This is a genomic window from Mastigocoleus sp. MO_188.B34, from assembly GCF_030065675.1.
Classification (GTDB): domain Bacteria; phylum Cyanobacteriota; class Cyanobacteriia; order Cyanobacteriales; family Nostocaceae; genus Mastigocoleus.
This window is the reverse complement of record NZ_JASJDK010000002.1, coordinates 57,672-115,342: the sequence shown is the minus strand read 5'-3', so window position 1 is coordinate 115,342 and position 57,671 is coordinate 57,672. Positions and strand designations below refer to the sequence as shown.

Annotated in this window: 46 protein-coding genes and 1 other RNA gene; 20 read left to right on the top strand and 27 right to left on the bottom strand. The window is 36.9% G+C overall.

All coding sequences use genetic code 11. The annotated features are described in order from the left end of the window. Positions 1 to 566 precede the first annotated feature (566 nt). Positions 567 to 884 carry a hypothetical protein gene (locus QNJ50_RS00980; protein WP_300631098.1) on the bottom strand — a complete coding sequence of 106 codons (318 nt, stop codon included), beginning with the start codon at positions 882 to 884 and terminating at the stop codon, positions 567 to 569. Between the two features lie 535 nt (positions 885 to 1,419). Continuing rightward, positions 1,420 to 3,195 (bottom strand): DUF389 domain-containing protein, encoded by a 1,776-nt coding sequence (locus QNJ50_RS00975; protein WP_300631096.1) that lies wholly within the window; start codon positions 3,193 to 3,195, stop codon positions 1,420 to 1,422. A gap of 597 nt (positions 3,196 to 3,792) precedes the next feature. On the opposite strand from QNJ50_RS00975, the gene QNJ50_RS00970 reads away from it, so the two are divergent. Further along, the gene (locus QNJ50_RS00970; protein WP_300631094.1) at positions 3,793 to 4,263 is read left to right on the top strand and encodes a hypothetical protein; all 471 of its coding nucleotides are present in this window, start codon (positions 3,793 to 3,795) and stop codon (positions 4,261 to 4,263) included. Between the two features lie 112 nt (positions 4,264 to 4,375). On the opposite strand, the gene thrC is transcribed toward QNJ50_RS00970, so the two are convergent. After that, a complete protein-coding gene (gene thrC, locus QNJ50_RS00965) occupies positions 4,376 to 5,467 on the bottom strand; it encodes a threonine synthase (RefSeq protein ID WP_300631092.1) in 1,092 nt (363 codons plus the stop codon). A gap of 495 nt (positions 5,468 to 5,962) precedes the next feature. Between thrC and QNJ50_RS00960 the strand changes: the two genes are divergently transcribed. Next, the gene (locus tag QNJ50_RS00960; RefSeq protein WP_027844279.1) at positions 5,963 to 6,148 is read left to right on the top strand and encodes a hypothetical protein; all 186 of its coding nucleotides are present in this window, start codon (positions 5,963 to 5,965) and stop codon (positions 6,146 to 6,148) included. A gap of 219 nt (positions 6,149 to 6,367) precedes the next feature. Here QNJ50_RS00960 and QNJ50_RS00955 read toward each other — a convergent pair whose 3' ends face one another. Continuing rightward, positions 6,368 to 7,678: a hypothetical protein gene (locus QNJ50_RS00955; protein WP_300631087.1), complete on the bottom strand. Its 1,311-nt coding sequence runs from the start codon at positions 7,676 to 7,678 to the stop codon at positions 6,368 to 6,370. 541 nt (positions 7,679 to 8,219) lie between these two features. Here QNJ50_RS00955 and QNJ50_RS00950 point away from each other — a divergent pair. Then, positions 8,220 to 8,432, top strand: coding sequence for a hypothetical protein (locus tag QNJ50_RS00950; RefSeq protein ID WP_300631085.1), 213 nt, complete (start codon positions 8,220 to 8,222; stop codon positions 8,430 to 8,432). 548 nt (positions 8,433 to 8,980) lie between these two features. Here the strand turns inward: QNJ50_RS00950 and leuD are convergent. Continuing rightward, entirely contained in the window at positions 8,981 to 9,589 is a 609-nt protein-coding gene (leuD, locus tag QNJ50_RS00945) for a 3-isopropylmalate dehydratase small subunit (RefSeq protein WP_300631083.1), read from the bottom strand. 47 nt (positions 9,590 to 9,636) lie between these two features. Here leuD and QNJ50_RS00940 point away from each other — a divergent pair, with 47 nt between their 5' ends. Beyond that, entirely contained in the window at positions 9,637 to 9,786 is a 150-nt protein-coding gene (locus QNJ50_RS00940; RefSeq protein WP_300631081.1) for a hypothetical protein, read from the top strand. A 49-nt stretch (positions 9,787 to 9,835) separates the two neighbouring features. On the opposite strand, the gene leuC is transcribed toward QNJ50_RS00940, so the two are convergent. After that, positions 9,836 to 11,242 (bottom strand): 3-isopropylmalate dehydratase large subunit, encoded by a 1,407-nt coding sequence (gene leuC / locus QNJ50_RS00935; RefSeq protein WP_300631079.1) that lies wholly within the window; start codon positions 11,240 to 11,242, stop codon positions 9,836 to 9,838. A gap of 555 nt (positions 11,243 to 11,797) precedes the next feature. Next, positions 11,798 to 13,492 carry an AAA family ATPase gene (locus QNJ50_RS00930; RefSeq protein ID WP_300631077.1) on the bottom strand — a complete coding sequence of 565 codons (1,695 nt, stop codon included), beginning with the start codon at positions 13,490 to 13,492 and terminating at the stop codon, positions 11,798 to 11,800. Positions 13,493 to 13,744: 252 nt separating this feature from the next. Between QNJ50_RS00930 and QNJ50_RS00925 the strand changes: the two genes are divergently transcribed. After that, positions 13,745 to 14,113, top strand: a complete 369-nt coding sequence (locus QNJ50_RS00925; RefSeq protein ID WP_300631075.1) for a rhodanese-like domain-containing protein — start codon at positions 13,745 to 13,747, stop codon at positions 14,111 to 14,113. 74 nt (positions 14,114 to 14,187) lie between these two features. Here the strand turns inward: QNJ50_RS00925 and sfsA are convergent, their stop codons facing one another. The 8 genes from sfsA to fdxB form a co-directional block, all read right to left on the bottom strand. Next, positions 14,188 to 14,946: a DNA/RNA nuclease SfsA gene (sfsA, locus tag QNJ50_RS00920; protein WP_300631073.1), complete on the bottom strand. Its 759-nt coding sequence runs from the start codon at positions 14,944 to 14,946 to the stop codon at positions 14,188 to 14,190. A gap of 220 nt (positions 14,947 to 15,166) precedes the next feature. Further along, positions 15,167 to 15,625 (bottom strand): ArsC/Spx/MgsR family protein, encoded by a 459-nt coding sequence (locus QNJ50_RS00915; RefSeq protein WP_300631071.1) that lies wholly within the window; start codon positions 15,623 to 15,625, stop codon positions 15,167 to 15,169. A gap of 62 nt (positions 15,626 to 15,687) precedes the next feature. Beyond that, complete coding sequence (locus QNJ50_RS00910) at positions 15,688 to 16,299, bottom strand: cupin domain-containing protein (protein WP_300631069.1); 612 nt, start codon at positions 16,297 to 16,299, stop codon at positions 15,688 to 15,690. 90 nt (positions 16,300 to 16,389) lie between these two features. Next, positions 16,390 to 16,875 (bottom strand): hypothetical protein, encoded by a 486-nt coding sequence (locus QNJ50_RS00905; RefSeq protein ID WP_300631067.1) that lies wholly within the window; start codon positions 16,873 to 16,875, stop codon positions 16,390 to 16,392. Positions 16,876 to 17,094: 219 nt separating this feature from the next. Continuing rightward, positions 17,095 to 17,685 (bottom strand): heme-copper oxidase subunit III, encoded by a 591-nt coding sequence (locus QNJ50_RS00900; RefSeq protein WP_300631066.1) that lies wholly within the window; start codon positions 17,683 to 17,685, stop codon positions 17,095 to 17,097. A 196-nt stretch (positions 17,686 to 17,881) separates the two neighbouring features. Next, positions 17,882 to 19,555, bottom strand: a complete 1,674-nt coding sequence (gene ctaD, locus QNJ50_RS00895) for a cytochrome c oxidase subunit I (protein ID WP_300631065.1) — start codon at positions 19,553 to 19,555, stop codon at positions 17,882 to 17,884. Positions 19,556 to 19,619: 64 nt separating this feature from the next. Next, on the bottom strand, positions 19,620 to 20,594 hold the full coding sequence (locus QNJ50_RS00890; RefSeq protein ID WP_300631064.1) for a cytochrome c oxidase subunit II: 975 nt from the start codon (positions 20,592 to 20,594) through the stop codon (positions 19,620 to 19,622). A gap of 771 nt (positions 20,595 to 21,365) precedes the next feature. Further along, positions 21,366 to 21,659, bottom strand: a complete 294-nt coding sequence (fdxB, locus tag QNJ50_RS00885; protein ID WP_300631062.1) for a ferredoxin III, nif-specific — start codon at positions 21,657 to 21,659, stop codon at positions 21,366 to 21,368. 990 nt (positions 21,660 to 22,649) lie between these two features. On the opposite strand from fdxB, the gene QNJ50_RS00880 reads away from it, so the two are divergent. Next, a complete protein-coding gene (locus QNJ50_RS00880) occupies positions 22,650 to 24,236 on the top strand; it encodes a helix-turn-helix domain-containing protein (protein ID WP_300631060.1) in 1,587 nt (528 codons plus the stop codon). A gap of 184 nt (positions 24,237 to 24,420) precedes the next feature. Here the strand turns inward: QNJ50_RS00880 and QNJ50_RS00875 are convergent, their stop codons facing one another. From QNJ50_RS00875 to QNJ50_RS00855, 5 genes are all read right to left on the bottom strand, one after another. Beyond that, positions 24,421 to 24,822 (bottom strand): hypothetical protein, encoded by a 402-nt coding sequence (locus QNJ50_RS00875; RefSeq protein ID WP_300631059.1) that lies wholly within the window; start codon positions 24,820 to 24,822, stop codon positions 24,421 to 24,423. A gap of 173 nt (positions 24,823 to 24,995) precedes the next feature. Beyond that, on the bottom strand, positions 24,996 to 26,261 hold the full coding sequence (locus tag QNJ50_RS00870) for a HAMP domain-containing sensor histidine kinase (protein ID WP_300631058.1): 1,266 nt from the start codon (positions 26,259 to 26,261) through the stop codon (positions 24,996 to 24,998). A gap of 24 nt (positions 26,262 to 26,285) precedes the next feature. After that, positions 26,286 to 26,960, bottom strand: a complete 675-nt coding sequence (locus tag QNJ50_RS00865; RefSeq protein ID WP_300631057.1) for a response regulator transcription factor — start codon at positions 26,958 to 26,960, stop codon at positions 26,286 to 26,288. Between the two features lie 2,031 nt (positions 26,961 to 28,991). After that, positions 28,992 to 30,938 carry a molecular chaperone DnaK gene (gene dnaK / locus QNJ50_RS00860; RefSeq protein ID WP_300631055.1) on the bottom strand — a complete coding sequence of 649 codons (1,947 nt, stop codon included), beginning with the start codon at positions 30,936 to 30,938 and terminating at the stop codon, positions 28,992 to 28,994. 235 nt (positions 30,939 to 31,173) lie between these two features. Next, entirely contained in the window at positions 31,174 to 31,392 is a 219-nt protein-coding gene (locus QNJ50_RS00855; protein WP_300631053.1) for a hypothetical protein, read from the bottom strand. 102 nt (positions 31,393 to 31,494) lie between these two features. On the opposite strand from QNJ50_RS00855, the gene QNJ50_RS00850 reads away from it, so the two are divergent. Further along, positions 31,495 to 32,691, top strand: coding sequence for an FAD-binding oxidoreductase (locus tag QNJ50_RS00850; RefSeq protein ID WP_300631051.1), 1,197 nt, complete (start codon positions 31,495 to 31,497; stop codon positions 32,689 to 32,691). A gap of 272 nt (positions 32,692 to 32,963) precedes the next feature. Here QNJ50_RS00850 and QNJ50_RS00845 read toward each other — a convergent pair whose 3' ends face one another. Continuing rightward, positions 32,964 to 33,839, bottom strand: a complete 876-nt coding sequence (locus tag QNJ50_RS00845; protein ID WP_300631049.1) for a fructosamine kinase family protein — start codon at positions 33,837 to 33,839, stop codon at positions 32,964 to 32,966. A 582-nt stretch (positions 33,840 to 34,421) separates the two neighbouring features. Continuing rightward, positions 34,422 to 35,738 carry a pitrilysin family protein gene (locus QNJ50_RS00840; protein WP_300631047.1) on the bottom strand — a complete coding sequence of 439 codons (1,317 nt, stop codon included), beginning with the start codon at positions 35,736 to 35,738 and terminating at the stop codon, positions 34,422 to 34,424. 1,001 nt (positions 35,739 to 36,739) lie between these two features. Here QNJ50_RS00840 and QNJ50_RS00835 point away from each other — a divergent pair. The 6 genes from QNJ50_RS00835 to QNJ50_RS00810 all read left to right on the top strand — a co-directional run bounded on the left by QNJ50_RS00835 (position 36,740) and on the right by QNJ50_RS00810 (position 43,574). Further along, on the top strand, positions 36,740 to 37,891 hold the full coding sequence (locus QNJ50_RS00835; RefSeq protein ID WP_300631153.1) for a 5-(carboxyamino)imidazole ribonucleotide synthase: 1,152 nt from the start codon (positions 36,740 to 36,742) through the stop codon (positions 37,889 to 37,891). A 359-nt stretch (positions 37,892 to 38,250) separates the two neighbouring features. After that, positions 38,251 to 38,435, top strand: a non-coding RNA gene (gene ssrS / locus QNJ50_RS00830) — 6S RNA. Positions 38,436 to 39,018: 583 nt separating this feature from the next. After that, entirely contained in the window at positions 39,019 to 40,257 is a 1,239-nt protein-coding gene (locus QNJ50_RS00825; RefSeq protein WP_300631045.1) for a pitrilysin family protein, read from the top strand. 96 nt (positions 40,258 to 40,353) lie between these two features. After that, complete coding sequence (locus QNJ50_RS00820; RefSeq protein WP_300631043.1) at positions 40,354 to 41,634, top strand: pitrilysin family protein; 1,281 nt, start codon at positions 40,354 to 40,356, stop codon at positions 41,632 to 41,634. Positions 41,635 to 42,006: 372 nt separating this feature from the next. Next, positions 42,007 to 42,903 carry a peptidoglycan-binding domain-containing protein gene (locus QNJ50_RS00815; RefSeq protein ID WP_300631041.1) on the top strand — a complete coding sequence of 299 codons (897 nt, stop codon included), beginning with the start codon at positions 42,007 to 42,009 and terminating at the stop codon, positions 42,901 to 42,903. Between the two features lie 308 nt (positions 42,904 to 43,211). Beyond that, a complete protein-coding gene (locus QNJ50_RS00810) occupies positions 43,212 to 43,574 on the top strand; it encodes a phage holin family protein (RefSeq protein WP_300631039.1) in 363 nt (120 codons plus the stop codon). 287 nt (positions 43,575 to 43,861) lie between these two features. Here the strand turns inward: QNJ50_RS00810 and cobJ are convergent, their stop codons facing one another. Then, complete coding sequence (gene cobJ, locus QNJ50_RS00805; RefSeq protein WP_300631037.1) at positions 43,862 to 45,865, bottom strand: precorrin-3B C(17)-methyltransferase; 2,004 nt, start codon at positions 45,863 to 45,865, stop codon at positions 43,862 to 43,864. A 404-nt stretch (positions 45,866 to 46,269) separates the two neighbouring features. Beyond that, the gene (gene tnpA / locus QNJ50_RS00800; protein ID WP_300631151.1) at positions 46,270 to 46,674 is read right to left on the bottom strand and encodes an IS200/IS605 family transposase; all 405 of its coding nucleotides are present in this window, start codon (positions 46,672 to 46,674) and stop codon (positions 46,270 to 46,272) included. Positions 46,675 to 46,781: 107 nt separating this feature from the next. Between tnpA and QNJ50_RS00795 the strand changes: the two genes are divergently transcribed. The 4 genes from QNJ50_RS00795 (at position 46,782) to QNJ50_RS00780 (ending at position 50,928) form a co-directional block, all read left to right on the top strand. Then, entirely contained in the window at positions 46,782 to 48,086 is a 1,305-nt protein-coding gene (locus QNJ50_RS00795; protein ID WP_300631035.1) for a transposase, read from the top strand. A 175-nt stretch (positions 48,087 to 48,261) separates the two neighbouring features. Next, positions 48,262 to 48,795, top strand: coding sequence for a PadR family transcriptional regulator (locus tag QNJ50_RS00790; RefSeq protein ID WP_300631033.1), 534 nt, complete (start codon positions 48,262 to 48,264; stop codon positions 48,793 to 48,795). Positions 48,796 to 49,023: 228 nt separating this feature from the next. Further along, positions 49,024 to 50,244, top strand: a complete 1,221-nt coding sequence (gene chlP / locus QNJ50_RS00785; RefSeq protein WP_300631031.1) for a geranylgeranyl reductase — start codon at positions 49,024 to 49,026, stop codon at positions 50,242 to 50,244. Between the two features lie 180 nt (positions 50,245 to 50,424). Further along, positions 50,425 to 50,928 (top strand): GNAT family N-acetyltransferase, encoded by a 504-nt coding sequence (locus QNJ50_RS00780; protein WP_300631029.1) that lies wholly within the window; start codon positions 50,425 to 50,427, stop codon positions 50,926 to 50,928. A 240-nt stretch (positions 50,929 to 51,168) separates the two neighbouring features. Here the strand turns inward: QNJ50_RS00780 and QNJ50_RS00775 are convergent, their stop codons facing one another. Beyond that, complete coding sequence (locus tag QNJ50_RS00775) at positions 51,169 to 51,912, bottom strand: response regulator transcription factor (RefSeq protein WP_300631027.1); 744 nt, start codon at positions 51,910 to 51,912, stop codon at positions 51,169 to 51,171. Between the two features lie 147 nt (positions 51,913 to 52,059). Between QNJ50_RS00775 and QNJ50_RS00770 the strand changes: the two genes are divergently transcribed. Continuing rightward, complete coding sequence (locus QNJ50_RS00770) at positions 52,060 to 53,112, top strand: alpha/beta fold hydrolase (protein WP_300631025.1); 1,053 nt, start codon at positions 52,060 to 52,062, stop codon at positions 53,110 to 53,112. 191 nt (positions 53,113 to 53,303) lie between these two features. Here the strand turns inward: QNJ50_RS00770 and hetI are convergent, their stop codons facing one another. Next, on the bottom strand, positions 53,304 to 54,035 hold the full coding sequence (gene hetI, locus QNJ50_RS00765) for a 4'-phosphopantetheinyl transferase HetI (RefSeq protein WP_300631023.1): 732 nt from the start codon (positions 54,033 to 54,035) through the stop codon (positions 53,304 to 53,306). Between the two features lie 598 nt (positions 54,036 to 54,633). Between hetI and QNJ50_RS00760 the strand changes: the two genes are divergently transcribed. Then, a complete protein-coding gene (locus tag QNJ50_RS00760; protein ID WP_300631021.1) occupies positions 54,634 to 54,810 on the top strand; it encodes a hypothetical protein in 177 nt (58 codons plus the stop codon). Positions 54,811 to 55,694: 884 nt separating this feature from the next. Beyond that, positions 55,695 to 56,774, top strand: coding sequence for a 2OG-Fe(II) oxygenase (locus QNJ50_RS28525; RefSeq protein WP_366914201.1), 1,080 nt, complete (start codon positions 55,695 to 55,697; stop codon positions 56,772 to 56,774). Between the two features lie 392 nt (positions 56,775 to 57,166). Here QNJ50_RS28525 and QNJ50_RS00745 read toward each other — a convergent pair whose 3' ends face one another. Then, positions 57,167 to 57,298: a hypothetical protein gene (locus QNJ50_RS00745; protein WP_300631019.1), complete on the bottom strand. Its 132-nt coding sequence runs from the start codon at positions 57,296 to 57,298 to the stop codon at positions 57,167 to 57,169. Between the last annotated feature and the right edge of the window lie 373 nt (positions 57,299 to 57,671).

The following is a 57,671-nucleotide window of genomic DNA, read 5'->3' as shown; positions in this document are numbered from 1 at the left end:
TGGTTTTGAGGAAATTCTTTTGTAATTTCAACTAATAAATTTCTTATTTCTAGTTACAAGACTTACTCAGAATCGCAAAACACAATTACGGTGTTGTTAAGCAACATCCGGTCTCGGTTTCTTCTCGCAAACATTGCTAAACCATATGTACCTTTGAAAGATTAATCTTCAATCAATGTGGTACTTACTTGTGCTTCACTTTTTTTACCGCCTCCTTTGCGGGGGTTGCTAATACTATAGATTGCTCTCTAATATTTAATATTACATTGCCTGCAAAACTATATTTATATGTATGTGCCACTTTAGTAAGTGATATATATTGCCAAGGGGATAAAAATGCTTTCAAAAATCTATTCCTGAATAATACTCTTAGCCTTTGTTATCGCGTTGTTTTTAAACAATGCAAAAGATTGTAAACGTTGAAATAACTATAATTTATTCTTCTTTAAGACTTAATTATACATGCAGCCAATCAATGTATTTTTGCTGTCAAAAGGTCTGAGATTAAAGTGTAGTAATGAATTAGCGGTACCAAGAATTCCATTGTCTATTTTGCTTGGGTCTGTTTAATTGAGGAAATAATGGATAATCCATCCACTCAATAAACCCACTTCTAGGATTAAAGATAGGACAATAAAAGTATAAAATTTGCTCAGCCTATATTCTAAAGCTGTAGCAGCTAGAAACAGAATGCCAGTAAAAATAAAAGTGCAAGTTAAAGTAATCAACAAGCCATTAGTCCCATTCATGTAACTACCCATTGCTCCCAGCAATGCTATTCCTAATCCTCTAAATGTTGCCCAGATAGTTGAAATTAGTATTTTAAAATTGAGTTCATCTAATGTTAAAGCTGATTCTGCTTGGGATTGAGAAGCTGGGAGCATCCACTTTCGGCAGATATATTTTTTAGACCAACGATATGATTGGATTTGGGGTCACCAATAATTATGTTTCTTCCAAAAGTAGATGCTCCCTCAAAATGCTTTTAATCTACCGATTAGGTGTATATTTACTTAACAAAAAGTCAACATACATCGAATACTTATTAACTCGTTTAGAATTAAAAAATATTAAACTTTATTCGATTGTTAGGAAATAACAAATAATTAAATTTATATAGTTATCGTAATTAAAACTATTTTGAATTATTTACTCTTGCAAATAATCTAAAGATTCACGAAGTAAATGATATTCCGGTATAATGTAGATCTTCTACCCAAAGTTACACAAAATCTCAGAAAATCAGTATTGAAAAAGTGAATAAGAAAAAAGAGATATATAACTTTACATTTAAGCTATGCAAAGAAAATATCCCCTCTTTTAAAGTTGAGCTTCTATAAATTAAGTTCCCAGAATAAACTTGTATTTATTAGTGCATAATCCTAAGTAATAGATTCGTATTGAGAAATAAATCAAGAATTAGAGAACGGAATTATCAAAAGATTGGGCGACAAAAGTCTGATTTGAAGATTTTGTCGTTAATCGGAGTACTGCATTAAATCGAGAAGTATCTCCATTTACCATTATTATTCTGTCAGCTTTGATTTGCCGTTTTGACTCTAGATATTCCTTTATTGCTTGGAAACGAGCAAGTAAAATTTCCTTCGGTTCGTCAGCTTGTTTGTGAGTAATTACTTGTAAGCGTAAAGCCGACTGTTGTTGTAAAATATTTGCGACTCGATCCAACTTTTCGATGTCTACTTGAGTCAGTTGAGATTCATCACGGGTAAATGATATGTCTCCCAACGCAGGAGAAATTCTATTCATGCGAACTATCGCAGATGGATAAGCCAATCTAGTTTTAATGTCATCTGCTAATAACAACTGAGCATCTGAACTAATGTCACGTTCGCTTAAATATATGACCCTAACTTTTAATGGTGTAGTGGGAGTGGTAGTAAGTTCATAATTAACCATTTCAGCTGGTGGTGGTAATCGCAGATTGCCCATAGCTGTTTGTATTTCTTGAGCAAAATTAGCATGTAATTGAGCAACTGTAACAACGACTGGTTCTACTGTTTCTGGCTTCTGTTGTGGTAAAGAGCGAATCACTTCATTGGATGCTGTAGGAATTTCAATTAACTTGAGGGCTAATAATTCTGGTGGTTTATTCAAACGCCAAGCAAGTTTTTTTACATAACTATTTTGTTCTTCTGGTGCGTACAACTTACTAGTAAAAACCTGAATTTGAACTAATAATCTCTGCTCTTTTATCCGCGTTTCCATCCCACCAATAAAAGAACGCGGTTCGCCATTTGGTAACTGAGCAAAATTTTCTTGCCATACTTCCCTTACTGCTGAATTAATCGAGTTTTCCTCTTGTTGGCGCGCAACTTCTTGCTTCAGTTGCCTAAATGATTGATTAAGAGGAATAAAAATTGCAACTATGGTAAATAAAATCAACATAAACCGGGCTGGAAGCGTACCAATTTTCTTCAGTTTCTTGGAAGCTGGTAAACTTCCCAGCATGTTTCGCATCCAGATAGTTTCCTTATCTTGTTGACGCCATTTCCTGATACTTTGTGTTGCACGGGCGCTATCAACATTCAATGCCAGAAAAACTATCATTGCAGTGAAAGTGATGGCTACTAAATTGGTAAAAAATAATAACCCACCACCACTAGCAACCTGTAATCCATTAGTAAAACCTTGACTCGCTGCAATTCCTAAACCGTAGCCCACAACGCATAATGGTGGCATGAGAGCAACAGCGATCGCAACTCCTGGAATAGAAGTAACAACACCCTTGGGTTGTTTGCAAATTGCTACAGAACCAACACCACCAGAAAATAAAGCCACAACTAAATCTAAAAGATTCGGGCGAGTGCGGGCTAAAATTTCAGGTGTCATTTCCTTAAATGGAAGTAACCATACCAAAAACAATGCAAATGAAATAGCCACACCGCAACTCAAAATTAGCTTAATTAGTGCCCGCCAAGCTAAAATAACATCACCTGCTGCTAGTGATAATCCATTAGCGAGAATACATCCCATTAATGGTGATATCAACATTGCACCAATAATTACAGCGGGGCTATTGAGTACCAATCCCAAAGTCGCAATTCCTGCAGCAAACAGAACTTCAACCCAATAGCTAACATCTTGTAAACTTACTGATTTGTATATGTCTGTATAAACCTGTTCTTTACGAACTGAACTTACACCCAAGTTATCAGATAACCAGTTTCGAATCATAGCAAGTAGCTTATTTGAATTATTATTTAAATTATTAGAGTATTTTTGCTGAGTCATTATATTTTTGGTGAATCAGAAATTCATCATCAATATTCCAACAGTAGCAACCCTAATATTTTTATGATGTATCAATCCAACTAGTTATATCTTAATAATAATTAATTAATTAATTAATTAATTGATTGAAAATGAATTATTGAGAGTTCAAAATAATTATTGAAAACATTATATTGAAAGTATCAAAGTCAAAACCATAGAATTACAAACTATATTGAATTAAATCATCAATTAAGTGATTAAATTTCTGCGTACAGACTTTACATTCTACTTTGGTGATTTGTATAATTTTTGATGTCTATGATACTTAATAACTATTGTAGGTCTTGTAATCGATAAAGATATTTTTGATTTCAACTTCTCGTTAAAGCTTTGAAATTTTGTTTTATACTTTATCAAAGTTTAAATAACTCCAATAGAATATCTTAAAATTACAATTTTACTTATTAGTTATTTTAAAAATTTTTGAGCTTCATGCCAGGTTGAATTCTGGCTTTTTGTGAGAGAATGCAAGCTAACATAATATAGATGTGGATTTTTATGAGTCAAGACTTAACACAGAAGTGGTTAACAGAAATTCAGAAATTGAAACAAGCAATAATTGATTTACAAACCCAACTGACATCGGCTTGGGAGAGTTCAGAGAAATGGCGTAAACTTTATAATACCGAAGCGGAACAACGTCGTACAGACGTACAACTATTTCAACAAACTATAGGTTCTTTAAAGTCGGAAATTCAACAAATAAAAGGTATCGACGATGGAAAGTTACCAGATGCTCAAACAGCCACAAAAATTCAGGATGAAGTAGAACAACTGAATTCAATTAAAGAACTGAAAGTTAAACTAATCGGTGTGATGAAAGAACGCGATCGCTTACAGCAAGCTTTAAAAACGGAACAAGAAATGCACATTCAAACCCGTAAAAGCCTTACTACAGCTTTGGGCGATGCGATTGATGGTTTTAAACAACAGAAAACTAAAGTTAGTACTGGGAGGAGCGAACAGTAAGCACCAACCTTTGGGGTTTGGGTTATTAAGAAACTATTAGCATAAAGACAAAGAAACCGTTAATTAACCTTAGATATTATACGTAAAGTACGCATTTACCTATCGCTAACACTCAAAATCCCATAGCTTCAGCAACAGATTTGATATTTGCTGGTATACCTTTTTTAAACTGGGGATTACTATGATTAATTGCTGTGTCTGGATCTTTTAACCCATTTCCCGTCAATACACAAACTACTGTTGCTCCAGTAGGTACTTGGTCTTTTACTTTCAATAAACCTGCTACAGAAGAAGCGCTTGCAGGTTCGCAAAAAATACCTTCTGTCGATGCGAGTAACCTATAAGCATCAAGAATTTCTTCATCGCTTACAGCATAGAAACCACCCATACTAGCTGATTTTACCGCAACAGCTTTTTCCCAACTGGCTGGGTTACCGATACGAATTGCAGTAGCGATGGTTTCTGGATTCATAACTCGTTCACCTTTAACTAAAGGTGCAGAACCTGCAGCCTGAAAACCCAGCATTTTGGGCAAACGCTTGCATTTTTGGGCTTGATGATATTCACAAAATCCCATCCAGTAGGCAGAAATATTACCGGCGTTACCAACTGGGATACATAACCAGTCTGGAACATCACCCAAAGTATCTACAATTTCAAAAGCTGCCGTTTTTTGTCCTTCTAAACGATAGGGATTAACAGAATTGACCAGAGTAACGGGGTAATTACGGGCAATTTCTTGGACGATTTCTAAAGCTTCATCAAAATTACCCTCGATCGCCAGTACTTCAGCTCCGTAAAGCAAAGCCTGTGCCAGTTTTCCCAAAGCAACATAGCCGTCCGGAATCAAGACAAAAGCTTTCATTCCCCCACGCTTTGCATAAGCTGCTGCTGCTGCTGAGGTATTTCCGGTACTGGCGCAAATTACTGCTTTTGCTCCTGCTTCTTTGGCTTTAGAAATTGCCATTGTCATCCCTCGGTCTTTAAAGCTACCGGTGGGATTGAGACCATCGTACTTAACAAAAACGTTTACTTGTCTGCCAATATGTTTTGCGATCGCAGGAACTGGGATAAGGGGAGTATTACCCTCTAACAGAGTTACTACCGGAGTTTCTTCGCTTACAGGCAAGTATTCACGATATTGCTCTATCAATCCACGCCACGGTTGGCGTTGAGATGTCGCAGCAGACAGGCTTAAAGTCACGGTTTTTAATAGGCCTCTTAATCAGAAATTAAAAACTTTAAATAAAAAATGCAGGCAGTTGTTACTTATCTTGAAATCTAAATCTTGAATTTACAAGATGGAACTACAAGACGATTGCCGCTTTAATTATCAAGCAATGCAATATATTATTGTATCCTTTAATATGCATAGATCAACAGCCAGGATTTACATTATTCAGGATTTAATATTTCTCAAGATTTAATATTTTTCCAAATCTGTTAATTAATCTTCCGTTAACTAATCTTCCATTCAGTTCCATAGGATTTAGTTTTGCTCCTACAGTTTCATTTCTATTCAGTCTCATATTGCCATAGTTGTAAATTTTGTAGCACAGCCTACTTAAGTAACCAAGTATGTGATAACTTCCTGGTAATTACGGATGACAATGGCAAATATATAATAATTTAATGATTCTTTATATTACGCTATTATAATATTTTTTATGGTGTGAGTTAAATTTCCATTCAGTTAACGATGTCTATATCCAGTGTGTCTGATCGAGAATCTCAAACTATGGTGGCAACGAAGTTAAATCAATCTCCCTATAAGGTCGACCAACAGGTCAAGTTCATGCATTTACAAGCTGAGGTGGATTGTCTACTTCAAGAGCTAAAACATTTACAACTGAAGCGATTGGCCGCAAATACCAAACAAGAATAAGAAATCAGTTTTTTGAATCCAAATATAAAACACCAATTACTCAAATCTATGTTTTAAAAGGATTAATGTCCTAGACACTATCCATCAATATTTTCTTGTATGTGACATGTTCCCACCCCATATTTGATCCAGCGAGTGTGGCAGCATGTCACTTCTAATTTGGATATCTACCTAATTTCGAATAAAACTTCCCAGAAAAACAATGGGACATGATTGTAATTATTGTGTCCTATCCTCAATTCTTGCCAACAAAATTTCAAGACGTGCAAAGTTATTTTTATTTAACCTTTTTTGCGTTTTTAACCATGACTTTGCCCGTGAATCTCCAAATTTTGCAGCTAAAATTAGAGCCCCCCATGTTTGAACTTGGGGACGATTGGGATTAACTTGTAACGCGACTTTAACGCGATCCCATAATCTACCCCTGTCTGCTTTGAGCAAGCTAACTATTTCTTTGGAATTACTTGGCGATTTCTCAAATACTTGTAAAGCTTTTTCCCAGCTACCATCAATTAAATACACTTGTACTTGTTGGCTGGGACTTGCCCAATTGATGTTTGCCTGCTTGGTACTCAGTTCCGAGTGTAAGCGAATTAAATCAATTTGAGCGATGGAATCTGCAGATATTTTGCCTTTGTGCTGCTTTCGGATAAATTGTAACCACTTAAAAGCTGGAGTCCATAGACCCTTGCGAGCAATGAGTAAAGCTTTTTGGTAACCCCTATCTTTGAAGGTTGGAGGTTTAAGAGCGATCAGGCGAAGTCTAATAGGGTTATTAATAGAGTTAAAGGACTTAGCCTGATAAACGCGAACTCGAGGCTCAAAACCAACTGTTTGGTTAACAACTAATTCTTTTGTATTGTCCCCTGTTACCTGTTGCCATTTTGGATTATCTCCCGATGGACTAGTCCAAGATTGCATTACTTTCAGGTGTTTGCGTTTCAGATTGTAGTAAATAATATGACCGTAATTTACACTATGATTACCGGAATTACGCTGACCCCGGAGATAAAACCACTTTCCTGCTGGAAGATCATTTCCTTGAAAGGACTCGATGTGATTTAAAGGTAAGGCAATGTTAGCACCTTGGGTTTCGTTAGTAATATTTACTAAGGGAGCAATAACGAAGGATTCTTCTGGACCCTCAATTTTTAAGCGTGCAACCATTTCATAGTGTTTTTGTCGCGATACTTCACTACTTTGGGAAAGATTATAAGCTCTCAATTCAACAATTTTCTGACAATCTGACTGACAGTTGGGTCTTTTTTGAAAAATAGGAAGTAAAAAGGATTGGTCAGCAGTTTTTGCTAAAGGTAAGACTTTCCCTGCAATTTGTCCTTGGTGATATATTGCATTTTCGATCTGTTTGCGGCTTTGGGGTAAGTCGAGATCTACATCCTTAATTTTTGCCCACTCTGGTAGAAAATGATTTACCCACAGAACCTCACTTGGTCTGACAATTAATAAAAAACCAATTCTAACCGAGGCGATCGCAAGAGCACCACCAGTAAATAATAATACAATTGCCAAAGCTGTAAAAAGCGATATTCTCTTTTGGCGACGTTTGTGAATTTTTTTGTGTTGAATTCTTTTTTGTTGAATTCTTTTATAAATTTTTTTGATGGCTTTTCTTTTTGATGACTTTCGTGTTGGCTTACGCGAACAATTCTCCATGTTATTTATGATTCTATAAACATAGTATTTATACGAAGTTATTTTTCTTTTATATCCGGCTTTGAGAATTACAGCAATCTTTCAAATTTCTCTGACGAAGATATACTTTCATCAGTTTTACAGATAAGAAAAAATTGATCGCACAATACGATCATGAGTGGCGTTGCAGCACATATAGAGATTAATACTCAACAAAAGTCTCAATAGCAGAGTTATGTCCGCGATCGCAAATACTGAGATTGTACCTGTGGATAAGACTAGCACAAAGATTGAAGACCAACTTAGTTTATTCGTAACAAGAGCAAATAATTATTTTTAGTCTCTCTGAAAATAATATTTTAGAATTCCCAGAAATAAGAAGCCAGCATTATTCTTAGCTATACCTAACTCATTATCAATGCTGGTCAATGAAAAATCTATTCCAGACCTTAAACTTCACGTCTGGAATAGAGTATTAGTCGCCTATATATTTCAGATTTACACCCTTACGGGTTCAGCAGTCACTCATGGGGGAGACCCCCAAGACCGCGCTGTTTCACCAAGTAGAGTATATGTCTGCGATGACTTAAGTTTTTATAAATCAGAACAAAGAATATTCTCTGCTAAGTAGAATGGAGTTTGAATTGGGGTTAGGATTAGGACTTAAGCTACTTTCCCAACAAGACTGGAGATATTAGAGAGGATGAAGAATGGTGTTTTTAGCATACATATCTTGGAACAAAAAAGCAGCCCCGACATTAACCTAAAGCACATCCTTTTTTAAAGAAGTTAGCGAAAACTCAAGTTTCCAAATTGATTGGATGTATGGTAGGTAGTTCACACATTTTGGGTCTGTGGTTCATCACAACTTAATGTTCCCATTATCAGAAGGAAAAAAAAGGGGGGTTTTGTGGGGTATTGGTATATTGTTACAGAAGTGTTACAAAAGTCGTAATTAAGTATTTCAGGGATATATGGAGAGTAATAGCAAATCAATCCAGGTCTTCATCAAAAATTATGAATTTTGTTCAATAATCATAAATTTGAACGCACATTCAATTACAAATATGATATTTGTCTGCAGATAAATTTTTTAAACAAATATTGTAAATTAATATAGGTGGGCATTTGCCCACACTGTAATAAGCTATTTGGTATTAGCAAACATCAAAATCTTAACTAACCTGCAGCTAAATTACTCCAACCAACATAAGGTAACTGCATCGCTGTCTCCCGAATCCTAGCTGCATTAGCTACTAACTGACCGCAAGCATCCCAAGTTCCGGAGATAAACATATTTCGAGCACCTCGATCAATTGAAATGGATGCAGAAAAATCACCGCATAGTACCTGCATCGTTTCTAAATTTATGCTCACCCCTGCTTGAGGATTATTAGTTAAAATTTGTTGTATTTCTTTAACTTTTTCAGGATCCATAGTAACGCAAGGAATACCCATCGCCACACAGTTACCAAAAAAGATTTCGGCAAAACTTTCGCCAATCAAAGCTTGGATACCCCATTTAGATATGGCTTGGGGTGCATGTTCCCGCGATGAACCACAACCGAAGTTGCGGTTGACAACCAAAATATTTGCACCTTTGTATTGGGGTTGGTCGAATGGATGTTTCCCTGCTAAAGCTTTCCTGTCATCTTCAAAAGCATGTTCGCCCAAACCATCAAAAGTTACACAACGCAAAAACCGCGCCGGAATAATGCGATCGGTATCAATATCATTTCCAACTAAAGGAATACCACTTCCAGAAACTGTTTTAACTTCGCTTGTCATTTAGATTAAGTAATGAGTAATGAGTAATGGGTAATGGGTAATGGGTAATGGGTAATGGGTTATGGGTTATGGGTTATGGGTTATGGGTTATGGGTTATGGGTTATGGGTTATGGGTTATGGGTTATGGGTTATGGGTTATGGGTTATGGGTTATGGGTTATGGATTATGGATTATGGATTATGGATTATGGGAATAAGTTGGTAATCAAGATTAAAGAACCAATCCCTAATCCCTAACCCCTAAAATTAATTCAATAATTCGCGGACATCATAAACTTCGCCTTTTACCGCCGCAGCTGCAACCATTGCTGGACTCATTAATAAAGTCCGACCAGAAGCTGAACCTTGTCTTCCTTTAAAGTTACGATTTGAGGAAGATGCACTTAATTGTCTTCCTTCTAACTTATCGGGATTCATGGCTAAACACATGGAACATCCTGGTTCGCGCCACTCAAATCCTGCTTCTTGGAAAACTCGATCCAAACCTTCTGCTTCGGCTTGCTGTTTTACCAATTCAGAACCAGGAACAACAAATGCTTTTACTCCTTGAGCTACATGATGTCCCTTAGCTACTTTTGCTGCTTCCCGTAAATCACTAATTCGTCCATTAGTGCAACTACCAATAAAGCAAACATCTACCTTGGTACCTTCGATCGGCTTACCAGGAGCTAAATCCATATAGCTATAGGCTTCCTCTGCTATGAAGCGATCATCAGCAGGTAGTTCTTCGCTAGTCGGTACAGTTTGATTAATCCCAATACCTTGTGCAGGTGTAATTCCCCAAGTAACTGTTGGAGGAATCTCACTAGCGTCAAAAACTACGACATCATCATATTCAGCATCAGCATCGCTGCGAATAGAATCCCACCAAGCTACAGCTTTTTCCCAGTCCGAACCTTGGGGTGCAAATTTTCTACCTTTGAGATACTCATAGGTAACTCGGTCTGGATTAACGTAACCGCAACGAGCACCACCTTCAATGGACATATTACAAACGGTCATCCGTTCTTCCATGCTCATTTGCTCAAAAGTAGTACCTGCATACTCGTAGGCATATCCGACACCACCTTTAACACCCAAGGTACGAATAACATGGAGAATTACATCTTTAGCATAAACACCGGGTTGGAGAGTACCGTTAACTTCTATCTTACGAACTTTCAACTTAGCAAGAGCAAGGGTTTGAGAAGCTAAAACATCTCGGACTTGGCTAGTTCCAATACCAAAAGCGATCGCCCCAAATGCGCCATGGGTGGATGTGTGGCTATCCCCACAGGCGATGGTCATTCCTGGTTGAGTAAGTCCTTGTTCGGGAGCAATCACATGGACAATTCCTTGACTGCCAGAACCGATATTATAAAAGGTGATACCGTTTTGCTTACAGTTATCTTCTAGCGCCTGAATCATTTCTTCTGCTAGGCGATCGCTAAAAGGACGGGCTTGGTTATCTGTTGGTACGATATGGTCTACGGTGGCGACAGTCCGTTCTGGAAATAATACTTTTAACCCCCTCTCCCGTAACATAGCAAAGGCTTGGGGACTAGTAACTTCATGAATTAGGTGTAACCCAATAAATAATTGTGTTTGTCCTGAAGGAAGTACCCCGACCGTATGTGAGTCCCAAACTTTATCAAATAATGTACCTTTGCTCATACTCAATTCCGTTGCTCATGATGACAGCAATTGACTTCTTTAATCTGCGATAGATTTTGTATATATTATCGCTACACAGAATGATTATAGTGAATTCATCTAAAAAAACTCGGGTGAGCTTGGAAAACTTACACACAAGTGGATTAAAAGAATACAAAACTTTACTTGACTATGCTGACCATATGGATATTTTACCCCGAAGTCTGATGTGATGGTGCAACGGGGAGAATGGGAAAAGGTACTGCAAATTAATACCCTATGCTTATGTAGTCAAGCCTTAGAAAATGTGAACAAACAATGAAATATTCTGACTATCCAGGATGTAGTCTGCATACGACTGCGAAGGAGTTCTATTTATCAACTAAAGTTGTGATGCAGGAGTTGGGAATTGAACTAGAGGAACTTCAGAATTGATCCTGTTGTGGGTTTTGTTTTGTTGTAGGGAGTGCGATCGCACTACAGGTAACCTTTTGTATTGAGCGGGTGTTAGTGGTTTCTAAAACCAAACCAGAATCCTTACTCAATCGACTCCAACACAATTGTTATACAGCCAATTTAGATTTTAACTAGTGTCTCCAAGGCCGACACCAAAGCATCTAATGAGCTTCTCTTATGGGTATTAAGTGACGCGCCTGGATTTCTGGCTACACACTGTGAAACTACTCTCTTTACCTCTTTTTCTATTGTTTCGTTCCAGGGCTTACCTGTATCTAGAAATACACTTTTTATGCGTTCAGACCATTTTAACTTACAACGGAATTTATTATCTTTTAAATTAACTCCAAATTTATCATAAATTTTTTGTTTATAAACAGATATGTCAAGGCAATCTTCAAATTCTGAATTGCTCATTCCCAAACAATTTATCATAGTACAGTTCTTAACTGTTACAAGTCCTTCTTTGCTAGCTTTGTCATAGGATTTCCTGCCAGCATCATCATTATCAAGAAGAACATGGTACACACACAATGAGCTATTAAGTAATGAAAGTTTGTAGGATAAATTTCCAGCCCCCCGTATAGGTTCAATAACCAATAAATTATTTTTCATAAACTTTGCTAACTTTTCACTCAAAAATGGTAAAAGGGATTTGAGAGCTATTGCATCCTCTTCTCCTTCAACTACTAATGCATAATTTGCATTGATCAAATTATCAGAAGCTTTAACTCCGAGAATTTCCCTAATTGCTTTGATACTTCTCGCAGAAGAAGCTTTACCATTATCAATAATGACATTAGATTTTAGAGAATGCCTATCAACGAATAGTGGATTATGTGTAGTAATAATTACTTGACTGGTGGTAGCTAATGAGTTGATGATTTCAGTTAATTGATGAATAGCAGCAGGATGAAGATGAGACTCTGGTTCTTCAATAGCCACTATAGAAGCACTACCTTCTAGATACCTGTTCTTCAGAAGTGCTAATGCAGCTAGGCTTTTTACACCATCTCCTTTGAATTCTATGTTTGTAGGAGTTCCATCATCAATAATTACATTAAACTTTTTTCTTAAAGCAGTTCGCCTCTCTTGCTCTGGGATGTCAATTTTGACTTCAGTCATATTTGGCAAAAATTCTGATAGAGGTTCTTTGATTTTTTCTGCCAACTTATTTAATAATGGCTGTTGAAGTTTTTTGATTGTATCTAGTGCTTTTTGATATGTCTGCTCCTTTTCCAATATTCGAAGTTCTTGAGATAGCATACTATCAATAACTCGCAAAACTTTTTTATCAGTTCTAATTGCGGGAATGTAATTAAATGATATTTTTTTTGCAATGAAATCTGCAATCTGTGTCGATTTAGAATTAAGAGTTTTAGAACCTTTTCCACTTTTACAAACTTTGATAGATGGCTTTTTCTCCTTGCTAAATTTTATCTCTATGGGTAAAGTACCATTCAAATTAGATTTGATAGTATCTTTAAATTCAATAACCTCTTTCTCATCTAAATCAAACTCCAGCCTAAAAATAGATTGATTCCCCTGTTTCCTTTTTTGGAAATTAATAGGAAAATCCCTTTCCCATAAATAGAAACTTTCATCATTACGGTATTTGATTCTGGCTCTGGAAAACAAAAACCTTCCAGGTGCAGCATGTTCTTGAAGAACCTTCATCGCTATAGAGAGAGCCTTAAGGATATTTGATTTACCTTCATTATTTTTTCCAATTAGGATGGTAGTATTAGAAATTGCGATTTTATGCGCAGTGGTAATACTCCGAAAATTAGTTACAGAAAAATTGACTAATCTCACTTCTTAACCTGCTTGTACCTTTGCACTAAGTTATACTCGTAAATAATAATAACTCAGTTACTTTACTAACGTCAGGCAATATTTATACAGGGAGTATTTGCTAGGTTTGCGTGTGTGGGGTATGTATTTTTTTTGTTATCGCTTCTGGTGGCTATCCAACTTAACTCTCGACTGAGAAAGATAATCTCGATACTCATCTAGGAAATTAATCGAAGATTTTTAAATTATTACTTCACAAAAAAATTAACTTATATGGCGTCTACATCTTCTGTTAAACCATTTGTGATTGATATTTCTCCTTCTGAATTTGTCAAATTACCCGAACACCCTTTACTCATCGATGTACGTAGTAAAATTGAGTATGATATGTTTCATTTAGTAGGAGCAGTGAACTTAAGTTTGCCACGTCTTATTATGGGTATGATACCGGTTTTACGTAGCTGGGTTTATCCTCAATGGTTTAGGAATTTATCCAAAAATGAACCTGTTCTTGTGATTTGTTTAACCTCACATCGCAGCCCAATTGCTGCAAAATATCTGGTCAAAGCAGGTTTCATTCAAGTCTTTAATATTACTGGCGGAATGATGGAGTGGCGACGCTTGGGTTTACCATATTCCTGATATAGAAGGGGTAGTAATAATTAGATGCTGACCCCTTAGAGTTGACGATTGACCAAACCTAGAAATATTCACAATTAAACAAAACTACAATTCGCCAACCCCAAATAACGAATACCCTCTGGACTAACTGCAAATCTACAAGGTAAAATTTCCACACCCATAGATAAAGCTTCGCGCAGCAATTTACCATACACAGGGTCAGTTTCATCACCAGGTGCAAAATCCATACAATCACCCCTGTTGATAAAGTAAAGCATAACCGAGCGATGATCTGGTAATAAAGCCATCAATTCTCTGAGGTGCTTTTGTCCTCGTGTTGTTTCTGTATCTGGGAATAAAGCTAACTTACCCTTAACAAATGTTGTATTTTTAACTTCCAGATATATAGAACGTTCCATTTCTTTCCCTGACAACAGAAAATCAACACGACTTTTTTTCTCTTGTCCGTAGGGTACTTCCGACTGAACTTTTAAATAATCTCCAAGTTCTGAAAATAGATGTTTTTCTAGGGCTAATTTAACTACCCGGTTAGGTAAAGCTGTATTTACACCCACCCAAGTAGGTTCGTTATCATGAACTTCGATTAATTCTAAAGTGTAGCCGAGTTTGCGTTTGGGGTTATTACTCTTGGACAACATTACAGCACTACCAGGAGTTGAAACCCCTGTCATTGGTCCTGTGTTGGGACAATGGGCTGTTACTATTTCTCCGCTATCAAGTTTAACATCAACAAAAAACCTCTTGTAGCGCTTAATAAAAGTACCAGCGTAAAGCTCTGGGTAACGATAGAGCCAATCAGTCGATGTTTCTACAGAATTGATTTGTCCTTTCAAGGGATTATAAAATAAGAATAATAATCTATGAGTAATACAGCATACAACTGTTGCTGACCGAAATCAATATACCTGTAGTAGTTAGTTTCATGGGAAATAAAGACGTAGCAATGCTACGTCTCTACGCTCAATCTATTAAATTAGGGATTGATATTGTGGGGTATAGTAGCCCAAAAGCGAGCGTAATCTACCCGTAACAGAATTAATGTTTTGGTTTTGATTAGCTATGACACTTACCATTCTCATGATGTTCGTGTTTACGAGGACAATTTTGTAAATCTTGGTTCATTAATTTTTCAGTGGTGTCCTTCAAGGAATCATTTGCAGCTTTTAAACCGATCCAAGCATCAATGCGTTCTACATCAAAACCGACTTCTCGATGTTCTCCCACTTGAATTAAAGGACGACGAATTAACAATGGATCTTCTAGCATCAATGCTAAAGCTGTTTGTGCATCTAATTCTTCAGGAAGCACCTCCCCAGATCTGACCCTTGGTGCAGCTTTATTAAACCATTCAACTACAGGGCGATCGCCAAAAAATGAATGTAAACTTTCAGCAGTCCAAGAATTGGTTAATAAATTATGAGCTTCCAATTCATGACCTGCTGCTGCAAGCAAAGTTTTTTGTTTTGTATTATTTTTACAACCTGGTTTTTCATAAAAAATAACTTTTGCCATTCTACTATCTCCTAATTAATTATTAGTTAGATAGGACTCTCGAGAAATTCCCCATTCCCCAACTAGAAATTCTTTGCAGTGTGATTCGTGGTGTCAAATTCAAACCTTTCTTTCGACTTTGTTTCGCCGTATAAATTAAAAGTTACAGTTGGTTCTTCGGCGATTGCTTCTACACAATGAATTGCACCAGGAACAAAACTGATAATATCCCCCGGAGATAAAATAAGTTCTTTGGTAAATTCTATTTTACCGTTAAATTTAGGAGTTGGTTGTCTTTGCCAGAAAGTATTTTTTTCTTGACCTTTTAAAATTGCGACTACCCCCCAGGTACCATGGTTATGAATATTAGAAATTGTTCCAGGTGTAAAGGTAACCATTTGTACTGTAAATGGAAAACCTAATTCATCATATAAAAGTTCTACAGAAGTACCTGTTGTAAAATTTGGCTCTGGATATTTACTTCTGACCCAATAGGAATTAGTAATTAAACGTCTTACTAATATACGAACTTTTGTAAGAAATTCGAATTCTGATTTAGTTTGTTTTACTGTATATTCTAATTCAGTTAAAAATCGATATAGATAGTAATCTTCTTGTAATAAATCCCATTCCCTTACGGGCTTACCAGCCTGGTACTTCCCATCTTCAGTAACAAGCCAATCATTTCCTCTCATATGTAAAATTCATATATAAAATTCACAACTCTGTCTGAACTTTTACCCATAGGGTATAGTTTAAAACTTTACCTATTACCCATTACTCATCTAATCATCTTCTTCTGGTGGACGTGTCAAAATATCAAACAATACCCCAGCACCAAATTCGTTATTTTTATCAATTTCTTTAACCTGTATACAGATTTTTTTAGCTTGTTCCAGTTCCCCCAACTTGGCTAAAACCAATCCAGAAGCAGCATAAGCATTTAAAAAGAGTCGAATTATCGCTTCTTCTTTTCGAGCAATCAATATTGGCTTTAATTCTTCCCAATCATTGGTAAAATTTTCTAATTCTTTAATTGTATCTATGACTTTATTGGCAATTTGTAATGCCATAGGATAATTATATTTATAGTAAAAGTATCTGTATGCTGCAATTAAAACATCTGTATTTTTTCCAGTTTTGGCTAAAGCTTGATTTATATATTTTTCCGCTTCAGAATTATTCTCCCAATTATCCGCAGCTAATATCAACAACTTTTTGATATCCTCTGGAACTTCGAACCAAGAAAACCTATCCTTATCTACTAACATAAAAACTCCTTGGTAATCAGTTATCAGTAATTAGCTACCAGTTATCAATTATTAGTTTGAGATTACTATAGGAGTCATGTTTAAATTTTGTAAATAACCAAAATATATCCCTATAGCTAAAAAATATATCCTGTTCAAACTAATTTATCAAAAGTTAGCTGTTAACTGTTAGCGCAGCGTGCGCGATAGCGCATTAACTGATAACTGATAACTGAAAAATCAGAATCTTGTCAAAATGTAGAGCAAAGAAAATAAAACAATCCAAATAATATCTACAAAGTGCCAGTAGATTTCTGCCATTTCAATGCCAATATGTTTGGTGGCATTATAGTGTTCGGGGCGACGAGAACGCCATAAAACTCCCAGAATTAATAACAATCCAATAAATACATGCAAACCGTGAAAGCCGGTCATTAAGTAAAAGCAATTAGAAAAAATATTGGTTGTTAAGCCATATCCTAATGTCAAATATTCATAAACTTGACCTAGTAAGAAAATAGCACCCATACCGGCTGTTATTTTGTACCATTTTCGCATTCCCTTGAGGTCATTTTTTTTAATCGCAGCATCGCCGAAATGAATCACGAAACTACTAGAAACCAAAATAATTGTGTTAATTGTTGGTAATATCAGTTCTACCTCAGTTTCATGGGGAGGCCAAACATCAGCCAAACCTCGATAAAACAAATAAGCGGCAAAAAAACCACCAAACATTAGGGATTCGGAAACGAGAAAGGTTAACAGCCCTAAAACTCGAAAGTCTGGATGTTCTTCGTGATGGCTAGTATCTGGTGTGGGTGCAAGTGTCATATCAGTTGATGGTATTTGGGTTGTATTACTGGTCGGTAAATGGTGTCTACTTTATTATTTTTTTCTCTCTAGTAAGGAATGTAGCCTCGGGAGGCAGAGCCTCCCAGAAACTTTTGTATAGAACCTGGAAAATTCTGTTACTGCTTTTGAGTTTGTGAATTGGATTTGCGAATAAAAATTACATTCGCATATTTCTTCAAATACTTGGCTCGACTTTAGTGCCCGATCGCACAGAATTATCGTCCTCTTCATTGAAGCCATATTCATAGGGTCCGTGGGTAACCACAGGTAGAGTATCCCAGTTTTCAATTGCAGGAGGTGAAGAGGTTGTCCATTCTAAAGAAAGAGCATTCCAAGGATTATCTCCGGCTTTACGTCCAAATCCCCAACTCCAAAGAACATTAAGAAAGAAGGGAATCACTGATGCTCCTAAAATGAAAGCACCGATAGTACAAATTTGGTTCAAAGCTATGAATTGTGGGTCATACATTGCTACCCGACGGGGCATTCCTTGCAAACCCAATTCGTGCATTGGCAAGAATGTTGCAAGAGTTCCAATAAAGGTAAGAACAAAGTGAATTCTACCCAAAGTTTCATTTAAAAACCTACCGGTGATTTTAGGAAACCAGTGGTAAATTCCAGCATAAATCCCAAATACGGAACCGCCAAATAGAACGAAGTGGAAGTGAGCAACTACATAATAGGTGTCATGGACATGAACATCAAAAGGTGCAGTACCCATGGTGACGCCACTTAAACCACCCAAAACAAACATGGATAGTAAGCCGAGGGCAAATAGCATTGCACTAGTGAAGCGAATTTTGCCCCCCCACAAGGTTGCAACCCACCCGAAAATCTTTACCCCTGTGGGAACTGCAACAATTAAAGTGGAAATGGTAAAGAACATCCGCATCCATCCAGGAGTACCACTTGTAAACATGTGGTGTACCCAGACGAATAAACCAACTACGCAAATTGCTACGCTAGAGTAAGCGATCGCTTTATAACCAAAAATTGATTTGCGGGCGTGGACGGGAACAACTTCCGACATAATTCCGAAAATTGGCAGAATCATCAAATATACTGCCGGATGAGAATAAAACCAGAATAAATGTTGATAAAGGACTACATTACCACCACCATCAGGTTTAAAGAAGGAAGTACCAAAGTTAAGGTCAAACAGGAGCAAAACTAAACCCGCTGCTAATACAGGTGTAGAAAGTAATGCTAAAACAGAAGTTGCCAAAATCGCCCAACAAAATAGGGGTAATTGATCCCACTTCATGCTGGGAACTTTCAATTTCCAGATGGTGACCACAAAATTTAAGGCACCCAAAATTGAAGAAGTTCCGACCAAAACAATTGCTAAAATCCACAATGTTTGGGCAGTTGGGGCAGTAACTAAACTGAGGGGTGGATAGGCTGTCCAACCTGATTGAGAACCACCACCAAAATAAAAACTGGCAGCTAATAATGCCGCAGCAGGGGGATTCAACCAAAATGCAATAGCATTTAGTTTGGGAAATGCCATATCTCTAGCCCCAACCATCAGTGGTACTAAATAGTTACCAAAACCACCAATTGCACTCGGCACAATCCACAGGAAAATCATAATTGTCCCATGGTTGGTCATCAAAGCATTATACAGATTAGGGTCGACAATATCCGGGTCTGGTGTCGCAAGTTCAGCGCGCATAGCAACAGCCATCAGCCCGCCAATCAAATAAAATATAAATGCCGTTACCAGATATTGAATACCAATCACCTTGTGGTCAATATTAAAGGTAAAGTAGTGGTACCACTCCCACTTTTCAGGGTGAGCGCCATGATTAACAGGAAGTTCAGGCGACTGTAATTGTGTCTGTGTCATAAGTTATATTTGCGATTTCACTCCCTGCTATAGACAATGAATTACAAGGAGTTATTACAAGGAGTTAATTGGAATAGTCCTGTTGATGAATAGCAGCCAAAGTATTAGCATTAACTCCCAGTTTGCGGGCATATGGAGTGAGAATCTCTTCAGGGCTTAATGCTATGGTATCGGTTACTTTATCAGTATTGGTAGCGTTAGCTAACAACCAATTTTCAAAGCTTTCGGGGGAATGAACGACGACTTGCGATCGCATCGAACCGTGATAACCACCACACAGTTCGGTACAAACAATTGGATAGGTACCAGTTTTGGTTGCAGTAAATCCTAATGTAGTGGGAATACCAGGAATTGCATCTTGTTTGAGACGAAACTGTGGAACCCAAAATGAATGAATTACATCTGTAGCTGCAATATTCAGTTTAACCTTTGTACCAACAGGAACATGGAGTTCTCCAGAGGTAATTCCGCTTTCGGGATAGTTAAATATCCAAGCAAATTGCATTCCTGTCACATCAACCACTAGATCTGGTTTTTTGCTGTTTTCTCCTGTAATTCCAATGATGGGACTTTTGAGTGTTTTTGCTTGTAAGCTATCTCCACCCTCATCATTTAAAGTTGCAGCAATTGCAGTACTAGATTTGTTTAAGTTTCCAGCAATTTGTTCGCTATTACGCGGTTTAATTCCTCCCATTTGGGTATATACATCGACACTATATATACCCAAACAGATAACAATAATTGTTGGAATTGCTGTCCAAAAAACCTCTAAAGCAAAGCTTCCTTCGATGGGAACTCCATCTGCATCATCTCCGCGACGGTGACGAAATTTCACCAAAAAAATTATAATTGTTCCTTCTACTACTAAAAATAAAGCAGTAGCGATCGCAACCATAATATTGAAAAAATTATCTACTAAAGGTGCTTGCTCGGATGCTTGCACCGGAAGTAAAGAGTGGTGTTGACCAACCCAAATACTGAAAAGAGTGACTGTAATTCCAGCCACTAAAGTTAGGAGTGAAACAGGAATTTGTAGCATAAATACCTGCTAGTTTCAATATGAGCCAAGTGTTGAGTATTGAGTGTTCGGGAATTTTAAATTGAAGTTGTTTTTGGAGATATTACTGATATGTATCCCCGTTAACAAAAAGCCAAAAATAATTTTGTCAGATGCCAGACTCAATAGACAGAATTATTTTTGTCCTAGGAAGTTAGCTCGAGCAAAAAATCCATAAATTATTTCCGATTTAATACGACTAACTGTCCTATTGACATATTAAAGTGTGATTGTATTTTACTTTTAAATCCTAATATTTATTAAACAATTGCTTGTAAAAGTATTGATTATTTAAGTTTTTTATATAAAAATAACTACTCACCTATATAATTAAACCTAGGCAAGTAGCACTTAAAATATTCTGATTTTTCTGTATTATTTATTCATATTTTACAATCTTTATATGAAGTAAATACAAATACAAATAGTATTCATATAATCACCTGTAAACTGTTCCTATAATTTGTACAACATCAAAATTAAAATATTATTCTTATATATTATATAAATGTTTGCCATAAACTTTTATATTAGAAAAATATGTTTATTCTCCTCTATTTATAAATGTAGGCGCTCCAATAAACTCCAATAAATTTAATGGAAACGCCTCATTAAATAAATAACAACCCTAAGCAGCCACAGATTAATTACAACAGTACTAAGGAAACAGTAAATCAAAATATCCCATTGTAATTATTGACAAGCTATATCGCAAATAAATTAATTTGGGATAAGTTACCTTCTTGGAGTTTCCTAATTATTTAAAGCTGCATGGGTATAACAATTCTTAGGACAAATTCTAGAACAAGCTTTACAGCCAATGCAATTATCCTGATTCGCAATCACCATTACTTTTCTTTCAATTTCATCATCATCTTCATCATCAACAAATTCACCATCTTCATCTAATGCTTTTAATGTCAGCACATTATATCCACATACTTTATAACATCTGCCACAACCAATACATTTATCTTTATCAATTGCTTGCGCAAATTCTGGCGTCCAAGTTTTACCACCAAATGTTAGTCCTGTTACTGCTGACATGATTCAACCTTCTAATGAATGCATAGTGATTTATTTAAATTCATTCTAACTTAATAGTCTTTATTGAAAGTGATAAAAATAAATCATTTTATCTTCTACATAAAGTTGCATTTTTATTAATATCTCAAAACATAAAAATCTCTTACAAAGAACTAATGCAAATATTTTCTATTAATGAATAATAAGAAAAACTTTGTTAAAGGTCAACACTTGCTATAACTTGATTTTTACAAGTACTTGATTTCTTTAAAGTTTCAACATTTGGTAGATAATTTACAAAGCAAATAGATAACTATCCAGATTTAATTTGCTAGTTATCAATTGAAGGTATTACTGGTTAAATCAAAACATATTTTATCGTTAATAAAATATTATCTTTAAGTTATAGACTAACAAGTTTGCATTGCGTTATTTAATATACTTAACTTTTTTATTTGGTCTATATGTTTTTACATAACAAAAATAGGTTTTAATAAATTCCCCGCCCATAAAAATTATTATATTATCTTTATATTTATGAAATCATAAAAATTAATTTAGAAAACAAAATCATTAACTTAGATAACAAAAAAATAATTTATATAAACAAAATTTATTTCAAATATTTAATAAACTTGAATTTTTTAATTATTCGATGTTAATGAATAACAGTTTATGTAAGGGCTTTACCCCAATAATTAGATGCAATGAGAGTCGGTCTTAAAAAGTAATCCAAAAAAGATTTATAAGCTCATTGCGAACAAACTTATCTAAATGTTTATGAAATCTTATAAAAAAGCAAAATTTAAATCAGGCTCAAGTTTAAATTTTTGATAAAGAGTTGATTGGATGCAACGTCCGCAAATAGATATATTAATGTATTTGTCGAAACAAGAAAATACTTTCTGTTGCCGACAAAAATGTGGTGGTGTGTAGTAAAGTAACAGGACACATCCAAGTGGTACTTGAGTCCGACATCTCAGCGAGTAGAGTAGGAAAAACTTCAGCCTTATGCCTTATACCATTCCTAACAAGAGTTGTGTTGGATGTAACATCTGCCTTCTTCAGTGTCCTACAGGTGCAATCAAAGTTGAAGGAGATGGATATTGGATCGATCCTTTACTTTGTAATAACTGTGAGGGTTATTATTCAGAACCCCATTGTGTAAGCGTATGTCCAACGAGTTCACCTATTCCTTTACAGGCAAAAAGAGGAAGATGTAAAGTTAACTACACAGAGCCTACTAGTCCATATCTGTTTGCGAATCAGGAAACTAATCCTTTCGCTTCAGCAATTGTAATTTGGGAAGCTTGCAACATTTTATCCCAGAGAGCATCATTGCCTTGGGAAAAAGATGGAGAAGATAACTTATGTTATCGTCGACCAGTTAAGCAAGGAAGAGGAGAAATCGCTTTTTACATAACTGATGCTCCTGATAATGAAACAAAAATCAAAGACTTAGACACAATCGCAGCTATTGATATTAAAGCAGCCTGTATTCTATTAATTTTTGCAGCCCATGCAACAGCCCAAGAAAGACCGTGGGAGCAAGAATTTACAATCGATGACCGCCAGATAGAAAACTATTTAGGATTAGAAAAACGAAAAGACCTGACCAAGCTCTCTAAGTTGAACTTAATCAAAAATATTATTCATCAAGCTTGTTCCCTAACAACTAAAATTAATTGGCCACAACAAGGGAGGATTAAAGGATTCTCAATTCCCGAAAGTCGTTTATGGCATTTAACAAAAACCTATCATAGTTTGCAAGAAGATGAACTTGGTTGCAAACATCTTGTAGGCTTAACATTTAAAATCAGAGCAGGTATCTGGGCAAAATACTTTTTAAACAAACAAGCCTGCAAAGAAAGAAAAGCATTTTACCAATACGGTAGTTTGCCAAAATCTCTATTAACTACTGTAATGAGTTATTGGCAACAGCATGAAGGTGCAGTTAGAATGATGCTGTGGTTATTATTTAAAAGCAAAGTTGGTAGGGAGCAGCGAATTACTGTACCAACTTTGATGCGCATTGCTTATGGGGAGAAAAAACTTGCCCTTGCTTGTACTCAAAGGGATGAACGTAAGCGGCTACTACGAACTTATGAAAACGATTTAGAAATACTTAACCACTATGGCATCAAACCAGTGTTCGATCCGGTAACTTATCCAGCAGAAATTCAACCTTTATGGGCAAAATTGGTTAATATTCCTGAAGATCCAGATGAAGCGATAGAATTTTGGATCGAAGACGGAGGAAGTCAAAGCAGTCTTACAGATGTCAGTCCTCGTGGAAAGTGGAATATGTTAATGAACGGTCGAATTTTATCCTTTGATTTTCCGCCACAGTGGCAACAATACCAGAGTGAAGTGAATAAGAAAAAGCAAGGTTCAAGGATGAGAAGAAAAGTAAAAATAGTAGGAGGGCTTTTAGGAGAACAAATTTCTCAAGCACGCAAAAAGATGAATCTTTCCCAAAGAGAATTAGCTAAACTGACAGGTAAAAGCCAAAGTTGGATCCGAGATATTGAAAATGGTCGCTTTAAAGCAAAATTAGAAGACCAAACATTATTGAGAAAAGTACTAAAAATGGCTTAGTTTATTAATTTATTTCATCTATAACAATTAGTTTCACTCACCAGGAATCGCATCTACAAATTTTAGTAAGTCAAGTTCAGATTCTAATATCTCAGACAAAATACTCTTAGAAAAATATTAGCATAAATCTTAGAAAGAAAATAAATATGTTCTTTAATAGAGTCTAATGATTATCATTTATATGCTAGCAGCAACGCCAATTTTGTGGGCTTTCAAGCAAAATTGGATCTTGTAACATACAAGTTTTACTATTTTTCCAGTATTCAATTGCAATTACAGCATTTCCCGGATTTGCTGTGAGTAATGCTTGTTTAAACTCATCTCTTTTAGATGAAAGCTGTTTTACAAGAGTTAGAGGCTGAAGAATTTGCTCAAACATAACCTTTTCACTACCAAAATATTCAACAAGTGGATATGGATCGTTTGCCACCATCAGCACAGTATCCATTGGTTGTACTAATGTATATTCACAGTCAAAATCAATCTCAAGTTTTATAAATGCTGGTAATTCATACAAAAAATAATAATCAATGAGAAAATTAATCTCCTTTCTATTACGTAATATCAAAATATCAGAAATTTTCATTATCTCCCAGATAAATAGATTTTAGATGTACAAATATTACTTGAATCAATCAAAAAAGTTATTTTTTTATGAGAATAAATCGGGAAATTATTAGTAAAATACTTAATAATTGTCCGAACTTTTTAATTTTGTAAATTTAATTTTTGAGGTTAGATCTTATAATTTTCACAGTTTCAACTTAATAACGGTAGTCGTACAGAAAAGCAGCTACCAATACCCAATTTGCTAGTAACAGTAATTGAACCACCATGATTTTCAACTATAGCTTTCGAAATGGCTAATCCTAGTCCAGAACCATTATCTCGATAGGAACGGGATTGATTTGCTCGCCAAAATCGGTCGAATACCCGTTCAAGATCCTCTGGTGCAATTCCTATACCTGTGTCCTCTACTTCGACTCCCAAATTTGTTTTAATAATGCTAGTTCTTACTTCTATTTTCCCTCCTGAAGGAGTGTAATGAAGTGCATTATCAATCAAATTCCGAAAAACTCTCCTCACTTGGGAAACATTACCTAAAAGATAAAGATTATTATTTAATCGTGTTTTGAGATGAATTTTTCTATCCAGTGCTTGAGGTTGATATAACTGCAGCAATTCAGCTAAAGTAATCCCCAAATCAAACTTATCCCATTCATTGCGGGCAAGATTTTCGTTTTTTGTGCTTCCGTCATAAGTATCGCTACGAGCTAAAAAAAGTAAATCTTCAGTCAGATCAGTCATCTGACTGACAGCACTAGCGATCGCTTCAAATTTTTCGATATCTTTTGGACGCATCGCTTCTGGATATTTCAGCGCAACTGCTGCATTACTTTTAATAGCCATTAAAGGACTGCGAAGCTCATGGGAAGCATCAGCAGTAAACTGTTTTAAACGTTGAAAACTTTTCTCTATTGGTCGCATGGATTGATGAGTCAGAAACATCCCTCCAATACTGCTAAAAATTACAGCAATAACAATTCCACCTGCTAATCCCAAGTCTAATTTTTGTACGGTTTGCTTGAAATCTTCTAATGATTGACTTACTCTCACATAACCAAAATGACGACTACTATTGATGTCTCTCATGGATAAAGTAAATGTAATCAATTCAGTTTCTTCAAGCTGAAAGTATTTCACATTATTTTGAGGAGAAAAGGGTAAATTTAAATCATATTTGCCTTGTCGCTGAATAAGTTTACCTTGAAGATCGAACCATTCCAAAGTTTGCTTATGAGCAATCAGTTCTTCAGTAGGAAAATCACTTCTTATCTTAATTAGACCTCCTTCTAGTTTTGCATCATGAGCTTCATCTGTGCTGAGAATTATTAGTTTTTGTATTAATTCTTGTTTGAGACTTTGGATAAAAAATATTCTTACAGTAACAGTAAAAATTCCTAAAATTATTGTAAATACAGTTATGTAAGAAAATAACAGCTTATATCGAGTCTTTTGAAACATAACTTAGTTAGTAATACTTATAATTTAATCAGAACTAAGACGATACCCCACTCCATATACATTTTCAATAAAATTATCAGTTTTCCCTGCTGCTTTGATTTTATTACGTAGGTTAGTAATATGAGTTTTAATTGTTCCTTCACCAGATGACTTATCAAGTTCCCAAAGTTTATCAAGAAGTATGGATGGAGTGACAACTTGCTCTGGATGACGTAAAAAATATTCTAGTATTAAGTATTCCTTGGGGGTCAATGAAATAATTTTATTCTTATAAGTAACTCTATGGGTAGTCGGATTTAGTTGTAAATAATTGTGACTTAAAATCGGTTGTTGAATTTCTCGACTTCTGCGACATAAAGCTCTAATTCGTGCTGCAAGTTCTTCTAATTCAAATGGTTTGATTAAATAATCATCAGCACCAGCATCTAGTCCAACAACTTTATCGGTGGTGGTATCTTTGGCTGTTAATATTAGAATCAGTACTTTTGATTGAGTGTCTCTTAACCTCTTGCACAGGCTAATACCGTCTAATCTAGGTAACATTAAATCTAATAAGATTAGGTCATACTCAGCTGCTTGTGAGTATTCCCAACCCTCAACACCATCTCGAGCAATATCAACAACATGGTGTTGATTTCTTAGGTCTTCCGCTAACGGTCTAGAAATGCGATCGTCATCTTCAACAATTAGGATCCTCATTATTTTATTTGAAAGTCAGATTACAAATTTTTAGAATTAAAACTTCTGATAAATTGAGATAAGGTGTAAAATGGATTGGTTTAAACTTAGAAGATAAGTGTCAAGAACTTTGCAAGTTTTGTAAATATTTTTACTGTTAGTAAAATTTCATCTAAGGTTGATTTATGTAGTGATTACATATCCAATCCTACAAAAATCCTAAATAAAAATTCCAAATATTAATTAACTAAACTCTAAGCGATAGAACCACATAAATTATTTTATTATAAAAAATTATTAGAGTACAAAATAAATATTATTTTTATGAATAATCAAATATCATCTAATATTTTTAGTTGAAATTTTAATCTAATTTAATTTACACTGAACTATTTATTATTTTTGTGGGAATTTCTTTTTGTGGGAATTTCTTTATATTTTTATTAAATATATATTTTTATTAAATAATAGCCGACATAAATTGCTGACATATTTTTATAGACATACATTAAGCTTCTCTTATCACTATCACATAAGAGCTTTATTGTAGAAATACTAAACAAAAATAAATTTAAAATTTAGTGATTTAGACAGATAATATAATAGTAAATGCATTTTTACTGCTTAATACAAGATTATATTCAAACGCAGAACTAAATGATTCTAAAAGGTCTTTTTGTTGAAGTAAACATTTGTGATTGTTTGTTATAAATTATGTGTTTATTATTTTTATAGATCATTATTTTTATACAATCTAAATTAAGTTTTAAATTATGTATTTGAATGATTGACTTTACCTCATCATCAAGAAAAGAGTTGATTAATAAGCTGATAATTTGTCATTACAATTAATACTTATGCTAAACAAACTATAACTGGCAATAAATTATATTTCTATCTTTTTGTACGAGCAAATATATTTAACTTTTTCTTTTTGCTTATTTTTTTAAGTAGAAAATGTCTTATAAGTTATATTTTTGCTGATATAAAAATAAGAAATAAAACTCTTTTAAGATATTTGCTTAAAGTGCTTGATAATAATTGTCGAGCAAAAATTTTGCTTAAATTCGCATCTCATAGTCAAGGGATAATTTATTTATGAAAAGTAAATTAGCTGTAGTTTTTGCTGGTGCTATGCTAGCTTTCACGACTGGTATCTCACCGACCTTAGCCTTGAGAAATTCAGAAGAACCTTTTTATGATACAGCCATACAAGAGATTGAAATCAATGACACTATTTCTTTAGAAGAACACTCCCCAACCATACCAAAAAAACAAACTTTAGTTGCTCGGAGTAGACGAAGAGTATCGTTCAGAACCAGATGCGGGAGTTGGCGAAGAGGAAGAAGATATTGGTGGAGAAGATGCACGAGGTATCGCTGTATAAGTTATAGAACTCGTAGAAGGGTTTGGTCCCGCAGACTAGGGAGATACAGATGGATATGGATATCATCAAGACCTTCTTGTAGGTTCTACCGTCGCTTCACTCAAAGAGCGTAAACTTTCCAGATATCTTTGCAAACAATGCTCGTCCGAAAAAATATGGGAAAAATTTCAGTAGCTATTTTTATAAATTTCTTATGAAATGACTGTTAAATAAAGGCTTGTTAGATGTAGATGCCCCTGAAATTTGTCATCAGCCAAAGCTTGAGGAATTGTAACACGGAATACAGCTAATTTAAAACCTTTTTTCAAGAATATTTTCGAAATAGAAAATTAATATTAGGTATCAATTTCACTGATATCTAAGCAAAGACATTTTTTTGAGATTCAGAATAAGTAGGTGAGTAAGAAAAATCATAACTTGTTTGTAGTAGCGCTAAAGCGCTACTACAAGCCAAATACGAGTATTTTATATTTCTTTACATAGTTTACTTTTTTCTTGCCTACTTACTTAAACCAAAAGCTACCCTGCTTTTTACTTATGGGTAGCTTTTTTACGAATATTTTTGTCTGTTCCCAATGATTGTAAAGAATGAAGTACGGCAAAATTGCCGCACCCTAAGATGATTACGAGATTAATGTTTCCTATCTGGGAAAATTACTGAAAAATTACTTACTCTCAGTAAAATCCGCATCAATTACATCATCACCACCTGTTCCCGAAGCAGAACCACTATCGGATGAAGAACTAGCACCAGCAGAGGGACCTCCTGCTGCACCTGCACCTGCACCTGCACCTGCAGCATCGCCACCAGCTTGTTGATAGATGTTACTGCTAACGGAGAACAGCGCTTGTTGCAGTTCTGGCATACATTTTTGGATTTGATCGTCGTCTTCTTTAGTAACTGCTTCGCGCAGATCCTTGATCAAACCTTCAATCTTAGTTTTGTCATCTGCAGGTACTTTATCACCCAGCTCTTCAATTTGCTTTTCGGCTTGATAGGCTAAGGAGTCAGCTTGGTTTTTGCGATCTATTTTCTCGCGACGTTCTTTATCTTCTGAGGAGAATTTCTCAGCTTCGTCCACCATCCGTTCAACTTCAGACTTATCAAGAGTGGAAGCACCGGTAATACTGATGGACTGTTCCTTACCTGTACCCTTATCTTTTGCCGTAACGTTTAAAATACCGTTAGCATCGATATCAAAAGTTACTTCAATTTGAGGTACACCACGGGGTGCGGGAGGAATACCGTCAAGACGGAAGGTTCCCAAACTCTTATTGTTGCTGGACATTTCCCGTTCTCCTTGGAGAACGTGGATTTCTACATTGGTTTGACCATCAACTGCGGTAGAGAAGACCTCAGATTTCTTAGTAGGAATTGTGGTGTTACGAGGAATAATTTTTGTCATTACTCCACCCAATGTTTCCACACCCAAGGATAGAGGTGATACGTCTAGTAGTAAGATCCCGGTAACATCACCACCAAGTACGCCCGCTTGAATCGCCGCACCAACTGCAACTACTTCATCGGGGTTAACGCTTTGGTTTGGTTCTTTACCAAGTACTTTCTTTACAACTTCTTTTACAGCGGGGATACGTGTAGAACCACCAACTAAAACTACTTCATCAATGCTGCTTTTACTTAACTTCGCATCACGCATTGCGTTCTCAACGGGAATGCGACAACGGTCGATCAAGTCAGCGCAGAGTCCTTCAAATTGAGCGCGGGTTAATGTGGTATCTAAATGCTTGGGACCATCTTGAGTAGCGGTAATGAAGGGAAGGTTAATTTCCGCTTGGGTGACACTAGAAAGTTCAATTTTTGCTTTTTCTGCGGCTTCAGTTAAACGTTGCAGAGCTTGCTTATCTTTGCGCAGGTCAATACCTTCTCGTTTTTGAAAATCTTGTGCTAGATAATCAACAATTTTCTTATCGAAGTCATCACCACCAAGGTGAGTATCACCAGAAGTTGCTAAAACTTCAAATACACCGTCACCAACTTCGAGAATAGAAACGTCGAATGTACCACCACCAAGGTCAAATACCAAGATGGTTTCATTGCTCTTCTTATCCAAGCCATATGACAAAGAAGCAGCAGTAGGCTCGTTAATAATTCTTAAAACTTCAACGCCGGCTATTTTACCAGCATCTTTAGTTGCTTGACGCTGGGAGTCATTAAAATATGCAGGAACTGTAATAACAGCTTGAGTTACTGTTTCACCAATATATTTGCTAGCGTCATCAACGAGTTTGCGTAAAACCTGTGCAGAAATTTCTTCTGGTGCAAACTGTTTTTTCGCTTGAGGACAATCTAATTTAACGTTAGCGTTACCGTCACGCACTACTTTATAGGAAACTTCTGTAGCTTCATTGGTAACTTCATCATATTTCCGCCCGAGAAAGCGTTTGACGGAATAAAAAGTATTTTCGGGGTTCATTACCGCTTGGCGCTTAGCGATTTGCCCTACCAAGCGATCGCCATTCTTGGCGAAAGCTACCACACTAGGTGTTGTCCGAAAACCTTCTGCATTGGCAATAACCGTGGGTTTACCACCTTCCATAACTGCCACGCAGGAATTAGTTGTACCTAAGTCAATTCCAACTACTTTTGCCATGTTATGTGTGGGCTCCGTATAACTACATAAAGAATGAATCAGATTATAAAGGGCTAAATTTTCATATAACTGGGTCTAATAAAATTTCCAGTTTAATAATTTATGAAAATTTTGCTGGGGTTACCTGGGACTTTGAGCCACTGGCTATCCACCACTTATGCTGATATATATACTGAGCCTGTGTAGCCAGTCGATGAAGGGTGGTTTCCCGAACCTTCATGAGGACGGTTATGCTTCATAAGCTGTTTGCGGGCTCAAAATACTTTGCATTTACTCTGTCTAATGTATGAGAATTAATACCGGCAGCCATTGGGGTGAACCGTAACTCATAAGTCGTATTTGCCGTCTTTGGGGGATTGGTGACTGGGGTGAGCCCGCGCCTAACGGCGTTAGCATAGCGTGGCGTTAGCCATATGGCGACTGGGCATTGGGGATTGGCGACTGGGGTAGCCATATGGTAACTATTGGGAATAGCACTGCGTGCCGCCTTGGGGCATATCACGTGGCGATTAGGGATTAGTAACTTTTTATTTCTTCTTTTTTAGTAATTACAAATATGAAAATTTACGACTGGATTATTATTGGTGGGGGAATTGCTGGTGCTGCGATCGCATATGAATTGCAACAAAAAAACTTTACGGTACTGCTAATAGAACAAGATGTTCGATCCAATAATGCTACTCGCTACAGTTACGGTGGTCTAGCCTTTTGGTCTGGTACTACGACTATCAATCATCAGCTGTGTGAAGAAGGAAAAATTCGCCATCAGGTACTGTCAGAAGAATTGTCAGGAAATACTGAATTTCGCGAATTGGATTTATTATTGACGATCCCCGTTGATATGGATCCCCAAAAAGTTAAGGAAGATTACACTCGTTTTGCAACTCCTCCAAAATTATTGACAACCCAAGGAGCTACTGAGTTGGAACCTTTATTAAATCCAGAGGCAATATCGGGGGCTTTAACTGTTAAACACGGTCATATTCATCCAGGAAAAACTACCCAAGCTTATCTTCAAGCCTTTTTGCGATCGGGAGGAGAAATCGAGATTGACAAAGTTGTCACATTCCAAAATTTGGAGAAAGTACAAAGTATAGGGGGAAATTCTGCAACTATCAAAACCCTTAAAAACACTTATTATGCTGCCAATATTGCTGTTTGCGCTGGTGGTTTTAGCCGCAATTTACTAAAAGCCTCGGGTATAAATGTACCGATATACTTCACCCATGCCGAAATCATTGAAACTCAACCTGTAGACCTGCATTTGAGTACTTTGGTAATGCCGGCAAATTTACAACGGTTTCAATTAGAATCAGAATCGACAAAAAATGATGAATTATGGGATGAACCAGGTAATAAACTGGGTAATATTTTAGATCCTGGAGCCGTGCAATTTTTAGATCAAAGTTTGCGGTTGGGTCAAATTAGTTATGTATTGACTGACCCCCAGAGCAATATGGATGCTACAAACGGTGAAGCCTTGCTACGCGATCGCATAAAAAATATCTTACCCGTAATCGGTAAATTACCTGGATCCTTTCATCATTGTTTAGTAGCCTTTAGTAAAGATAGTTTGCCTCTAATTGGTTCCCTTCCCGAACAAGATAATATCTACATTTTTTCAGGTTTTAGTAACCCTCTAGTAATTATTCCACCCTTAGCAAAGCGTTTCGCTAATTGGGTGGTGAGCAGCTTTGAAGATGATATTATTCCTCAATTATCTCCTGAGCGCTTTGGAAGAGGTAATTGGTAATTGGTAATTGGTAATTGGTAATTGGTAATAGTTAATGGGTAATGTGTGACTAAATATTCAGTCCCAAAAATTAAAATCAAAAAAAATTAACTTAAATAGTGATGAGTCATTTCAAGTCTTGTTACTCATTACTGTGCGCGATACCTAGAGGCTTCGCCGACGCCGCAGGCTCTAGCTATAGCTGCGCTACCTACGGAACTGCTACCTGCGGATCCGGTACGCTTCCGCTAGGCGCTAACATTACTCATTACTTGTTACTTATTACTCATTTTTTATCCTAAAATCCTGGAAATCATACTGTTTGCTTGTCCCACATAACCACTACCAAATAAGTTGAAATGATTGATAATATGATACAAGTTATATAAAATTTTCCGCTTTTCATAACCTTTATTCAAAGGGAAAACTTTGTTGTAACCGCGATAAAATGCTGCAGGGAAACCGCCGAAAAGCTCTGTCATGGCAATATCAACTTCTCTATCGGCGTAATAGGTCGCTGGATCAAAAATTACTGGTTCCCCATCTTCTGTAAATCCAGCATTACCTCCCCATAAATCTCCATGCACCAATGATGGTTGAACTTGATGACCTGATAATAGTTTGGGGATAGCATTTAGTAACTGTTGTGCTTGGGGAAAATGACTACCGCGCCGCTTTGCAAGCTCAAATTGATAAGCTAATCGATTTTTGATATAAAATTCTACCCAGTTTTGCGTCCAAGTATTGATTTGGGGGGTAGCACCGATTGTATTATTGATATTCCAACCAAACTTTTTCTCGCGACCAGTATTTAAATGATACTTATGCATTGCAGCTAATCTTTGTCCCATTTCTTCCCAGGACTTAGGATTACCCTTACCCATGCTTAACCACTCCATTACAAAGTAACAAGAGTTACCGGCGACCCCAGAACAAATTGGTTTAGGAACGCGGATAGTACCGACATCATAAATTTCTTTTAAGCCCAACGCCTCTGCTTCAAACATCGCGAGTTTGGCTGCTCGGTTCATTTTGACAAAGTAGCTGTGCTGTCCATCAGAGATAAAGTAACCTTGGTTGATGCACCCACCACCAACCGAACGCCATTTCTGGGTTTGGAATTTATTACCAGTAACTTGGCTTATATGGGTGTCAATTTCAGTCCACATAATTAAGATTAAATTTTGGGGTCGGGGAATTTTAAGTTTGGAATTCTGAAGTTTGGAATTCTGAATTTTAGCTTTTGCCAGGGAAACAACCCACCACCATACTATAAATGTGTGAGTGAAATGCGCCCCACCGCCCTAACATAAACAACTCATAATTCATGACTTTGGGCTAGCGCCGTTAAGCCTTACGGGGTGGCTGGGCTAATATCTGTTAGAATGCGTTATGCCGCTAACATAATTTATAACTCATCATTTATAACTCATATGAAAACACAATATACCTCGCGCTAGCGCTACACACCACAAAATAAAAACAGATTTACTATAACTGAAATTATACAAACACATACTGGCATTATTTTGTAGAACTAATGCAGAAGGAATCGTCCAAGAAATAATCTGGGAAGAAAAAGTCAGATAATCTGTTTTTTATACTATGGCGATCGCCAAAACAAAAATTGTTAGTATTGCAAAATTTGGCTCTTTAAGAGTTACTCTTCAAGAGTCATTCTTGGGGGTCGTAATTTATCATTTTTATAATTAATTTTTCCATTTGTACCCCGTAGATATTGCATATATCATTTATACTGCTGGCTTGAGTGAGATTACGCCATAAGCCTCTGGTGAAAGATATTTCTGTGCTGCTTGCATCAAGTCACTAGTTTCTTGAGCTTGAATGTAGTTTGGATAATCAAAAGCTACTTCTAGATTGTCAAGTAGAGTCTGATAATAACCATATAAACCAGCGCGATCGCTGGGTTTTTCATTAGCAAAAATAAATCTATTTGCAACTCGCTTGCGCACCCGAGCAATTTCTGATTCTTGAATTGTCTCCTGACTGAGTCTAGCAATATGTTTGACAATCGCTGCTTCTACTAAGGGCAAATTTTCTACCGAACAATGGGCGGAAATATAAAATGTTCCTTGCCACTTATTAGTCATGTTACTTGCAGAGATATAGGAAACTAATCCTTGCTCTTCCCGTAAATCCCTAACTAGTCTGGATGTAAGTCCTTGACCCAAAATCCCAGCTAATACATCTAACGCAAAAGTTAATTCCAGTTGATTTAACCCCGGAACTCGCCACAGCATCATTAAACGCGCTTGCTGTAGATTTTCATCAATGAACTCTTGGCGAACAATTTCTGTAAATGGTTTTTCACTATCAGGCTTGCTACTACCAATTATCCCATCGGAATAATCGTTAGAACTTTGGGGTAAGTGAATTCCCTTACGACTAAAGACATCCTCAAATCCCTGTTTGAGAATATCAATCAATTCTTCTTCTGGTAAATTACCCACCGCTACCGCCGTAATTGCATCGGGTTGATACCAATGACTGTGGAAATCACGCATTTGCTGCGGCTTGAGTTGACTAATTATCGACTCTGGACCTAGTACCGGACGCCGATAAGGTAAGTTCTCATATGCTAATTCCATTGCTCGACGAAAACTGCGGCGACGGGGATTATCTTCCGAACGTCTAATTTCTTCGAGCACTACCAATCGTTCTCGTTCGAAAGCATCATCTACAATTGTCGGATTAATTACAACATCAACTTGTAGGGGAGCTAAATCGGCAAAATCCTTTGGAGCTGTAGTGATGTAGTAGTAAGTATAGTCCTGACTTGTTGCAGCATTAGTAACTCCACCCCTTTCTTCTACTCGACGCTCAAATTCACCTGCGGCTAATCTTTGGGTACCTTTAAAAACCATGTGCTCGAGGAAATGAGCCATGCCATTAATCGTATCAGTTTCTACTGCTGACCCGACTTTACTCCACAAACTAAGGTTTACTGCTGCTACCGGAATTTGCTCCGCAAGTATTGTCAAACCATTGGACAACCTGTGAATTTTTGGAGCATTTAGACGAGGAAATTTTAATAGGGTTGAGGTCATTGGTCGCGCTCAGTGAAGCTTTTATTTCTTATATTACATATTGACTTTAATAAACACCGAATCCTTACTTTCAGTATAGAGTTTTCACTTAGTTACTAATAAGACAATTGCATCTGTTTATAAAATCACAACACTAGAAAATATGCAAGCAAAACCAGAATAAAATCTACCCAAATTTCAAAGAGACATACTATAACTATAGCAATCTATATTTTACAAAACAAAAATATTCTTTAAGAAAATTAAAATCCTTAACTAAATTAAATTAAAAACGTAACTAATGCAAACAGAGTAAATAATAATAATCGGCTATTTTTTGGGAGCCCCTCTATTGTTAATTTGATAAGAAATCTCAATATTAAGGGAGTATATACAAAGCAGTTACATTTAAGTTTATTGTCAAATTTTATATGTTTATTGATGGGATGATCTTCAATGTTTGTAATCTAAAAAGAAAATATTGCTTTACAATAACAATTTAAATCAATTGAGTAATGTATATTTTTATTGCATTCGCATCAACTACACTGATTGTAGTTAATGTTACAGTATTTTTCTAGAATTGGTAATAAAAATTTTTCCATCGTAATCTTCCGGTAAATATCAAAACTAAACCATCAGATATTCATAGTTAATTAAACGTAATTAAAAAAAATATGATACATGATGGTAAGTTATTAACAGTAGATAAATAGTAAGTAATAATTATTTCATGTTGGAGTCTACAGATGAATACTTCAGGATATATTTACTTATAATTAAATTAGATTTTTTGTTACTCAGTGCCCTCTTTAGTTTGTAGCGACTACCCTTACTAATTGACTGTTCAAAATTTCACAATCATCTAAGATTATTGGTATGCTGTAATGCATCAAGGTAACATTCAATTAGCTTCCAAATATGTTATTGCGACAGTGGGAAGAGAGAGTAGGATGAAACTTTATTTATTTGGGGACATGGAATTGTGAAGTATAGCAAATAGTGATTCTTTAAGGATGTCGATAAAGCGTGTTGGTGTAATTGGTGGCGGTCAACTAGCGTGGATGCTCGGTAAGGCGGCAAAGAAATTAGCGATAGAAATAATCGTACAAACGCCCAATGCTCGAGACCCAGCCGTTAGCGTCGCTAGTGATACAGTGTTTGCTTCAGTTGCTGATGCCGACGCAACGGCTAATTTAGCAAAAATATGTGATTTAATTACTTTTGAAAATGAATTTGTTAATTTAGAACAATTATCAAAATTATCACAACAAGGAGTTTCTTTCCGTCCGAAATTAGATTCATTGAAGCCTTTATTAGACAAGTATAATCAACGACGTTTTTTGTGCGATTTAGGATTACCCGTACCCAAGTTTGTAGCATTCGACGTAAATATGGATGCTGGCGAAGATTTAATTTGCCGACATTTGGGTTTGCCACTAGTAATAAAAGCTCGCCGTCATGGTTATGATGGTCAGGGTACTCATATTGTTGAAAATTTAAAAGACTTAAAAGCAAAATTATTGTTTTATAAACAAAATTCAACCACCACAAGTTTGTTACTGGAGCAGTTTATCCCTTTTGAAACAGAGTTGGGAGTAATAGCTACCCGTTCTGCTATTGGAGAGATTGCGATCCATCCGGTTGTGGAAACTCAGCAGGAAGAACAAGTTTGTCGTCGGGTGATCGCTCCTGCTGATATTTCATCTCAAACGGTGGAGGAAATAAAAAATATTGCTTCGACTATCCTAAATAAATTGGAAGTAGTTGGAACTTTCGGAATTGAGTTTTTCTTGAGTGCTGAATCTGGATTATTAGTAAACGAGATTGCACCTCGCACTCATAATTGCGGACATTTTTCTATTGATGCTTGTGAAACTTCTCAGTTCGAGCAACATTTGCGAGCGATATGCGATTTTCCCTTGGGTAATACAAAAATGACTTCTCCAGGGGCTGTCATGGTAAATCTTTTGGGAACAGAAAATTCCGAAAGTGACTGGGTAGAAAAATGTCAACAAATAGAGCAAATTCCTCAGGCAAACCTACACTGGTATGGTAAAGCTGAATCGCGTCCCGGACGTAAATTGGGACATGTCACTGTTTTACTGAATGCTCAGAGCCGCAATGATGCTCTTAATGTAGCTCATCAAGTCGAATCTATTTGGTACTCTTGAATCTTTTTTCAATGAAATAATTGGTTTAAATTGCCAATTACCGTTAGCGGCTAGCAATAGCGTACCGGCTTGGACGCGTCTAGCGACAAATGCACGCGGCTTGCGTCGTTAGCGCAGCTATAGCTAGAGGCTATAACTACGTTACCTATAGCTGCGCTACGTTCCGAACGGATCTGCCATCCCCGCAGGCTCTAGGTAATAACCTTACGAGTTGCGCGCCCCTTTGGGACGTTCGCCGTTAGCAAAGCGTGTCGTAGACATAGGCGCGGGCTAACACGCTACGCTAATGCGTGGCGTTAGCCATATACCGGTTTCCAATAACCACTAGACAATTTCGGATTAAAGGCTATAATAATGACGGTTGGCTGAGACGTTGGTGACTGCCATTAAAGTTTTGTGATCTATGACTTTAATAAGTAAGGGAACCAAAGTCGTCTTGTAGCGGTAAACCGGACCAGTATCCGGAAACTTCAAACGAGATGCAAGGTGCCCACCTGGTTTTACCAGGTCATAAACTTAGGTAAAACGGCGTTGCGGCTAACCCAAATAATTTAGCTCCTGGAGCCAGTAAGTAGGCTTGGGAGCTTTAATTTTAATTTGGGTGTTTATTTTAATTTGGGTGTTTATTTTAATTTGGGTGTTTAATTTAGTCTTGGAATTAAGTTTTTAGATTTAAATTTCTAGTTTTAAATTTCTAGTTTTAGGGTTTTAAATTTAAATTTCTAATTTCAGGGTTTTAGCTTTAGGGTTAAATGCTGGTTCTTAATCATTGCTTACACCACTAATTTTAATGTCAAGCTAATATCAACACAATTAAAGATGGGACTTGAAATTATATGAAGTTGTACATAATGTGTAACATATGTGAATAATAAGAAATTATTTATGTAACTCAATACGAAGGTGTTGATAAAAGACGTTAACACTAGATGGGTATAATTATATTTTATACAAGGTATTTAATAATATATTAAGATTGAATCAGAAGAACCTGTTACCATAACAAGCACAGATTAATCGTATAAGTAGACTCTAACTAATGAGTTTACAAAAGCTAAAATCGCAGAGAAATTGGATAAAAATGTCCTTTAAAGCAGCAAAACTTATTAAGGCACTGAAATAAAGACGTGTTTCCTGCTTCGGTTTTCAAATTAGATAATGGTCTAACATTCGTACATCAAGAGGTTTCTACCACTCCTGTAGTTGTGGCAGATGTTTGGGTACGTGCTGGTACAACCTTGGAACCTAAACCTTGGTTTGGGATTGCTCATTTTTTGGAACATATGATTTTTAAAGGAACTCCAACATTACCTGCAGGAGTCTTCGACCGAAAAATTGAGAACCAAGGTGGGGTCACGAATGCTGCAACAAGTTATGACTACGTTCATTATTCTCTAACGACAGCGGCAAATCATCTCCAAGAAACCTTGCCAGATTTGGGAGAATTAGTTTTGAATGCGGCAATACCCGAAGACGAATTTCTCCGGGAGCGAGATGTGGTGTTGGAAGAAATTCGTCAAGCACAAGATAATCCCGATTGGATGGTCTTTCGGTCTTTGGCTGCTGATATTTACCAAAATCATCCTTACGGACGCCCAATATTAGGAGCTGAAAGCGAAGTACGTCAGCATTCTCCGGAAGCGATGCGATGTTTTCATCACACTCACTACCAACCGGAAAATACTACGGTAGTTGTAGTCGGGGGAATAGAATCTACTTCTGCATTGGAATTAGTCGATCGCGCATTCGAATATTTTCCCAAACGTGCTGATTATGAATTACCACAGCAAATAACAAAACCAGTATTGTCGGGTATTACTCGTCAAGAAATGAGTTTGCCCAACTTAGGACAAGCTAGATTAATTATGGCCTGGATCACACCAGGTGTTGAAAATTTAGATGTAGCTTATGGCTTAGATCTACTTTCAGCAATATTGGCACAGGGACGAACATCTCGACTGATTAGAGATTTGCGGGAAAACCAACAGTTAGTGCAGTCAATTTATAGTAACTTCGCCTTACAGAGAGAATCGAGTTTATTTACCATTACAGCTTGGTTAGATTCAAAAAATCTGGAACGGGTGGAGTTACTAATTCGCAATCATTTGGAAGATTTAATTTCTTTTGGATTGAGCGAAGAAGAAATTACTCGTTCTCAACGACTACTATGTAACGATTATGCCTTTTCTACTGAAACCCCCAATCAACTGGCGGGTCTTTATGGTTATTACAACACAATAGCTGAGGTTGAGCTTGCAGTTGCATATCCCGAAAAAATTCAGTCCTTTGACAGCCAAAAATTGCAAAAAATCGCCCAAGAATACCTCTCACCGAGTAATTATGCGGTGGGTATATTGAAACCCTAATAAACGTTATCAGTCATTAAATGTAGATTGTTCGCTAGTTTTTATTTTTGACTAGTGTTTAATGGCTTGTGACGAAGGACAAAGGACAAAACACAAATGACAACAATCTCGCTGCTCAGATCTACCATCAATCGCACTGTTCTTCCGAATGGAATTGTAGTGCTATCCTCAGAAAATTCAACTTGTGATATTATCGCAGCGCGGATTTTTTTCCGGGCGGGGAGTTGCAACGAACAGCCCCAGCAATCAGGTTTAGCCCATTTACTTTCAGCCGTTTTAACCAAAGGATGTTCCGGACTCTCTAGTCTGGAAATTGCCGAGAAAGTGGAGTCAGTAGGAGCAAGTTTAGGTGCAGATACCACTCCTGACTACTTTTTATTGTCCTTGAAAACCGTCACCACTGACTTTACAGAAATTTTAAAGTTGGCTGCCAAAATTTTACGAACGCCAACATTTCCCCAAGCAGAAGTAGAACTCGAACAACGTATCGCCCTACAAGATATTCGTTCTCAAAAAGAACAGCCATTTTCGGTGGCGTTCGAGAAACTGCGGCAGGTAATGTATCAAAATCATCCCTACTCCATGTCAGTACTGGGAAATGAGACGACCATGGCGAGTATTTCTCGGGATGACATAGAACAATATCACAAAACCTATTTCCGTCCGGATAATATGGTAATTAGTATTGCCGGAAAAATTACCTCTGATGAAGCTGTCGCTTTAGTTGAAGATGTTTTTGGTGATTGGGAATCTACAACAGAGTCAAAGCCACCAGAACTCGAGCTACCAGATATAAGTGCTGCACCACAACATCAAATCACTCCTCAAGCAACTCAACAATCTATTATTATGTTGGGTTATTTGGGTACTTCGGTGCTTTCTCCCGATTATGCTTCCCTAAAGTTAATCTCAACGTATTTAGGAAATGGACTTTCTAGCCGTTTGTTTGTAGAGTTACGGGAAAAAAGAGGTTTGGCTTACGATGTTTCGGCTTTTTACCCCACTAGACTATTCCCCGCTTCATTTATAGTTTATATGGGTACAGCTCCTAACAACACCAGTACAGCCCTTGCAGGATTACGTAAAGAAGTTGATTTACTTTCAAGCAAAGAAATTTCTGAATCAGCTTTAATTGCAGCAAAGAATAAAATTCTGGGACAATACGCCCTCGGGAAGCAAACAAACGCCCAAATTGCTCAAATCTATGGTTGGTATGAGATTTTAGGTTTGGGGATAGACTTTGATCGCAGGTTTCAAGAACAAATTACCGCTGTGACCCAAGAAAATGCACTTGCTTGTGCTCGTAAATACTTATGGGAACCTTATGTGTCCTTAGTGGGTCAAAAAGAAGCGGTTAATACTGTGTCATTAGTATAGTGGTTTGATTGAAAAATGCAGGATTCATGAGCCAAGACAGATTGCTCTTTTTGAAGCTATGCAGAGCGATAAAAGGAACTGTGTATACCCCAAAAGTGTGAATATGTTTGTGAATGTGTTTTTTGTTTTTATAAACAGTTTTAAGATGAAACGTTTTTAACATTTGGCATAAGGCAATTCGATCCTGTAATCTATAAACTCCCAAGACACTGTCGCTGTAATTGGAATAATTTCAGCAATATTTACCAGTTCTAGAAATAATTACTAAATTTTCGAGATAATTCTTCATTAATTTTAGGAATTATTCATTAAATCTAGGATGATTCACCAACTCTAGAAAAATTTCAAAACTATATTTCAAAACTGTAAAGCATGAAGTATTCGGGGACTAATTCCACGATCGCGATGGAGAAAGCAAGTATTTTCAACAGCTTGCGCTCAGCATTGTCATTGAATATATCTCCTAGCAGTCAATTTCATTTATTATTACTTTGTTCTTTAATACCTTTGGCGATCGGCTCTGTTAGTGCTGTCTCAGTTGGTGCACAAGAGCCAAATTACCAAGTAATTATTAAAGGAAAAGTTTCTCGCCCAAATTTACAAGTGGGTAGTAAAGGAGCATTTGTTTCAGAATTGCAAGCAGCTTTGAAACTCTTGAATTTTTATTCAGGGGAAGTAGATGGAGTTTATGACAAAAATACCGCTAACGCCGTTTCTAGTTTTCAGGTCGCTGCGGGTTTAATTCCAAGCGGTATTGTTGATAATAATACTTGGGAAACTTTGTTTCCTATTCCACCTGCTGGAGAAAGTGCAAGTGGAAATAATAACTCAGACTTTCCCGTTCCTTCGGAAGTCGCGACTATTAGAGGAAATGAGATCGATTCTGAAGAAGTTACCCGAAATATTCCAACTCGTCCAGAACCAAGACCAGTAAAACCTCCGAGAAAGAAACCCGCGAGAAAAAGTCCATCATCAAATCAAAACTCCACTTCATCTTCTAGTAAGAAACCCAGTTCTTCTAAAAAACCTGAAATTCAATATACTGCACAAGGATTTCCAATTTTACGTTTGGGAATGCGTGGTGCAGAAGTATTAAAATTACAAAAACAATTAAAAAGACTGGGTTTCCTGAAAACTGGTATAGATGGAGACTTTGGCTCCCTAACAGAAACAGCAGTTAAGGCATTACAAAAACGTTACGGATTAGAAGCCGATGGCGTTGTTGGTGGAGCAACTTGGCAAATTATTAATCGACAGATTAGACGCTAACCTAAAGTAAGATTGGTAGTGTTTTACAGTACACAGCCTATAGGTGGGATAATTCTGATATATTAAACTAATTTTTCCCGATTACTATTCCCCAACATCGAATTGACAGCAGGAAGAGAGTTATTTTTCCACATTTTTCTGTAGGGAAGTCATATACTGATATTCTTTGCTTGTTTTGATGCAGGACAAGTCAGTCTTTAGTTTAAAGCATTGATTTTAATTAAAGTATTGATTTTGAGGTTTTGGGGTGCAATAAGTACTCATGTATCAGATAATTCTTACTTCCCGCTGATTAATTAAAAAAGGTTATGCGACGTTTTTTATTCACTTGGATAGGCACTGCTTTTGCCTTACTTATTACTTCTAGTATTCTTCATTACATCAATATTGGTTTTAAAGTTGATAATTTTATGACAGCCTTATTAGCTGCATTAGTAATTGGGATTGTCAATGCTATTATTCGACCAATTCTGAGAGTTTTAGCTTCTCCAATTACTTTATTAACTTTTGGCTTATTTACATTTGTGGTTAATGGTTTTACTCTCTGGATTGCAAGCGTCTTGACTCCTAGCTATGGTTTTATCATTGAAGGACCAATAGCAGCTTTGTTGGGTTCAATTGTTCTATCTTTTGTTTGTAGTTCTATTAACTATATACTTAGACCTACTTGATAGAAGATGAGTAATGAGTAATGAGTAATGAGAATGGGTAATGGGTAATGAGTAATGAGTAATGAGTAATGAGTAATGAGTAATGAGTAATAGGTAATGGGTAATGGGTAATGGGTAATAGGTAATGGGAGATGAATTTATTTCGTTTTAATCAACCTCCTGATTCCTGTCTCCTGATTCCTGACTTCTGTATTATGTCCTACGGACACGCTATAGCTATAGCTGCGCTACCTACGGAGCCGCTACCTTACGGATCCGCTAATGACTTTTTACTTTTTACTTTTGACTTAATTAATATACCCTCGTGGAGTTATCATCCATTCACAGTAGTTACGTGTACTTTGGTTACCAATTAAAACTATAGTTAGCATATCCACAGAAACATCCAATAATTTATCTAAAGTAGTGATAGTAATTTGCTCGTCTTCGCGATAAGCCGAACGAACTACTGCAACTGTTGTGTTTGGATTGCGATGTTGTAAAAAAATATTTGTGGCGATTGTTAATTGTTCCGTACGGGTTTTCGATTTGGGATTATATAAAGCTGTGACAAAATCGGCAGCAGCAGCAGCTTGTAAACGTTTTTCAATTACCTCCCAAGGCGTCAGTAGATCGCTTAAGCTGATGGCACAAAAATCATGCATTAATGGCGTTCCTACCCGGGAAGCTGCTGCTTGCAAAGCAGTAATACCAGGAAAAATTTCGATCCCAGGAGTTTTCCCATCCCAACCACAAACTTGTAATTCTTCCAGGACTAATCCCGCCATACCGTAAATTCCACAATCACCTGAGGAAACAACAGCTACACTTAAACCCCAATTAGCCAATTCAATTGCTCTTTGGGCTCGTTGTCTTTCCTTTGTAATTGGTAATGCTTCTATTATTTGCCCTGTTCTTAACAAAGGGCTAATTAAATCGAGATAAAGACCATAACCAATGACTGCATCCACAGATGCGATCGCAGTTTTGGCTGCGGGTGTAATTTGTTGTAATTCTCCGGGTCCAGTACCTACAAGTAAAATTTTGCCTTTTCTACCTGTATATTCTCTTTCCGATTTGGTGACAGCAACTGTCACTGCACCAGGTTGTCCTTCTAAACGAAAAATCTGTTTGGGAATTAGCATTTCCCCTTTGGTTTTCCCCTGACTGGAATTCAATATCTCTTCAGTTAATTCCTTGTCAGTTAATTCCTTGTCAGTGTGGGAAGGAATTAAAGCAGCCAATAAAGCTGCAGCTTCGGCTACACTAGGTGTTCCCACTTCCTTCGCGACTATTTGGGAAGGATTGGGTACCGATATATTTTTGAGAATTTCGCGGCTAAAAGTTCTCAGGGGTAAATTATTGTTTGCGCACAATTCTACTAAACCCACTTCATCCGATTTAATATCAATGGTGGCAATACCTGCGATCGCATCTTTTGCTAGTTGATATTCTTGAAAAGTATTTTTAATTGCAGCTTCTATTACCTTTCGTGGCGTTCCTCGTTCGCAACCAATTCCAACCCACAAAACTTTTGGATACCAGGTAACTATTGATTTTTCAGGTTGCTCAGTATAATTCTGATCTTTGAGTTTAAATGGTGAATTCTGCGTAGAAGATTTATGGGTAGAAGGTTTATGGGTAGAATTTTTATCTGTAAAAGACTTATAAGTAATCCAAATTTTAGCTGTAGTATCAACAGTTTCTTCAAAACACAGAGAAGATTTTTCCACACCCTTTGCTGTTCGCCATATAGTAGAACCAGCTTCTTGAACTACTTGTACAGGTTCGCCCCTCACTACAGATGCACTGACAGCAGTCCAGTCTCCTTTACCCCTACACCAACCGAAGGGAACTCCCAACATATCCACAGCTGGTAATTCTAAACTAGCTGAAGCACCAGTTAATATGGGCGTTGCGCCAATTTTTGTAGCAATTAGTTGTGCTAATCGATCCCCGCCCCCTTGATGTCCACCACACAAACTAATGACAAATTGTCCTTTTTCGTCAATCACCAACACTGCGGGATCGCTGGATTTATTTCCTAGTAAAGGTGCTATTAATCTCACGACTGCACCTGTAGCCAAACAAAAAACAAATGCCTTTTGGTTGTACCATAAACTGGCTACGTGTTTTTTCAGGGAAGTATTGTAAACTTGTGTTCCTGTAATTCCAGCACAAGACTCTGGAACCCAAATAGTTGCACTATCTTTTGGTATTCCTGACGAAGACACACAAAGAGATTGCAGTTTATTTATACCTGTAGATGCGATCGCGATTAAAGCAAGTGGAGCAAATTCAGCTAACAACAATTTGTATTACCGATAATTTTTCTTTCTTGATTTACGCCATTTATCCAATAAAATTCAAGCTTTTGGAAAGAACACAAATCTTTAAATCTTTATCATTTCAGTTTTTCTAGATGCGATCCCATAAATAACATTATCGAATATCTGATATCTTGCAGCATTCTCAATGATCGCCTTGGAATAAATTCCCAGGCTAATAGGATAAGTCTGATTTATCAGACTAGGTAAGGTTTATAGTGGATTTTAACCTACTTATTCTATGAGCCTTGTTCGCTAGAGCGGCGACATAAAGCGTGTTGAAATTTATTTTAAGGTGGGATTTTGAACGTATTGCGCGACAGTCCCCATTCTCATCCGCACGCTAGTGCGTGAACAGCGACGCGGAATGGGGAAGGATAGCGCTCCGGCTAAGGTGATTCTTGGCTTTGGATATATGTTTTTAAAACATCAATCGGCGCACCACCACAAGACGCTACATAGTAAGAATTAGACCAAAAAGATACTTTTCCCCAGTAATGCTTTTGCACCTCTTGTGGGAATTCTTTTTTTAACATTCGTGCTGTAGAACTTTTTAAACTTCCCACAACAGATGCTATTGAGTTTTTAGGATGGAAATCTAGCAATATATGGATATGGTCTGTTTCACCATTAAACTCTATTAATTCACAACCCATCTTTTCTGACACTTGCTTGACCATTCCCTTAAGACGGTCAAGCATTGTTGCGTTTAATGCTTTGCGTCGATAATGAGTTACAAAGACAAAGTGCAACCGTACACTAAAAACACTATGAGAACCTTTTCTAGCTTTCATGTTGACAGGGTGTAACCGCATGACTATAATAGCCAATATAACAGATAGGTCGTTAGCGGCTAGCGTGAGCGTACCGTAGGTATTGCGTGACCGCAGGTCATGTTGTTATGGCTACCAAACGAATTACTTTTAGACTTTACCCGTCAAAAACTCAAAATGATAAGATGCATTACTGGCGTAGGTTACACAAAGACCTGTACAACGCTTGCATTGAGCATCGTAGGACTTCTTATAAAAAATTTGGTAAGTCTGTTGATTATTACGATCAGCAAAATTGTTTACCAGAATTCAAAGAGCAGTGGGAAGAGTATAAAGAACTTGGTAGTCATGCATTGCAAGACACTGTTAAACGTGTTGATTTTGCATTCAAACGATTTTTTAAACTTAAGTCTGGATATCCAAAATTTAAAGCCAGTCGTAGATATAAAGGATGGACTTATCCCTGTAAATCTGGCTGGAAGGCTTGTACCAACGGGAAGAACGGTTACCTGAAAATTACTAACTTGGGTAATATTAAAATGCGTGGTCAAGCGCGTGACTGGGGAACACCAAAGACTTGCACAATTATTTTTAAGCAAGGTAAATGGTACGCTTCAATCACTGTTGGTTGCACACCTATCCGATATCAGACTGATAAAGGTGCGATTGGTTTAGATTTTGGTACTCACCACGCAATCGCTGATTCCAACGGCGATATAGTAAGTAATCCTAGATTTGTTAAAACTGCTCAGAATAAAATCAACAAAATCGCTAAAACCAGTCGTCGTAAGCGTTCTCCAAACTTCAAGAAAAAAGTTAAAGCTTCTCGTCGCTGGAAAAAAGCAAATAAAGCTGTAGCTAAAATACAGTCAAAAGTAGCTCGTCAAAGACAAGATTGGCAACACAAAGTTTCTACACAGATAGTTAGCTGTAATAGCCTGGTAGCAACTGAAAAGCTAAATCTTAAAGGGATGACACGCAAATCGAAAGGTAAGAATAAACGTCAAAAGTCCGGTTTAAATAGGTCTTTACTCGATGTTGGTATTGGTAACTTAAAAGATTTGATCGAGTATAAGGTTACCGAAGCTGGAGGGTTTTATGTTGAGATTCCAACCAAGAAAGTAAAACCTTCTCAAACTTGCCCTAATTGCGGTCATCAGAAAAAGAAAACGTTGTCTGAGCGAGAACACCATTGCGAGCAATGTGGATATCGGTGTGATAGAGATGTCGCTGCCGCAATGGTAATGCTTAACTATGCAAGCGGAAAATGCGGTCTTGGGGTTTCCCCAAGTGGAGCAATTTTCCAAGACAGGGGTATGGAACGTGCCTCTACAGACGTCGATGAGAAAACCTCTACTTATTGCGGAAGTTTTAAGCAAGTTGCTCAAACGAAGCGTCAGAAACGTGTAGCTTGCCCGCACGCTAATGCGTGAACAGTCGTAGACGGCTACACGTAGTTCATTTTAATAACATTGGTGAAAGTTATGAGATATGACTTATTTATATTCTTGTTTATGGGTTAAATTTGTGTATCCTTAATTTATATGCAATAAAATGCATATTCAACAATTAGGAGCAAAAATTATTTAGGCAAGAAGTGAGAGTAATATGTCCTTATCCCATGCAATATTAGCTTCCTTATGTGATTCATCAAGTAGTGGCTATGATCTAGCTAAGCAATTTGATGGTTCCGTAGGTTTTTTCTGGAAAGCAACTCATCAACAAATTTATCGAGAACTCCGTAAATTAGAACAGTCAAATTGGATTAAAGCTGAGGAAATCGCTCAGGAAGGTCGTCCAGACAAAAAAGTCTTTTCAATTACAGATTTAGGAAAGCAAACTCTTCAGGATTGGATCGCTCAACCAACTGGAATATCACCAGCGAAGGAAGAAATTTTAGTTAAGCTATTTGCTGGTTACTTAGTACCTAAAGAAGTGATGATTCAGATCTTAGGAGAGCAGCGTCAGCACCATTGGGAGAGATTGTTAACTTATCAAGAAATTGAAGCTGAATATTTTCAGGATATCGATAATTGTCAATTATCTGAAAAATATCAATACCTGACACTGCGTAGAGGTTTGAGATGCGAAGAAGATTGGATTGCTTGGTGCGATGAAGCAATTAATTTTTTAAGTAATTAATTTTTTGATTAATTAGTTTTTTTAAAAAATTAACAAGAATTAGGTTTTTCAATGCATAATATCTAAGCGAATAATAGCAAACCTTTAAATACCTGCTTCTTATGCTGACATTTGTTGCGAAACTTTAAGGAATGTTGCATTTGACTTGAATCTCCCCACTTAGGCGCAAAATGAGTCAAAATACCGTGGTAACATGCTTCGAGTGATATCAAGATAGGGAGAAAACCTTTGAGTCTGAGGGTTGCTGTTGTTGGCTCAGGTCCAGCTGGTTCGAGCACTGCTGAAGTATTAGCAAAAGCTGGAATTGAAACTTATTTATTTGAGCGCAAACTAGATAATGCTAAGCCTTGCGGTGGAGCTATTCCTCTGTGCATGGTGAGTGAATTCGAACTTCCTCCAGACATTATCGACCGTCAAGTGCGGAAAATGAAGATGATTTCGCCTTCTAATCGGGAGGTTGATATCAACTTAGTCAATCAAGACGAATATATCGGTATGTGTCGCCGTGAGGTACTTGATGGCTACTTGCGTAATCGGGCGGCAAAATTAGGTGCAAATTTAATTAATGCTACCGTTAATAAACTTGATATTCCTACAGATAAGACACAGCCATATACTATTCATTACATAGATCATTCTGAAGGTGCGGCAAAAGGTATTGCCAAAACTCTGAAGGTTGATTTAATTGTTGGTGCGGATGGTGCTAATTCCCGAATCGCAAAAGAAATTGATGCAGGGGATTACAACTATGCGATCGCATTCCAAGAGCGGATTCGTTTACCTCAGGAGATGATGGGGTATTACGAAGATTTGGCAGAAATGTATGTTGGTGATGACGTTTCTACCGACTTCTATGCTTGGGTATTCCCCAAATATGACCACGTTGCTGTGGGTACTGGTACCATGCAGGTGCACAAAGCCAGTATTAAGCAATTACAAGCTGGGATCCGTGCCCGTGCTGCTAAGAAATTAGTTGGCGGTAAAATTATTAAGGTAGAAGCTCATCCAATTCCCGAGCATCCTCGTCCTCGTCGCGTAGTTGGTAGAGTTGCTTTGGTTGGTGATGCTGCTGGTTATGTTACCAAGTCTTCAGGAGAAGGTATTTACTTTGCAGCTAAATCCGGACGGATGTGTGCTGAAACCATCGTTGAAATTTCTAATGGTGGAACTCGTATTCCTACAGAAGCAGAACTGAAGCTTTATTTGAAGCGGTGGGATAAGAAGTACGGACTCACCTATAAAGTTTTGGATATTCTGCAAAGGGTATTTTATCGTTCCGATGCTACCCGTGAAGCATTTGTGGAAATGTGCGATGACCTTGACGTACAGAGATTAACCTTTGACAGCTATCTTTATAAGACTGTTGTCCCGGCTAATCCAATTACACAGATGAAAATTACAGCTAAAACTATCGGTAGTTTAATCCGCGGAAATGCTTTGGCTCCTTAGTAAATGCTGTAGTCAAAAATTTTAAATCTAAGAACACAACAAATTCAATTCATTATTGGGAAATGAAGATGGTTGGGGAGATAGATTTCTTCTTTACTGTCTTTGTTTCCCAAATTGTTTATTACACTAATGCGATCGTTCTTGTATACCCGATTGCATTGGAATTCAGTAGAAAAGTAGATGATTAGACAAGCTACTATCCAAGATGCATCTGCAATTGCTCAGATACATATCCATACATGGGAAATTGCTTACAGCGGAATTGTTCCTGACTCACATTTAACAGCTTTGTCCGTAGAAAATAGAACCCAGCGATGGTTAAGCACTTTATCCAAGTCATTGACAAATACATTAGTTTATCAGCTAGATGGAAAGCTTGTGGGTTGGATATCCTTGGGTATTAGTCGCGATCAAGATGTATCGGAAGCAGGTGAAATCTACGCGATTTACGTCCAACCTGAGATGTGGGGATATGGGATTGGCAAAGATTTGATGAAGTTTGGTGAAGAACAACTTTGGCAACGTAAAGTTAAGAGTATCGTGCTTTGGGTACTTGAAGATAATTTCAGAGCGCGAAAATTTTATCAGAAGGGGGGATATACTCTCGATGGGACAAAGAAGGAGTTGACTATCGGAGAAAAGATGCTATCTGCATGCCGATATGTCAAATATAACGATGATTAACTCTTACTTATAAGTTTAATTTTCAGGTTTAATCCTCTATTCCTCATTGAGGTTTTTCCAAAAATTAGAAACTTTACGACTAGAAAAACCTTTCCGTCGCCATTGATTTGATGAATTAAAAAAAATCAATAAAAAAATCAGAGAAAAAATTCAGAATAAACATTAGATTTGGCACTCAGTAAAAACCCGGTGAACGGGAGTGCCAATGTTTGCTATTTGCGCCCCAGAGTTCACCGTTATTTATTCGACCTCCGACGCAGCTACACTTGCATCTGATGGGGGACTGCTTGGTAATTCCAAACAATAACCTGCACCATACACTGTTTTAATGTACCGGGGATGGCGTGGATCTGGTTCCAATTTAGTTCGCAGGTGGCGAATATGAACGCGAATGGTCTCAATATCGTCATCTGGATCGTAACCCCAAACTTCCCTGAGTATTTCACTGGGAGAAACTGTTTGTCCGTGACGTTGTAACAAACAATGTAGCAGTTCAAACTCCAGGTGTGTTAACTTAATAGTCTGATTAAACCATATCGCCTCAAACCTTTCTGGAACCAAGGTTAAAGGTCCGTAGTTAAGAATTTCGCTATGCTTCGCAGCCTGTGGTATGCGATCAGTACGTCGCAATAATGCCCGTACCCTAGCCAGCATTTCTTCCACTTCAAAGGGCTTAGTGAGATAATCATCTGCCCCAGCGTTAAAACCTTCTACCTTATCTTGAGTTTGACTCAAAGCTGTCAGCATCAACACCGGGATTTCCGAAGTGCGATCGTCTCGACGCAATCTTTGACAAACCGTAAATCCATCGACTCTAGGTAACATTAAATCTAACATGATCAGGTCTGGCTGCAATTGGAGTGCCAATGCTTGACCTTTAATACCGTCTTCCGCTTGGCTGACATCATAACCAGCCATTTCTAAGTTGACAGCAACTAATTCTGAAATCGCCGGGTCATCATCTATGACAAGAATTCTTGGCATTATTAAAAAATCATTACTACTTATTAAGGATAAATAAGAATCTTTGGGAATTACAAAGACTGCTGTCTTGATTATAAAAAAGAATTTAAATATAACATAAATATTAAGATAAAAGGATTGTGAGTCATTAGATAGAACTTTACTAATATGTTGTGTAATGCCGCCTATAAACCGTCTCGGTTTTTACAAAATGGTGTGCGAATGACTATATATTCTGCTTTGTGGGGCAAAAAATACTGGGAAAAAACCTCAAATAGTCCCGATTTGCCTTATAAAGAACATATTTTTCGCGGATTCCAAGATGTACCCTTATACGGCTTGGTTGCGATCCCCGAAAATCCTCGCGGTACCATTATCGCCACCTACGGCATTACGGGCGACCTTGAAAGTGAGTGGTCACTCAGGATTTTGGCACGTAAAGCATATAATCGCGGCTATGCAGTGATTTTATTTGATTGGCGCGCCCATGGTAAATCAGCGGAACTATCCCCCACTTTAACTAGTGATGGTTTATTTGAGGGGGATGATTTTGTTCGCATAGCAGCAGGTGCTGCAGCAATTGGTTGTCCAGCAAAGTATTGGTTCGTTGGTTATTCCTTGGGAGGACAATTAGCTTTATGGGGTAATAAAGCAGCAACAGAACTCAAAAAACAAACTACCGATATTGGAATTCAATCTGATGATATTGGTGGAGTTGCAGCAGTTTGCCCTAACTTGGACTCTAAGCGATCCTTAGCTTACTTAGTTTCCTATCCTTTTGGCAAATTCGTTGAATCCAGAATTGCCAAAAATTTGAAACAACTTGCTTGGAAGATCCATGAGGCTCACCCTGGAAGCTTAGACCCGGATGCGATCAAACGTGCTCGGAGTATTTGGGGCTTCGATCACGAGTTAGTAATTGATCGATTGGGTTTTCCCAGTGTGGAATCTTACTATGATGCCAGCAGTGCTTTGCAGTTACTGCCAAACATTTTAAAACCAACTTTGATTATTTATGCCGAAGACGATCCATTTTTTCTCCCAGATATTGTTGATGACTTAAAAACTGCTTGTAGTGGGAACCCAGCAATTGATTTACTATTAACCAAATATGGCGGTCATATTGGTTATATAAATAGCAAAAAAGGTCAGCAACAAGCCAATGACCCAGACCCCTGGTGGGTATGGAACCGTATTATCGAATGGGTAGAGATGCAGTGATGGAGGATTGGGTGAGCCCGCGCGCCGCGAGCGGCGAATGGCGATTGGGGATTAGGAATTAGGTAAAGTAAGTATTGCTTAGTGTTCGCAATTGGAATTGTGGGTATAAGATCGAGTATTTTTCTCCCTCACTCCCTTAGTTTCCTCTATTCCTTTGCTAAATACACTTCCCAATTCCCCACCCCTCAATTTTATGAATATTGCCAGCACTTTAAACTAAACCCAGAACCCTTAATTGCAACTGCAGCAACAGCATTTCTTTGGGGAACTAGTTCTAGTAAACTCCAGTTAGAATCTGTTTTCAATTTGGCGCTTTCTCCAGGGGAGAGATTTATTTCAATTTCTTGTAACTGTGCTAACCCTGCACCCGTTGCTTTCAAATAAGCTTCCTTACAAGTCCAATAGCGAAAAAAGGTTTGTTGTTTTTGGTGCGGTGGAAGCGATCGCATTATTGAATATTCCTTAGGAGAAAAAAACTGTTTTGCAAGGTTGAGAACATCAGAAATTGGCGAAATATACTCTAGGTCTATCCCAATTGGGCGATCGCGATTAACTGCACATAATGCTAAATCCTGAGAATGAGATAAATTAAAGTGCAGTTGATTTCCTCCACAAGTCTCCGCTAAAACAGGTTTACCTAAAGGCTCATAACAAAACTCTAATTTTTGTGGTTCTATATCCAAATAACGACCCAAAATACTGCGCAGCGTAGCACGACCGGCGATGAACCTTTGGCGATGTTGCTCTTTATAAAATCGGTCAGCACGAGCGACCTCATCTGTTGATAATGTTTCTAATAGCTGTTGTACCCTTTCTTCTGGTATATCAAGATTGATTCGCCAAACGTGGATCTCATCTTGCAACAGAGTTAAATTTGCTGGCACAGGTCGCCAGGTATCATTCATAACAGTCGATTTACTCATTAATAATTAACCAATGCCCAAATTTGAAAGGAGAATTGTTCAATCCGACTGAGTTTAAATTCACCCAAATGCGGATTTTAATTTTTTTAATCAACCACATCCAATTTGAAAACTTGAGCGTTGACCCAATTACAAATTATAGATATGGATGGGAATGAGGTTTAATTTGCAAAGACTTCCCAACTTAAATGAATGCTTACACCAAACAGTATTCAATAAATAAGGTATTCTCTGTGGAAATTTTCTTGCATAGATTAATCCAACCTGTTTTGGTCAGGCTTATACGAATGAAATATCAAACATTTAGTCTGCAAAAACGAAGGTTGAACCTGAGGTAATCAATACAAATGTGAAACTTATAATCCATACAGCTTGAAATGTTTTCCCTCATTTTTAGAATTTTTATCTAGAATATAATTCAAAACTGCGGAGTTAGTGATAACTTGATTTTTTGCAGCCATATACTAGATGATGTCTTTGCATTCGATATGGTGTCTTCCACTATTTATCCAAAAATTTACTGGGGAAAACGAAAAAGATGATAGTCAGTCAAATTGATTGCAATTTTCTAGGAAATTGACATCAACAAATAGAATGATTGAACTCTTCCTACACACCTCTCAAAATATCTGGCATTCAACCAGATAAGCTTACTCTTAAGTTAGCAATTAAGCATTTAACGATAGATTCCCACAATCATCAACTTAACGAAGTTTATTCCACTATTTTCATTGCTAATCAAGAGATAATTGTCAAAATTAATGTTGTTTTTTGACCTTCCTGCCATTATATAGCTTGTACAGTTTTTCATCATAACTTTGTTTGTTAATGATTATTAAACATGAAATATAAATATCTAAAAAGTCCATAATTAACGATAAGTGTGCATATATTGTTGCTTGATTTTTATCCGCAATTATATTTAAATATTTTGTTACACTTATCTTGAATATATCGTTGAAATAAATCTTCTGACTTAATTTTTTTGTTATATAATCATTCTTACTACGCATTTATTACTAGTAGTTTATAAGTCTATTTTTATTAATTAAAATATTGTATAAATCCTTAAAAAGTTAACTACTAACATTATTTATTTTTATTCATTATTATTCATAAGCTATAGCAATCCTAAATAATTTATGATTTACGCACGGGCGACGTAAAAAAGCAATCGCGAAAATCTAATTTATCGTCGTGTTTGCGTAAGTACTGTCATTCATCAAAATAATATTGTAAATAGGTAATGTATCGCATCTATAAGGAATCTATTCGTTTGAAAATCTGCAGAGAATACCTATATTTAAATATATTTATAATAACTTTTGATTGTCACTAAGAATTTATAAATTTCAGTTCGAGCGAATTCTAAAATAAGATTATCAACTAATAAATAAAGTATAGCTATATATCGAGTATTGTCTAATTTTAAATTCCTAGAAGTATTTGTACATAATATTTTAAGTCATTTTTTATATTGTTCTCAGTGTTTTCATGCGTTCGCAAAAATACAAATTATACACACATAAAAACAGAATATTAAAACAAGGTTTCAATTTGATTTTTTTAAAGCAGTAAGCGAAAATACTTATGGCTGTGCCACTCTAGCAAAAGACCATGGTGAATCTGCATCTACAGGCTATAGAAAAGGCGGAAGAGATGATAGACTACACAAAAATTTCTCGATGTGTAGCCCAATTGCAAGAATTTATCGCTCTCCACCCAGAAGCTAATGAAGTAAGAAAAGCATTAGCAGTTAAGCTTGTTTATCAAGGCTACTTTTATGAAGAAATACAGACAATTTTAGGTGTATCCCCTAGTTCCCTGCAATTTTGGAAAACATCATATGAAAAATATGGAATATACGGGTTGCGCTTGCGGGATAAAGAAGTCCAAAAAGTATTAATAAAAATATCCCAGAAACTAAAATCAAATGACTTAATCGATCTATTAAATGGTAAATATCTTGTACTACGTATTCCTAATTATTACCCCGCTCGAGAAGCAAAGAAAATTAGTCAAGAACTCATCAAAGAAAGAACTTTAGAGCGTTATAAAAGAGTACCAGATGTAGGAGTACAAAGAACTGGGATTACTTTTTTTGAAACTAGTTGCTCTTTAGAAATGCTCAAATGTTATTACGAGCAAGCTCAAGTTTCGATCCAAAGTCTTCGACAAACCTGTTTTCCTCATTTGTCACCCCTCGATAAACTCAGACTTGAATTACAAGAAATCTGGGTACCGGGTGCTCACATTGAAAATGTCCACAATCAAACGATGTTGGCTGGAATTTGTCGTGTATTCGAGGATAATTTTGAATTACCACCCCACCAAGATATCTTTGCGCGGGATATCTTGGATGTTGGTATTCCTCCGGCTCATCCCTTTGACAATTTTATTACTCAGTTATCTGCAAACATTTATCTACAAACTCCTAAATCTGGAGGTGAGTTAGAGGTTTGGGAACTGAAGCCATCTATCTCGACAGGAAAAGCAATTCGCGATAAACGCCTGGGAGCCGTTCCACAAAGGGATCGAGAATACAAATATGAAGGGATCATTGATCGCAACAGTTTACCAAGTGCGACATTAAAAATTAAACCAAAAGTTGGAGAATTGATTCTATTTGATTCTGGAAGAATTCATAGTGTTCGCCCTTGTCAAGATGGTCCACGAGTTTCTATGTCTATGTTTATTGGATATCGTTCTAGGAAAAAGCCTTTGACATATTGGAGCTAGTATTTATAGCAGAATTATGGCACGGGTTATGTGACTGCAGCGATTAAATTAACAAACTTTGGTCGCAATAAAAACAAGATCGATATCACACTAGTAACAGAGTGTTAGTAGTACTCTGATAAAAGGTTATTAAACTCACACTAAGGCCTTTAAGTAATATTCATGTGAGTTAATGAGTACTCCTAATGACTTTGGCACGGAGAGCAACGTGCTAGTGTGTGTGTGTTAAATAATAAATTATCTTCCCAAGACTTGGGTCTTGGGTCTTTTTATGTGAGCTATTCATTTCTGACGTCTCACTTTACCTATGTTTTGCAGATTCTCATCTCATGAGTGCGGGTTACTTTACAGTTTCCGTGCTCCCAAATTACGGCATTTTTAGTTCGTCCTTGTCAAGATGGTCCGTGAGTTTCCATGTCTATGTTTATTGGATATCGTTCTAGGGAAAAGCTTTTATATATTGGAGCTAATGCTTGTTGACCGTAGGGGCGTACTGACCTGTGCCAAACAGGAGTGGACAGCATCCACAAAGCCAATCTCACTTTAAAAAAAACTTCCTTTAGCCCTCAAATTCTTGCAAGAAGAATTCGGAGAAGGTAAACGACTCAGATATATGTGTCAAGACGAAACTCGTCTTGGGTTAAAGACTATTCGGGGGACGTTTAATTACCGCTCCTGGTGTAAAACCTGTTGGAAAAAATCAGTGGGAGCGTGATTATTTCTCTCACCTCTTATGACCACATTCTCGAAGCTTTATTTAGCGCATCTTTATAAAGAACTGGTATTAGGAAATAATTAGCTAATTGCTTTTTGTATTCCAGTTCAAATACCTGCAATTCCTACATAGTGAAGATGTAGAGTCAGGGTGTGAGATTGCTTGTCAAAGAAAGCACAGCT

Bases quoted from the DNA above. Each gene is read 5' to 3' on its own strand.
- QNJ50_RS00980 (WP_300631098.1), bottom strand. From the start codon at position 884: ATGCTCCCAGCTTCTCAATCCCAAGCAGAATCAGCTTTAACATTAGAT.
- QNJ50_RS00975 (WP_300631096.1), bottom strand. From the start codon at position 3,195: ATGATTCGAAACTGGTTATCTGATAACTTGGGTGTAAGTTCAGTTCGT.
- QNJ50_RS00970 (WP_300631094.1), top strand. From the start codon at position 3,793: ATGAGTCAAGACTTAACACAGAAGTGGTTAACAGAAATTCAGAAATTG.
- QNJ50_RS00960 (WP_027844279.1), top strand. From the start codon at position 5,963: ATGTCTATATCCAGTGTGTCTGATCGAGAATCTCAAACTATGGTGGCA.
- QNJ50_RS00950 (WP_300631085.1), top strand. From the start codon at position 8,220: ATGCTGGTCAATGAAAAATCTATTCCAGACCTTAAACTTCACGTCTGG.
- leuD (WP_300631083.1), bottom strand. From the start codon at position 9,589: ATGACAAGCGAAGTTAAAACAGTTTCTGGAAGTGGTATTCCTTTAGTT.
- QNJ50_RS00940 (WP_300631081.1), top strand. From the start codon at position 9,637: ATGGGTAATGGGTTATGGGTTATGGGTTATGGGTTATGGGTTATGGGT.
- leuC (WP_300631079.1), bottom strand. From the start codon at position 11,242: ATGAGCAAAGGTACATTATTTGATAAAGTTTGGGACTCACATACGGTC.
- QNJ50_RS00925 (WP_300631075.1), top strand. From the start codon at position 13,745: ATGGCGTCTACATCTTCTGTTAAACCATTTGTGATTGATATTTCTCCT.
- QNJ50_RS00915 (WP_300631071.1), bottom strand. From the start codon at position 15,625: ATGGCAAAAGTTATTTTTTATGAAAAACCAGGTTGTAAAAATAATACA.
- QNJ50_RS00910 (WP_300631069.1), bottom strand. From the start codon at position 16,299: ATGAGAGGAAATGATTGGCTTGTTACTGAAGATGGGAAGTACCAGGCT.
- QNJ50_RS00905 (WP_300631067.1), bottom strand. From the start codon at position 16,875: ATGTTAGTAGATAAGGATAGGTTTTCTTGGTTCGAAGTTCCAGAGGAT.
- QNJ50_RS00900 (WP_300631066.1), bottom strand. From the start codon at position 17,685: ATGACACTTGCACCCACACCAGATACTAGCCATCACGAAGAACATCCA.
- ctaD (WP_300631065.1), bottom strand. From the start codon at position 19,555: ATGACACAGACACAATTACAGTCGCCTGAACTTCCTGTTAATCATGGC.
- QNJ50_RS00890 (WP_300631064.1), bottom strand. From the start codon at position 20,594: ATGCTACAAATTCCTGTTTCACTCCTAACTTTAGTGGCTGGAATTACA.
- fdxB (WP_300631062.1), bottom strand. From the start codon at position 21,659: ATGTCAGCAGTAACAGGACTAACATTTGGTGGTAAAACTTGGACGCCA.
- QNJ50_RS00880 (WP_300631060.1), top strand. From the start codon at position 22,650: ATGCCTTATACCATTCCTAACAAGAGTTGTGTTGGATGTAACATCTGC.
- QNJ50_RS00875 (WP_300631059.1), bottom strand. From the start codon at position 24,822: ATGAAAATTTCTGATATTTTGATATTACGTAATAGAAAGGAGATTAAT.
- QNJ50_RS00870 (WP_300631058.1), bottom strand. From the start codon at position 26,261: ATGTTTCAAAAGACTCGATATAAGCTGTTATTTTCTTACATAACTGTA.
- QNJ50_RS00865 (WP_300631057.1), bottom strand. From the start codon at position 26,960: ATGAGGATCCTAATTGTTGAAGATGACGATCGCATTTCTAGACCGTTA.
- dnaK (WP_300631055.1), bottom strand. From the start codon at position 30,938: ATGGCAAAAGTAGTTGGAATTGACTTAGGTACAACTAATTCCTGCGTG.
- QNJ50_RS00855 (WP_300631053.1), bottom strand. From the start codon at position 31,392: ATGGCTACCCCAGTCGCCAATCCCCAATGCCCAGTCGCCATATGGCTA.
- QNJ50_RS00850 (WP_300631051.1), top strand. From the start codon at position 31,495: ATGAAAATTTACGACTGGATTATTATTGGTGGGGGAATTGCTGGTGCT.
- QNJ50_RS00845 (WP_300631049.1), bottom strand. From the start codon at position 33,839: ATGTGGACTGAAATTGACACCCATATAAGCCAAGTTACTGGTAATAAA.
- QNJ50_RS00840 (WP_300631047.1), bottom strand. From the start codon at position 35,738: ATGACCTCAACCCTATTAAAATTTCCTCGTCTAAATGCTCCAAAAATT.
- QNJ50_RS00820 (WP_300631043.1), top strand. From the start codon at position 40,354: ATGACAACAATCTCGCTGCTCAGATCTACCATCAATCGCACTGTTCTT.
- QNJ50_RS00815 (WP_300631041.1), top strand. From the start codon at position 42,007: ATGAAGTATTCGGGGACTAATTCCACGATCGCGATGGAGAAAGCAAGT.
- QNJ50_RS00810 (WP_300631039.1), top strand. From the start codon at position 43,212: ATGCGACGTTTTTTATTCACTTGGATAGGCACTGCTTTTGCCTTACTT.
- tnpA (WP_300631151.1), bottom strand. From the start codon at position 46,674: ATGAAAGCTAGAAAAGGTTCTCATAGTGTTTTTAGTGTACGGTTGCAC.
- QNJ50_RS00795 (WP_300631035.1), top strand. From the start codon at position 46,782: ATGGCTACCAAACGAATTACTTTTAGACTTTACCCGTCAAAAACTCAA.
- QNJ50_RS00790 (WP_300631033.1), top strand. From the start codon at position 48,262: ATGTCCTTATCCCATGCAATATTAGCTTCCTTATGTGATTCATCAAGT.
- QNJ50_RS00780 (WP_300631029.1), top strand. From the start codon at position 50,425: ATGATTAGACAAGCTACTATCCAAGATGCATCTGCAATTGCTCAGATA.
- QNJ50_RS00775 (WP_300631027.1), bottom strand. From the start codon at position 51,912: ATGCCAAGAATTCTTGTCATAGATGATGACCCGGCGATTTCAGAATTA.
- QNJ50_RS00770 (WP_300631025.1), top strand. From the start codon at position 52,060: ATGTTGTGTAATGCCGCCTATAAACCGTCTCGGTTTTTACAAAATGGT.
- hetI (WP_300631023.1), bottom strand. From the start codon at position 54,035: ATGAGTAAATCGACTGTTATGAATGATACCTGGCGACCTGTGCCAGCA.
- QNJ50_RS28525 (WP_366914201.1), top strand. From the start codon at position 55,695: ATGATAGACTACACAAAAATTTCTCGATGTGTAGCCCAATTGCAAGAA.
- QNJ50_RS00745 (WP_300631019.1), bottom strand. From the start codon at position 57,298: ATGCTGTCCACTCCTGTTTGGCACAGGTCAGTACGCCCCTACGGTCAA.